Genomic DNA, 56,326 nt, shown 5'->3' on the forward strand with positions numbered 1-56,326 from the left:
CCATAGCCCTTGCGGCCCGCGCTGTAGGTCGCGGCCGCCGCGCTGCCGGTCATGCCGTGCCACGACTGCGTGAAGGCCACCACCTCGTGGCCGCCGGTCACCAGCCTGGCCATGCGCAGCGCCGCCTCGTTCGATTCGGCGCCGGTGCTCAGCAGCAGGCAGCGTTCGAGCGCACCGGGCGCATGGCGCGCGATCTCGGCGGCCAATGCCACCACCGGGCGCGACAGCATGCCGCTGAACAGGTGGTCGAGCGTGCGCACGTGCTCCGACACCACCGAGACGATCTCGGGATGCGCATGCCCGAGCAGCGCGCTCATCTGGCCCGAGGTGAAGTCGAGGATGGCGCGACCGTCGGCGTCGTAGACGAAACAGCCTTGGGCGCGCTCGATGATCAGCGGCTCGAAGCTGCCGCCGTAGCGCACCAGGTGGCGCTGTGCCTGTTGCCAGAACTGGGGGTCGTCGTTCCTGCTCATGCCGATGGTTCCCGATCAAAATGCCCACGTTACGCGGCGCCGCGCGCGCGTGGAAGCGAATTGTTTTGAGATCAGCTATCAAGGGAACTCATGCCGTGAGCCAATCGCTGGACATCGACCTGCTGCGCAGCTTCGTCGCCATCGCCGAGACCGGCGTTCTGGGCCAGGCCGCCCTGCGCGTGGGCCGCACGCAGTCGGCGCTGAGCATGCAGATGCGCAAGCTCGAGGGCATCGTCGCGCAGCCGCTGCTGCACCGCACCGGCCGTGGCGTGACGCTCACCGCGACCGGCGAGCGCCTGCTGGTGCGCGCGGGCGAGCTGCTGCGCCGGCACGACGAGGCACTGGCCGAACTGCGCGGCCAGCAGCTCTCGGGCGTGCTGCGCTTCAGCTGCCCCGACGACTACGCGGTCGTGTTCCTGCCCTTCCTGCTGCAGGGCTTCGCGAGCCTGCACCCGGGCGTGCAGCTCGAGGTGATGTGCGCGCCCACGCCGCGGCTGCACGAACTGCTGGCGCGGCATGCGGTCGATCTCGCGCTGGTGTCGGTGGCCGGCGATGCCGCGGGTGCCGACGCGATCCGGCACGAGCCGCTGGTGTGGGTCGCGCGGCGCGGCAGCACGGCCGTCGCCCTCGATCCGCTGCCGCTGGCGCTCGGCGCGCCCGATGCGCTCGACCACCAGTTGCCCCGGCGCGCGCTCGAGGCCGCGGGCCGCGCCTACCGGCTCGCCTATGCGAGCAGCAGCCTGTCGGGGCTCGTGGGCATGGCGCGCTCGGGCCTGGCCGTCACCGTGCTCACGCGCACGGCCGTGCCCGAGGACCTGCAGATCCTCGGCGCGGACGATGGCTTTCCCGAGCTGCCGAGCGTGGGCGTCACGCTGGCCCTGGCGCGCGAGGCACCGACCGCCCTGACCGCGGCCTTCGCGGCGCATGTGCGGAAGTTTCTGCCCCTGGCCTGAACCGGCACGCCCCAAGCATTTCTACCAAAGTGGTTGAAGTTCAACCGATTTGGTTGAATAATCCGGTGCTCCCTCCAAGGAACACCGCATTGACCTTCCTCCACGCCACCCGCTCGATCCTCAAACAGCACGGGAGAGCGCTCGCCGTGCTCGGTCTCGTGGTCGGCGGGCTGGCCGGGGTCGGCGTGTCCTTCGCGGCCTTCATGCCCGAGTTGCGCGTGTCGGTGAGCATGGGCTATGGCGTGTTCGCGCCGAAGCTCAGCGGGATGATCGGCGGCCTGTGAGGCACCGCCCCGGAAGGGAAGGCTAGGCGCGCTTGCGTGCCGGGCGCTTCGGCTTGCCAGCGTGGCCGAGCGCATCCATGGCCGCCTCGACGATGGGGCCGCGCCATTCGCGCTGCAGTCCCACATGGGCCGCGACCATCGCCGAAGCGCCGAGGCCCGAGAGCGCGCTCGTCACGCGCACGATGCGCTCCATGGTGGTGGCCTGCAGGTCGATGCCGAGCGCCTTGTAGACCATCAGCGCCATCTCGGTCAGCGCGGGATCGGTGCCCTTGCCGTTGTCGGCCAGCCGGTTCGCGAGCGCCGACACGCCGGGCCATTCGTAGGTCTGGTCGACCGAGGCCTCCACCACCACCCGTTCGCGCGCCGCGCCCGGCGGCAGGTGCTCGACGGCATCGAGCAGCGCCTGCGCCTGGTCGCGGCAGGTATGCAGCGCCGCGTCGTAGATCGCCTGCTTGCTCGGGAAGTGATGCAGCAGCCCGGCTTTCGAATAGTTGACCGCATCCGCGATCTGCTGGAGCGAGGTGTGGTCGAAACCGTGCTTGGCGAACAGGCCGGCGGCGCGGTCGATGATTTCGGCGTCGATCTGGGAGCGGGTGGGCTTGGGCATCGGGTTGCAGTCTATCGCAGGCGCTTACCGGATCGGTCGATATTCGACTGAATCGGTCGAACCCAACCCGGGACGACAGTGCCCGCCGAATGGAAGGGTTGCCGACATTGCGCAGACGTCATCGGGCTGTGCGCCAACTGTTATTCGCGACACGGAGACTCGCCTTCATCGCCCAAGCGGCGGTCCTTCAAAGAGTCTTCATTCATTCTTTTTTTCGATCGGGAGATGTCGTGAAAAATCAGTGTCTTGCCTTCGCCGCATTGCTGGGTGCGGGAGTCGCCCAGGCCCAGTCTTCCGTCACGCTGTTCGGCGTGGTGGACATGGGCCTCAGCAACTACTCGTCCAAATCGCAGGATGCGGGCCGCGCCGCATTCGCCAATCCGTTCTACCTGAACCAGGGCACGCGCACCCTGAGCCAGAGCGCGCTGAGCTCGGGCAACTACTCCTCGAGCCGGCTGGGCTTTCGCGGCACCGAGGACCTCGGTGGCGGCCTCGCGGCCAGCTTTTGGCTCGAGGCGCCGATCAGCCCGGACGATGGCAGGACTGGCATCGCGAGCTTCCAGCGCCGCTCCACCCTCAGCCTGTCGGGCAACTTCGGCGAGATCCGCCTGGGCCGCGACTACACGCCCTCGGCCTGGAACGACATCGTGTTCGACCCCTTCGGCATCGTCGGCGTGGGCCGCAGCCTGATCTACACCGCCGCCAACACGAACACCGTGCCCGGCGGTTCCGGCGGCTTCGGTGGCGACCTCAACTACAACCGCGCCAGCAACTCGATCGGCTATTTCCTGCCGCCGAACCTCGGCGGGGTCTACGGCCAGTTCATGTATGCGCTGCACGAGAACACCAAGTACGACCCCGGCACCAGCACGCCGCCGGGCCTCAATGCCGTGGGCGTGCTCAATGCCGGCAACGTGGCCACGACGCGCGCGGGCCGCTACCTGGGCGGCCGGCTCGGCTATGCCACCGGCCCGTTCGACATCGCCGTCTCGTACGGCAACAGCACTGCGGCCGACAGCTTCTACGCGGGCACCACCGACTCGGTGAAGACTTTCAACCTCGGCAGTTCGTACGACTTCGGCCCGGTCAAGCTGTTCGGCGAGCTGTCGCGGATCAAGAGAACGCGCGACTACGCCACGGCGCCCGCCTTCGGCGGCGTTCCCGACACCGACCTGACCGGCTACCTGATCGGACTGACCGCGCCGGTCGGCCCGGGCCTGATCCGCGCCGCCTATTCGCAGGTCAAGTACGACCTCAATACCGCGAGCCTGCCGTTCGCCGCCAATGTCGCGGACCCGAAGGCCAACAAGCTGGCGCTGGGCTACATCCACAACCTCTCGAAGCGCACCGCGCTCTACGCCACCATCGCGCGGATCAGCAACAAGAACGGCGCCGCGCTCACCGTCGGCGGTCCCGCCTTCGTGAACAACGCGGTGTTCGTGCCCAAGACCTCGACGGGCTACGACATCGGCCTGCGCCACTCCTTCTGACCGCGGCGCGGGCCCGCGGATGCGCGAACGGTCGGGGGCACTGCCGCCTCCGGTCGTTCCGATGTCTCCAGGGAGAGCCCGTCATGCGGGTTCGTTCGGTCCGCCTTCGCGCGGACCTTTTTTCGTGCGTGCGTCATTCGAGCGGCGCATGGCCCGGACCGCTACAGCCCCCGTCCGAGTTCGGAGATCAGGCGCACCGACAGGTAAAGCCGGCGCGGGATCGCGGAGAGCTGCACGTATTCCGCATTGCTGCTGTGATGGTTGGTGCCGATCAGTCCCAGCCCCTCGACCACCGGCTTGCCCGAGAGCGCGGCCCATCCCGCATCCGAGCCACCGCCGACGCGCATTTCCAGGATCGCCAGCTTGCCGCCGACCTCGGTGTAGATGGACATCGCCTTGTCCATCGTTGCGCGGCTGGCCGGCGTTGCGTTGTAGGGCGGGATCAGGCGCGTGATCTGGAGATCGATGCGCGTTCCTTCCAGCCGTTTTTTCTGGACGCGTTCCCGCAACGCGGCTTCGAAGGGCGGGAGATCCTCGTTGCGGCCGTAGCGCAGGTCCGCCGTGACGACGGTGCGATCCGGGATGATGTTGGGGGCCGTGCCGCCCTGGATCACCGTCCAGTTGAACACCCGCTCCTGCTTGCGGTCCTGCAGGTCCTGGGTGCGCAGGATGAGGTCCGCCGCCTCGGTCATCGTGTTCACGCCCTTTTCGGACGACGTCCCGGCATGCGAGGCCTTGCCCTGGATCCGGGCCTCGACGAAGGCCACGCCCGAGGTCCCGGAGACGAGCAGCTCGGTCCCTTCGTAGATGGCGCCGGGCTCATAGGACAGCACCACGTCGCTCTGGGATGCGAGCTTCTGGATCACTTCGTTCGATCCCAGCGAGCCCCTTTCCTCGTCGGGGTTGAACATCACGGTGATCGTGCCGAACTGCTGGAAGTTCTCCGCTTTCAGCAGCGCCAGCGCGTGAAGGATGGCGGCGACACCGCCCTTGGCATCGGCGATGCCGGCACCGAAGACCTGGTCGCCTTCGATGCGGAACGGCGCCCTGGCCAGCGAGCCGCGCACATAGACCGTGTCCATGTGCGCCATCAGCAGGACGTTCCGGCCGCCGCGGCCCTTGAGCCGGCCGACGATGACGTCGCCGACCACGCCGCCGGTGGCGGGCGTCCTCGTGACCTCGGCACCGAGCGCCTGGAGGCGCCGCTCGAGGTAATGGCCGATCGCGGGAATGCCGATGGCGTCATTGGTGCCGCTTTCGATGTTGACCAGTTCCTCCAAGGTCTTGAGCACCGCGGGCTGCTCGTCCCAGGTTCTCTGGTCCAGCGTGCTGCCGTGGAAGAGCGTGCTCGCATTCGCCGCCGAGCAGCCGCTCGAGACGATGGACAACACCAGCGCCCCATAGAAATGGAAAGACCGTGATCTCATTGCTACCCCTCGACGAATCAATGCAATAGCGGGACCGATCCAATGACGGGGGCGATGCTATGAATGCCGCGTATCGCGGTCAATGATTCATGCGGTGCCGTCGGAATTATTCTTTTCGGTATCCATGGATCGAATGCGCGACACCATTCGGCGGCGCCATCGCCGACGCGCGGATCGTGAGCACCGCGCGAACGGCGAGTCGACATGCGAGGCAATGAAGAAAGTCGGATGGATGCCCGATACCAGTTGCAGCACATCGAAGAGGTCCTCCTTCCTGCGCGTCTTCGGCAACCTCGACGACCGGATCACCGATTTCACCGCCGGCCGCATCGACGTCAGCTTCCGCAACGGCCGCCTGCCTGGGGAAATTCCTTAGACCGCACGACAACTGCATACAAGCGCGTCGCGCGACCGATTCCTAGACTGATTCGGATGCATACGGCGTTGGATCGCCCGCAGCGCATTCCATTCAGTTCCAAGGAGATATCGATGCAGAGACAGATGACAGAATCCGGCACGCGATCGGCGCCATTCCATTGGAGTCCGAGGCTGGGCATTGTCGGCATGGCCGTCGGCGCGCTGATCGCGGGCTGCGGCGGCAGCGGCGGCTCCAGCAACGTGCCCTTCATTCCCCCGGTTCAGACGCAACCGCAACCGCAGCCCGAGACGCAACCCGAGGTCGAACCGCAACCGGAAGCCACCACGTCGAAGGTGCCCAACCCGGTCGTGACGGGCCCCATCGCAAAGGGGGCGATGCCGGGTACGGCGCAGGGGCACAAGGAACACGACTACCCATGGCTGGCCACCATGCACAACCTGGCGGCCGTCGGTTACGTCGAAGAGGAATACTTCATCGAGGGCAACGCGAACACCTACAACTTTCCCGCGTCGTACAGCGCCGCGAACAGCGCCACGACGGTCGGCGTGCCGGCCACCGTGGCGACGAGCGGCAACCGCTACAAGACGCGCATCCTCGTGCGCCGCCCGGCGTCGGCGGACAAGTTCAATGGCACGGTGATCGCCGAGTGGCAGAACGTCACCGCGGGCTACGACCTCGATGCCCTGTGGGGCTCCGGGTTCGAGCACATGATTCGCGAGGGCTATGTCTATGTGGGCATCTCGGCCCAGCCCGTGGGCGTCAATCAGCTGAAGAAGTGGAGCGCGAAGGCCGACGGCTTCAGCGGGCGCTACGACTCGCTGGATGTGGGCGGCAGCTCCAGCACACTGGGCAATGCGATCTCGCACGACGTCTTCCTGCAGGCGCTGCAGGCCATCCGGTACCCCGGGAAGGGCATCAATCCCCTGGGCCCGCTGCGGGCCAAAAAAATGATCGTCACCGGCGTGTCGCAGTCGGGCGGCTACCTGCAGCGCATCATCAACAGCCTCGATCCGATCTATGGCAACGCACGCACGCCCGACAACAAGGGGCCGATCGACTCCTACATGGTCTACATCGCGGGCGGCTACCTCAACCGGAACCTCGCCGTCCCGGTCTGGAAGGTGATCTCCGAGACCGATGTCGCCGGCCAGGTGGCCTCTCGTCCGACGGGCACCGATGAAGCAGGCAACTACCGCAGTTGGGAAGTCGCTGGCGCCACCCACTCGGGACGACGCACCGCGCTGAATTCCCGGCCGCTCGCCGCACGCGACGACTGGCCGCTCACGGGTGTGGATTGCGTCTACCCGGTCCATCCGCGCGTGCCCGTGCAGCACGTGACCAATGCCGTCTACGACCATCTCGTCAAATGGATGGACAACCCCTCCTACAACCCGCCGCGCATGCCGGCGATCCTCACCAGCGGCACCACGATCGTCCGCGACACCACCCCGGGCCACGAGGACAAGAACTCGCAAGGCGGCGTGCGCCTGCCCGAGATGCTGGTTCCCACCGCATGGAACGCCGGCACCGGCAACAGCGCCAGGCCCGGCGGCGAGGGCGGCACCTTCTGCAGCCTCTATGGCAGCTACTACCCCTTCTCTCCGGCCTACACGGAGCAGCTCTACCCGTCCCGCGGGCAATACACCGATCTGGTCTCGCTGGCGATCGATGACAGCGTGAAGGCCGGCATCCTGGTTCCCGAGGATGCCAGGCACACGAAATTCGTGGCGGACCGGCTGGAATTCGATGGCGGAACGACGCGGCCGGAGAACACCGCGGCCTACATGGCCGCGCAGGATCTGCTGGAGATCACCTACTTCTACCTCTGGACCACCCCGGATCAGCTCGACGCCTACATGGATCAGGCGGCGCGCATCGCGAAGAACGTGGCGCTCGCGGACAAGAGCAGCGGCTCGCAGTTCGTCTACGACTCGATCCGCAACGACTTGAAGAGCTATGCCGACGGCGTGGAGGCCTTGCGCAAGGCTGGCAAGGTCTCGGATGTCAGCGCCAAGGAGCTCGCGGATGGCGTGAAGCTGGTGATGGACGGGTTGCCCGCCCTGTGACGCCGAGGCCGGCGACGGCCTTCGGCGGCCGGCCCTCTCGGAACGTGGTCTTCGGGCGCTTCTTTTTCGTGACAGGAGACCACGCTTGTCGGGTCTCCAATGGCGAACAGGCAAAAAAATAGCCCCTTGCGGGGCCATTCTTGGAGGAGAGGGAGGGACGCTCCCAGAATCCAAGCTCCGCAAGGGCAAACAGAAGCGCATGCGCCGCTGTTACACGGTGCGTTTCACGGTAGAGGCCCCAGCATACTCGATCCCAATGCTGAGCATCCACGGGCTCCGGCCCCTCACCCCCCCGATGACGAGCAAGGGAGGCCCGTTCTAAAGAAGAGAGGCACCTCTTTCCCGCCCCGCCTCCACACTCTGGCACTGCCAGACCAGTGAGCTTACCAAAACCCACCTGTCCATCGTTCGGGCTTTTGGGCTATTCCCTGGAGCAGCTCTTTGAAGAGATCTCCTTCGCCCGTTGAGCCCGGCAAGAACTCCTGGGAATTGAACCGTGTTGCGTCTATTTTTATCAGGTTGAGTAAAGCAAGAATCTCATCTCTATGAACTTCGGAGGTATCTTCGTCTAAAGGCCTTCTGGTTAAACGAACCATTAGCTCAGGCAGCAAGCGCACCAGTGCAGCAAAGCCCGTTGTCCGCCCTAAAATCATCCCCTTATTCCGATCGCCAAGTGCGCCGGGCCAGCGAAGCTCAACCGCCCAAAAATACTCCCAGAGAACGAAAGCTATTTTCGCATCATCTTTATCCAAAAAAAGATTGCGAAATAGCAGCTTCTTCTTATCCCCAGCCTCAGCTTTCGCAGGATGCTTACCGCGCTTCAGAAGATCCTTATCTGCATCGGGATGACGCGTGATTAGCTTCATAATTCGATCGACGAAAGCTGCTTGCGTGATCGACTCTGCGCTATTATCGCTTGACTTTCCGAGTATTTTTATAAATCCCTGAAGTGGGCTACCATCTTTAAAATTGAAAGTTTTTGCGATGTTGTGGCACGTCTTCTGTGGACTGCGAGCCTCTGCAAACTCATAAAGATCGTAGGCAAGCGACTTAGTAACCTTGGTCTGCTTAAGATTAATGGTTGCAAAAACCATGGCTTGATCTTCAAGCTCCATGTCAACGAAAATTGTGACATTTAAGAAAAATGGCGCTCCACTGTACTCTTCAAATCCCGCAATTCGATGCTGCCCATCGATAATCTTTGCAACTTTTCCTTCATCGCTAGCCAACTCAATAGCCAACTGACCGTCTGGAGTCCTTTTCAATTTTGCGTGCTTTTCTTCCACCGATAAGATAACTCCAGTTGGAAAGCAGGCGTCTACGTTCTTCACGTACCGCTTAATTTCGGCGACCCGCCCCTCTGAAAGATCCCGTTGCGTACCTATGTATCGCTCAATGTCTCGCCCTTCTTTTCGTCGGACATCTGCATACGAAATTGCATAGAGGTCACGCGCTTCAACAACGCCGATGTAAAAGCTCCCGATTGGCTGTTCAACCGGAAGCACAGGGATGGTTACGGTTGTCATAGGCGATTCCGATCGAGCAAGCTATCGAGGCCTTCTTCGAGCGAGCGGCGGTCACGACGGAGACGGTCTGGAATGTTGAGCCCAGCATTTCCTGCTTCGGCAACTGTGACAAAGGTACAGACGACGGTGGCGAGTAGAAAAACTCCAACACTGGTATGCGTCATAACGTCTACATCAACTACCAGCCACGACGGGTTAGCTCCGATGTTTAATACAGAGATTGCTGCGAACACAAGCGACGAAACGAGTAGCACGCCTATCAGAGCAATTGTGACGACCTTTCTTAGAGGGAAGACATCGTGGCGCACCGAATAAAGCCCCCCAGTAACAAATGAAGCGGCGTATAAAACAAACTCTCCATTTCTTAGAAGATCATACAGTCCGTATTTTTTTCCTAAAAGCGAGAAAATCAACACGGTACCCCAAAGCGGAAGAAGTCCAAGTAGAACCTGAACAACGACCCAGTAAGTGCCGTCCCCTAGAGAGCGCTTGTTAATCCAATCGGGATACGCCATTCCGTCCTTCTCCTCAGTTATTCAACCGACAACAAGATAACTTCGCGAACGAAGTGCTTGACCCTCGCAGAGGTAATCCACCTACGCAACTGGACATCCACTGTGCCCCAGTCGCTATAAAGAGCTCTAATTTCTTCAGTGTCAGCATTTGAGACAATTACCTTGCATCCCCGCTCCCTCAAGTCGTGAGCAACTAGAGCAACTCTTTTTTGCTCCTCCGAACTGAATCTGTTTGCGGTGTAATGATTGAAAAAAGAAGTTTCATTGAGCGCCGGATACGGGGGGTCAAGATACACCACATCACCTGCAATAGCATCGGCAACGGCAAGCTCGAAATCAGAATTTAACAATGCAGCCCCTCTAAGCATCTGAGAGACACGTTCAAGCTCAGGAAGAGTGGGAAGAGCTAGACGAACTCGATTTCCATGAGGGACGTTGTAATGCCCTTGCCTATTAACCCTGTAAATCCCATTAAACCCCGCTTTATTTAAATAAATGAAACGGGCAGCCTGCTCAATTTTTGAGCCGTTCGCCAGGTTAAATTCGGACCGAATCTCGTAGTAATGCCCGGCATCATGTTTACTGGCAAGCGCAATTAGGCAGGAGTAAACAGCTTCCGGATTGTCTCGCACGCATTCATAAGTCGAAATCAGTTCGCTATTTTCGTCGCTCAAAATCGCTTTTTCTGGGCCAGCTCGAAAAAAAACAGAGCCCCCCCCTAGAAATGGCTCGTAATACGTTGCCCCATCTTTGGCATCTATGTACTTGGCGATCTGCTCTGCAATTTTGTATTTGCCTCCGGCCCACTTGAGGAATGGTTTGGCGTTAATCGTGCGGTCCAAGGCGTGCTGTTCTTGTTGTTACAGGTGAGCCAGTGTAAGTCGGAGGGCGTGCTTTCGCCCCTCCCAATGTGGGGGCATGCGGAACAACCCTACTTTCCACGCGGGGCAAAAGCTGAGTCAAAGCCGACAGTGGGAGGGGCCGCTGCGTAGACAAAAAATGGAATGGATTTTCGTGCTCGGTCTCTATCCAGAAGCGCATCGCGTGCCCCCGTACCCCCCGCAGTCAGGCGGGTAAGGGCGGAGTCTGCGGAACAAGTGCTAGCTGGCCCGTACGCGCGATGCCACAGGGTCGTCCATAAACGACCGTTTACGGACAGTCGCTTTAGACATGTCCAAAACCTAGCTTGACACACTAACGGACACGGCGGATTATTCGGACATCCTTAACGAACATCTAGGCCGTGCTATGTCTCGTGTCTTTGCTTACTGCCGTGTCTCTACTGCCGATCAAACCACTGACAACCAAGTCCAAGAGATCGGAGCCGCAGGCTTTAACGTCATTCCGTCACGCACCATCGTGGAAACGGTATCAGGGAGCGTAGCAGCTGCGGAACGAGCGGGCTTTTGTCAGCTCCTCAATAAGCTGGAAGACGGCGACGTACTCGTGGTCACGAAGCTGGACCGCCTCGGGCGGAATGCGATGGATGTACGGGCGACAGTAGAGGGACTGTCAGGAATGGGCGTTCGCGTCCACTGCTTGGCGCTAGGCGGCGTTGATCTGACCAGCCCAGCCGGCAAAATGACCATGGGTGTCATAGCAGCCGTCGCAGAGTTCGAACGTGACCTGCTCATAGAGCGAACACAGGCGGGACTTTCGCGCGCTAAAGCCGAAGGTAAGTCGTTGGGCCGTCCCTCGTCGCTATCGGAGTTTCAAAGTCAAACTGTGCGCCAGCGAGTCAAAGCCGGCGATTCCATTGCGGCACTCGCCCGAGAATTCCAAACCAGTAGGCAGACCATCATGCGGGCAAGGGACGCGGCGGAGCCGATACCCTAGAACCCTCGGCGCAAGGCACTTGGCACGAGCCGGGCCAAGGCCCTAGATCGGGCCAAAGGCGCTCGCTGCACCCAATGGTCGCGCCCGGCTGCAGATCGTGCGCCAAACAGGCGAAAACACGCCTTGCCGGGGCCGTATTGGCTCGCGCATTCCGAGGCCGGCGTAGCACCTTGCACAAGAGCCTGAGCGGGTAGCGATAGTCAACGGCCGACGGGGACGCCCTCAACAAAGCCAACACAAAAGGATTCGGATTCCGCCCGGTCGAGCTGAAAGAGAGAAACAGTCGGAGCCTTGCTTTATGCGCCCGGGGACAAATGATCGATGGCAGCCACCAGTTCAGAAGGCTTTACGCGTAGCGCTGCAGCAATCTGAGCGATGTTGTGGAGTGAGACGTTGCGCTCGCCTCGTTCCACCGAACTGACGTAGTTTGTGTGCAGGTCGGCGTGTTCAGCTACCTGCTCCTGAGTCAATTCAACCTCTTTGCGCCGAAGCCGCATCGCCGCGCCAAAAGCCTTCAGCAGCGCTTGTTGAGACGGTGAGCGTTTCGGGCCTTGCACGCCCTCAGTGTTCCGACACTCACACTATAAGTACACACACTATGAGTGTGATTTTGTGGCAGACTTCCCGCCGGTGTAACTCTGCTCGCAAGGAAGAAATGAAGCTACTTCGCCGTTTCCGCTTGGCCCGCGCTCTTCGAAACCTAGTCTCCATCTTTGAGACGCTTGCCAGATTGCCGCAAACGTCCGACCTGCAATCAGAGGGTCTACATGGCCTTCCCATGTGGGGGCAGCTGCAAGCGGGAAAGTGGAAGAACCAGCTGGCTTGTTTCGACCAGCAGCATGTCACCCGTGCGCTGCTTCGAGACGTCAAGCAGGCTAAGCGACGAGGCAACGCGCAGACCCACACCGCTCTCGTTGCATTGTGGCAAGCGCTCGCCGCGGAAGGAGTCGCCGCTTCGGCCACGGAATGGATGTACTTGGAATTTGGGGTTCGATCACTTCAGAAGTCGCCTTGAGTTGGGACTCGTCAATCGTTCCGGTCCCGTACGTTGCTGGAAGCTCACCGTTCCAGCTACTTTAAGAACCGCCCCCCCCGCAGTCTGTTGATTGATCTGTTGTGAGTGTGCTTGGTGAGTGGCTTCCTGCCGATGAGCGGGTTTACTCATGTCGCCAAGGGAGCGGTTCGTCGTTCGCCCTATAGACGAAACCCAAAGGGGCCAAGAAGGCCTTTTTCCAGGCCTTGGGACGCTTTCACCTCAAGTCGATCCAACTAGCCCTAGCCACAGGGAATCGCTGATCGCGGTCCACAGGCCCGCTCCAGGGATCTGGGCGACCTAGTTGCATGACCCGCATCGGAATCAGACCAAAACAGCCCCGATCGCGTCAATCGCTCGGCCTAGCTCCATCAGGTCAACACCGCGCATTTTCACTAGGGCAGTCTCCTCCATAAAGTGCGGCACGCACTCCGCGCCTGGAACACCCGCGGACGAGTTCCGTCACCTAGTTGCATAGGGATGCACCAGTCGGCCGGAAAACGCAGTCGTCCGTGCCCGCCGCCCGCTCATTGGCAGGCGCCGGCCCCGATCTAGGCGCAGCGGTGCCCCTAGTTGCATGGTCAATCTTTAGACCCACCCATCGTCCCGACGCTCCGGGACACCGTCCGGCTGCATGACGGACGAGCTTGATCCCTTCCTCTCCCCCTGTCATCGACAAGCGCTGTCACGAGGAAGGCATTTCCCCTCTCCAAGGAGAACACATGGCACCACTTACGCAAGGCCAAGGCCTTGACATTGCGATGGTAATCGCCGGCCTAGAAGCAAAGTCTGCCCCCCACTTTCTCGACCCGGATGCCGCCCCTGCTGTCGCAGAGAGAGCCCAGAAGATCGCGTGCTCATTCCTTGAGGACAAGGGCAACGTTCTGAGCGCCGATCATCGGCGAGCTATTGGTCAACTGACCCGAGAGTTCGCCGACCTTGCCTCCGGCAAGTCACGCGGCAGACGCGCTTATGCCCTGCCAACCGGGATGGGCAAGACGACTGCCGCCGCTGCGTTCATCGCGGCCCTTCATCAACTCGGACACCATCGCGTCGCCGTCGCGGTGGCAGCATCCCGGGTCGAAGCCCTAGGCGATTTCCGCGAAAAGCTGTTGCACTTCGGCGTACCCGATAGATTGATCGGCATCAAGCACACGGTCCGTGATTCTGGCGTGCTCAACACAGGGAATGAAAGTCGTCTGTACCAGCTTGTGACCCACGTCCGCGCCCGTACTGCAACCAACCCGTTCGGCGCGCCCACGCTGGCGGGGAGCCACGATGGACGGGATCGCGCCCTGTGCATCTACGACGAAACGCTGTGGCGTGCTGACACTGCTTCGATGCGCGTTGACGCGGTACGCGGCGCGCTGGGTTTCCTGCAGGGCTACATTCCGAGCCATCCGCTTGCCCGATACCTGGGAGAAGCTCAGCAGCGCCTAGAAGCAAGGTTTACGGTGGCGGAACACAGGCCACAGGGGGCAGAGCTGGAACTGCCTACGATTTCCGAGACAGATCGGCAAGACTGGATCAAAACGATCGAGCGAGACCGTGAACTATCCGGCAATGCGTTCCTCGCAGAAGACTTGGTCAATCTGCTGCACCTTGCGGACGAGCCGCTACGGGTTATCAGCACCGGGCAAGGCAAAGGCCTCGTATCCGTGCGCTCGGCCATTCCGGCGGGTTTGAGGAACGTCGCCATCCTCGACGCCAGCACACCAATTCGAGAACTCGTGAGGCTTGATGAAACCGTGCAGGCTGTGCAGCTACCGCCCCAATTGAAGAGCTTCGAGAATGTGGAGATTTTCCAACGCCTCACAGCGGGCGGCCGCTCCTCTCTTCAGGGTAAGTACAGGTCAGCCGAACTTGCCAGGGAGGTCGCAGACATCGTGGAGCCAGAATTTACTGCCGACCCCAACCGCTGCGTGCTTGTCTTCACTTTCAACGACCGTCCCAACGACAAGCCCGCCGAACGCATTCAGAGGGAGCTCCGGCATCGGGGTATAGATCCCGACGCGCCCGCACTAGGAGCCTGCAATGCAAGCGGCGAGAAGCGCCGCCGCATTGAATTCCTCACATGGGGACAGCAAGAGGGCCTGAACGGCTACGACCACTGTCAAACGGTCATCCTAGCTGGCGTGCTGACCCGCGATCACATCAGCATTGCCGCTGCCATCAAGGGGCAGTCGGGCAATCCTCACCAGAACACATCGGAACGAGAGATTCAGCGGATGATCGGAAGCGAGGTTGCGCACTGCATCTATCAGGCCGCAAGCAGGGGAAGCTGCAGGGTAGTCCAAGACGGCAAGGCCCGAGCAATGCGATTGCACATCCTGTACAAAGATGCAAATCTGCGCGGCATCCTGGAACCCGTGATGCCCGGCGCGTCATGGAGTTACCCCGAGCCGAAACACCTGCCGCCGTCCAAGCGCACGGGTAAGACCAGCGCCATGCTTCAGCGCCTGCTGAATGCCCTGGAATCCTACCCTGCAGAACGACTCACAGTAAGCAGTCAAGAATTGAAAGGCAGCATGAACCTAGACCCAAAGAACCGTGCGGAAAAGGATCAGTTCACCCGAGCTGTCGGACAACTTAATGGGCTGTCGGACGGCTGGGAGAAGGCAGGGCGAGGCGTGCGACGAGCAAAGCGAGGTAAGTAAGCCGCATTCCCTATAAGTTATTTAGGCTTTGCGTCTTGTGCGGCACCGGGAGAAAGGGAGGGCTTCCGGTCCGCACAGTCCTGCTCTGTCGCACAAGCAGAACGCGCATCCGCACGGGAGGCCTTACACCCTTTCGCACCGCCCCGCTTGTTTCTTACCGCCCTCGGCGGGATAGACACGATGCAGCGTCAGCCCCGGAAACTTCAGCAGCTCAACCACATCTCGAAGTCGATTGGCTTGTTGCCTGATTGTGGCGGCGTAGACCTGTCCAGCTACGCCCTGCCCTGCATGACCAGTGATCGCATTGGCTTGAGACTCGGTGGCGCCATTCAAGCGCAACTCCGTCGCAACGAGGTGCCGAAAAGAGTGGAGGGTCTTAGTCGAGGGAAAGCCCTTGGCCTTCTTAAATCCACCGAACCAGCTACCGAACTGACCTCCCGCCCCATTAACTCCCGCCGTGGGCAAGGAAGGGAATAGGCGGCCTTTCGGCACGCTTGCCGCGTAGTCAGCCAAACCCAGGCGAATCAGTTCCGAATGGATCGGTACGGCTCGCCACGAACCTTCGGTCTTCAAGCTCTGCCCACGCCCTTCCTCTGCTCGAAACTCAATCACCTCCGCTCCAGGAGCAAGTGTCAGGTCGTCCGTCCAGAGCTGGGCAATCTCGCTCACCCTAGCCCCCGTGTAGCAGGCAATCAAGGGAATCCAATAGGCAGCGTCCAGTCCTGCCTTCTTATCGGTAGGCAAGCGGTACTCGGTGAAGATCGGGTCTCCGAACAGAAGCCGCAGCTCATCGTGCGTCCACGGCTCTCGCCGCTCGCCCTTCTTACCGCCGGTCTTCACTTCCAACCCGGACAGAGGGTTGTTCTCGATCCACCCCTGGTCACGGGCGGCTGTGAAAATGGCTCGGACGCTTATGAGCACGTTGTTGGCGGTCGTGGCCGTCTTGCCCTCCTTAACCGCCCAGCTCTGCACAGCATTGCGGAATTCGATAGCGTCGCGCTTGGTAAAGCCTTCTAGGACCGGGTCACCGGCGAGGGTCAAGAACTGTCGTGTATGACTTTTGAACTTCGAGACGGTCTTCGTCGGCCTACCCGCTATGTTCCACACCTCGAAGGCATCCATGATTCGGTGCCCCGGCGTCGCCGACACAGGCTTCGTCGCAACAGTTGCTGGCATCAACGTCGGTTGCTGAGCCGCTGCAGCGGAGGCAAGTAGCGCCCGCCGCTCCCGCAGCCGCCGAACCCTGAGAGGAAAGGTCCGGGACGTATCTGACAACGCCTCGACATACAGTTCTGAAAGCAAGACCCGCGCGGCCTGAATCTCGGCCACTGCGGCAGGATGCCTCGTGGGAGCCAACTGCGAAATCCAATCCTCGGAGCCTACGTCATCAACCCATCCACCTTCGAGAGCATCTCGCCCCGAGTCCAGAACCCACTGCGCCGAACTGATTTTCTCGCGCCGCTCCTCAGCCGAAAGGCCGGAAGCACGAGAGTCCACACCCGGCAACGCGGCTTCAATCCGCTGCAGGAGGGCTGATCGGAGGTCGTCGAGACCAGGAGCAGGATCGATCTGTTTGGGAGGCTCCTGGCCCGTTCTAAGGGCCTGGAAGCGACCTTCCCACTCGACCTGCAAACCCTTTGCCCTGGCGTTCGCAGCACGTATGTCCGCCGTCTGCAGCGAACAGCGGACGGCCCATGGCGTGGGAAAGCGATCCCGCAGGTCGGTCGGCACCCGTAGGCCGAACTGGTAGATGTTGGAATCTGGGCGGCGATGCACGCCAGGGTATCTAGGCACGTCGTCTGTCACACGGTTAATTTACACGGTCCGTGATGCAGCGCGCTCCTAGGAAAGCCTTCTTCTCAGAGGAAGCCCCAACGAAAAAGGGCTAGTAGCCTAGTGGCCACTAACCCTTTGAATCGTTGGAGGAGAGGGAGGGATTCGAACCCTCGGTACTATCGCTAGTACGCCTGATTTCGAGTCAGGTACATTCGACCACTCTGCCACCTCTCCGGTCGCTCTGTCGAGCCTGCGATTATAGCCAGGAAAATCGACACAACCACGCCGTGCAGCGATTTCCCTGTCGTTTTTTCGTCAGCCGCGCAGCACCTCGGTGCCACCCAGGTAGGGCCGCAGCGCCTTCGGCACGTTGATCGAGCCATCCTCGTTCTGGTGGTTCTCGAGCACCGCGACCAGGGTGCGGCCGACCGCCAGGCCCGAGCCGTTGAGGGTGTGCACCAGCTCGTTCTTGCCCTGGGCGTTCTTGAAGCGCGCCTGCAGGCGCCGCGCCTGGAAGGCCTCGCAGTTCGAGACCGAGCTGATCTCGCGGTAGGTGTCCTGCGCGGGCAGCCAGACCTCGAGGTCGTAGGTCTTGGTCGAGCCGAAGCCCATGTCGCCGGTGCACAGCAGCACGACGCGGTAGGGCAGCTCGAGCGCCTGCAGCACCACCTCGGCATGGCCGGTCATCTGCTCGAGCGCCTCGTAGCTCTTCTCGGGATGCACCACCTGCACCATCTCGACCTTGTCGAACTGGTGCTGGCGGATCATGCCGCGGGTGTCGCGGCCCGCGCTGCCGGCTTCCGAGCGGAAGCACGGGGTGTGGGCCGTGAGGCGGATCGGCAGCTGCGCCTCGGGCACGACCTCGTCGCGCACGAAGTTCGTGAGCGGCACCTCGGCGGTCGGGATCAGGTAGAGCGCCGACAGGTCGGGCGCGGGCTCGCCGTCCTGGCCGCCCTTCTTCGCGGCGAACAGGTCGCCCTCGAACTTGGGCAGTTGGCCGGTGCCGCTCAGGGTGGCGGCATTGACGATGTAGGGCACGTAGCACTCGGTGTAGCCGTGCTGCTGCGTCTGGATGTCGAGCATGAACTGGGCGAGCGCGCGGTGCAGCCGCGCGATCGGGCCCTTCATGACGGTGAAGCGCGAACCCGAGAGCTTGGCACCCATCTCGAAGTCGAGGCCGAGCGGCGCGCCCAGGTCGACGTGGTCCCTGGGCGTGAAGCCCAGCGGCGTGGCCGAGGCGCCGGCGCCGCCCTGCGGGCTCCAGCGGCGCTGCTCGACATTGCCGGTCTCGTCCTCGCCCAGCGGCACGCTGGCGTGCGGCAGGTTGGGCACGGCGAGCAGCAGCGCCTGCAGCTCGGGCTGGATCTCGTCGAGGCGCTTCGATTGCGATTCCTGCTCGGCCTTGAGCGCGTTGACCTCGGCCATCAGCGCGTCGACCGATTCGCCCTTGGCCTTGAGCGGGCCGATCTGCTTGTTGAGCGTGTTGCGGCGCGCCTGGATCTCCTCGGTGCGGGTCTGCAGCGTCTTGCGCTCGGCCTCGAGCGCGGTGAAGGCCGAGACGTCGAGGTAGGGCTGGTTCTTCTTGCGTTTTTCGAGGCCGGCCACGGCGGCGGCCAGGTCTTTGCGGAGCAGGGTGATGTCGAGCATCGCCCGATTTTAGGTGGGCGCGCCCGCACCCCGCCCCGCGCGGGGCTGGTTCAGCCGACGGTGGCCGGATCGACGTTCGCGCCGCAGACGATCAGGCAGACCTTCTCGCCCGCGCGCGGCACGTAGGCGCCGGTCTGCAGCGCGGCCAGCGGCAGCGCGGCGGCCGGTTCGACGGCCAGCTTCATCTCCTTCCACAGCCACTGCTGGGCGGCGCGGATCGCCTCGTCGGACAGCAGCAGCGCATCGGCGACGTGGCGCTGCGCGATGTCCCAGGCGATGGCGCCGATGCGGCGCGCGCCCAGCGAATCGGCCGCGATGCCGCCGACCTCGACATCGACCGGCGCGCCGGCCTCTCGGGCCCGGAACAGCGTGGGCGCGCCCTCGGGCTCGAGCGCGATCACGCGCGCGCGCCGCTCGAACCAGCCGGCGAGGCCGCCGATCAGCCCGCCGCCGCCCACGCTCACGAGCACGGCATCGGGCAGGCCGCCCTCGGCCTCGATCTCGCGGCCCAGCGTGCCGGCGCCGGCCACCACCTCGGGCTGGTCGTAGGCATGGGTCAGCAGGGCGCCGGTTTCGGCCTGGCGCGCCAGGCAGGCGGCCAGTGCATCGGGATAGAGCTGGCCGACCACCACCACCTCGGCGCCCAGCGCGCGCAGGCGCGCGCGCTTGGCCTCGGGCGAGACGCCGGGCAGGTAGACCTCGCAGCGCACACCGAGCGCGCGCGCCGCGGCGGCGGTGGCGATGCCGGCATTGCCGCCCGAGGCGACGATCACGCCACTCTCGGGAATGGGGTTGGCCAGCAGCCGGTTCATCATGCCGCGCGCCTTGAAGCTGCCGCTGACTTGCAGGTGCTCGAGCTTGAGCCAGACTTCGGCCCCCGGCGCCGCGACGCCGAGCGCCGCCGCGGTCAGCTTCCACAGCGGGGTCTGGCGCAGGAAGTGGCCCGAGCGTTCGTTCAGGCGTTGCCAGGCGCTATCGATTTCGGAGCGCCATTGGGTAGGTACGGCAAGGGTCAAGAGATGTGTCCAGGAGGAGGAATGTCGGCCAGCTTGAGGCCCTTGGGCAGCGGGAACTTGATGGTTTCCTCGATGCCGTCCATCTTGCGCACCGAGACCGCGCCGAACGCGCGCACGCGCTCGATCACCTCGCGCACCAGAACCTCGGGCGCCGAGGCGCCGGCGGTCAGGCCGATGCGGGTCTTGCCCTCGAACCATTCGGGCTGGAGTTCGTCGGCCGAATCGACCATGTAGCTCTCGGTGCCCAGGCGCTGGGCCAGTTCGCGCAGGCGGTTGCTGTTGGAGCTGGTGGGGCTGCCGACCACGATCACGAGGTCGACCTGCGGACTCATGATCTTCACCGCGTCCTGGCGGTTCTGGGTGGCGTAGCAGATGTCCTGCTGCTTGGGCTCGCGCACGGCCGGAAAGCGCGCGCGCACCGCGGCGGCGATCTCGGCCGCGTCGTCCACGCTCAGCGTGGTCTGCGTGACCACCGCGAGCTTCTCGGTCTGGCCCGGCGCGACGCGCGCCACGTCCTCCACGTCTTCCACCAGGTGGATGCCGCTCGAGAGCTGGCCCATCGTGCCCTCGACCTCGGGATGCCCCTTGTGGCCGATCATGATGAACTCGTAGCCTTCCTTGGCGAGCTTGGCGACCTCGACGTGCACCTTGGTCACCAGCGGGCAGGTGGCGTCGAAGATCTCGAAGCCGCGATCGCGCGCCTCCTGCTCCACCGCCTTGCTCACGCCGTGCGCGCTGAACACCAGCGTGGCGCCGGGCGGCACGTCCGACAGTTCCTCGATGAAGATCGCCCCCTTGGCCTTGAGCTCGTTGACCACGTAGGTGTTGTGCACGATCTCGTGGCGCACGTAGATCGGCGCGCCGAACTTGGCGATGGCGCGCTCGACGATCTCGATCGCGCGGTCCACGCCCGCGCAGAAGCCGCGCGGCTCGGCGAGGATGACTTCCTCGATGCCTTCGTTCATCGTGCCTCCCCGGCCGCGGTGCCGCGTGCCATCACAACACCCCGATCAGTTGCACTTCGAAGGTCACGGGCTGGCCTGCGAGCGGATGGTTGAAATCGAAGCGCACGCCGGTCTCGTTGGACTCGATCACCGCGCCGGCATAGCTGCCGGTGCCGTCGGGCGTGGGGAACTGCACCACGTCGCCCACGGCGTACTGCTCGTCGGGATCGCCGATCTGCGCCAGCAGCTTCTTCGCGACCCACTGCTGCATCTCGGGATTGCGCTCGCCGAAGGCCTCGCCGGCCGGCAGCTCGAAGGTGGCGTGCGCGCCCTCCTCGAGGCCCAGCAGGCGCTGCTCGACGGCGGGCGAGAGCTCGCCGGTGCCCAGCGACAGCGTGGCGGGCTTGTCGGCGAAGGTGTTGATGATGTCGCCCGCGGGCCCGGACAGCCGGTAGTGCAGGGTCAGGAAGGAGCCGGGGGTGACGACGTGGGGCGCTTGGGACATGGGGGCAGCAATGGTTGACAAAGACAAGACGGGTGTCCCGATAAACTGGGCTGCATTTTAAGGACGGGCGCTTCCACCCGCCCCGTTCAAGGTTTAGCAGGCTCTCCATGGCTTTCAAGGATCTCCCCGAACATGCCCGCCCGCGCGAGAAGCTCATCGCGCGCGGCGCCGCCGCGCTGGCCGACACCGAGCTGCTCGCGCTGCTGCTGCGCACCGGCGTGGCCGGCAAGAACGTGCTGCAGCTCGCGCAGGAACTGCACGAGCGCTTCGGCGGCCTCGCGGGCCTGCTGCAGGCCAGTCCCGAGCAGCTGCGCGGCGTGCGCGGCATGGGCGGCGCCACCAAGCGCGCCGAGCTCGTCGCGGTGCTCGAGCTCGCGCGTCGCGCCATGGCCGAGCAACTCTCGCAGCGCACCGTGTTCGACGCGCCCGAGGCCGTGCGGCAGTACGTGCAGATGCACATCGGCACGCGGCCGCACGAGGTGTTCGCGGTGCTGTTCCTCGATGCGCAGCACCGGCTGATCGTGCTCGAGGAGCTGTTCCGCGGCACCCTCACCCAGACCAGCGTCTATCCGCGCGAGGTGGTGCTGCGCGCGCTGCACCACCATGCGGCCGCGGTGGTGCTGGCCCACAACCATCCGAGCGGCAGCATCGAGCCCTCGCGCGCCGACGAAACGCTCACGCAGACGCTGCGCGCCGCGCTCTCGCTGGTCGACGTGCGCGTGCTCGACCACGTGATCGTGAGCACGGGCCGCAGCTTCTCGATGGCCGAACGGGGGTTGCTCTGATGGCCGCCGCACGTCCGCCCGCCACCAGGAGCCTGAAGAACCTGGCCGACCTCAAGCAGGTGCAGCGCCAGCTGGCCGAAACCCGCGAGCGCGAGGCGGCCGAGGCTGCCGAGCGCGCCGCGGCCGAGCGCAAGCGCGCGGCCGAAAAGGACCTGTTCGCGCGCGCCGTCGGCGCCACCGAGCCGCTGCGCCAGAAGACGCGCACCGTGCCGCTCGCGCCCGAGCCGCCGGCGCCGATCCCGGTGCAGCACCAGCTCGACGAGCAGCGCGTGCTGCGCGAGTCGCTGTCCGACGAGTTCGACGTCACCACGCTGCTCGACGTCGACGACGCCATGAGCTTCCGCCGCCCCGGCATCGGCACCGACGTGACCGCGCGGCTGCGCAAGGGCGACTGGACGATCCAGGCCCAGGTCGACCTGCACGGCCTGCGCAGCGACGAGGCGCGCGAGGCGCTCGGCGGCTTCATCCGCAACGCGCACAAGCAGGGCCTGCGCTGCGTGCGCGTGGTGCACGGCAAGGGCCTGGGCTCGCCCGGCAAGCAGCCGGTGCTCAAGACCAAGACGCAGCGCTGGCTGATCCAGAAGAACGAGGTGCTGGCCTTCGTGCAGGCCAAGCCGGCCGAAGGCGGGGCCGGGGCGCTGGTGGTGCTGCTGGCGCCCGTCAGGCGCTGAGCGGCTCCCTCCGGCAGGAGGGAGCCACCCCCTCACTTGCCCAGGTCGAGCTTGTAGACCGAGCGCCCCTTCCCGCTCCCGTCGTCCGCCGTCAGCAGCGAGACGTTGTCCAGCCCCGCCGCCGTCGCCGACGCGAGCTGGCCCTGCCCCGAGGTGAACACCACGTTGCCGGCCGTCGCGGCCTTGGTGAAGCGCCAGCTGCGCGCCGCGCCGTTGGCCGCGCGCGTGATGGTCTTCTTCGCCTTCACGTAGGCGATCAGCACGTCGCGGTTGGCATCGGGCGAGGCATAGATCGTCGCGCGGCCGTCGAGCGCGGGTATGAAGCTCGCGCCGCTGGTGGCGCGGTAGTTGTTGGTGGCGATCACGAATTCCTTGGCCGGATCGATGGCCGCGCCCAGGTAGGTGAGGTTCCGGATGCGGCTGCCGACCTCCTGCGTCACGTCGATCTCGTACTGCACGTCGGGCGTGGTGAACATGTCGAAGTTGTAGCCCGGGAAGGTGCTGATCAGCTGCTGGTCGGCCGTGGCCGTGGTGCTGATCCTGTTGAAGCGCTTGGCCGCGGCCTCGAGCCAGGCCTTGATCTCGGCGCCCGTGACCTTCACCGCGTACACGGTGTTCGGGTACAGGTAGAGGTCGGCCGCGTTGAAGATCGCGAGGTTGCCCACGGCCACGTCGGTGTAGTCGCGGCCACCCTCGTAGCCCGACTTGAAGGGCGCGCTGACCGACAGCACCGGCAGGCTCGCGTACTGCGGCAGGTTGGCCTGGATGTAGCTCTTCACGTAGTCGGCCTGGGCCTGGTTCACGATCTGGATCGCGCCCGGGTCGCCGACATCGGCGAAGTAGGTGTTCATGCGGAAGTCGGTGCTGCCGATCGGCGTCTTCACGTAGTCGATCGCGGCCTGGTGCTGGGTCTCGATCAGCGGCGCGATGGCCGGGTCGGCATCGACGTAGACCGCCTTGCCCGCGTCGTCCTTGCCGGTCTGCGTGGAGCGCGCCTCGACCGCGGTCTTGCTCTTGTCGATGGCCCAGGCCTTGCCGTCCCACGACAGCTCGAGCTTGATCACGCCCAGCGCCTTGCCCCACGAGCTCGGCATCACGGCCGGCACGCCGTTCACGGTGCCGGCGGCGTTGTCCACGCCCGGCTGCTTGAAGCCGGGGCTGGCGCCGCGGTCGGGGAACACGCCGTGCTGGTGGCCCATCAGCAGCGCGTCGATGCCCGGCACCTTCGACAGGTGCAGGCCCGGGTTCTCCATGGTCGGCGTGTAGGCCGCGGCGTCGAGGCCGCCGTGCTGCAGCGCGACCACGATGTCGGCGCCCTTGGCGCGCAGCTCGGGGATGTAGCGCGTGGCGGCTTCCACCGCGCCCTCGGTGCGCAGCTTGCCCTCGAGATAGCGCTTGTCCCAGTTCATGATGCCCGGCGTGGTGAAGCCGATCACGCCGACCTTCAGCGGCACCGTCACGCGCGAGCCGTCGGGCGCGGTGGCGGTGAAGCTCTTGTTGACGATGGTGTAGGGCGCGAGCAGGGGCTTGCCGCTCTTCACGCTCTGCACGTTGGCCAGCACCAGCGGGAAGTTCGGGCCGGCGCACTTCTTCGTGCCGTCCACGCCCTCGACGTCGAGGCCGCCGCCGATCGCCTGGTTGAGGAAATCGAGGCCGTAGTTGAACTCGTGGTTGCCCAGCGTGCCGGCGTCGAAGCCGGCGGCATTCATCGCCTTGTACATCGACAGCGGCTGGGTGCACGGGATGCGGCTCACCAGCGCCTCGTAGTCGGCCAGCGCGGTGCCCTGGATGGTGTCGCCGTTGTCGAACAGCAGCGTGTTCGCGAACTCCTTGCGCGCGGCCGCGATCAGCGTGGCGGTGCGCTCGTAGCCATAGGACTTGTCCTCGGCGAGCTTGAAGTAGTCGTAGCTGCGCACATTGAAGTGCAGGTCGGTGGTCTCGAGCAGCGCGACGGTGGCGCGCGTGCCGGCCGCGATCGGCGCGGGGGCGGGCGCCGGGGACGGCGCCGGCGCGGGCGGCGGCACCGGCAGGAACACGCCGCCGCCGCCATCCCCGCCGCCGCATGCGCTCAGCATGGCGGTGGCGATCAGTGCGGCACAGGCGGTCATGGACGCGGTGCGTGGAAAGCGGGTGTTTGCGAGTGGCTTCATCGAAAGGTCTCCCTCCTGTTCAAGGAAGACCAGTCTCCGAAGCCGAGGTGACAGTCCGGTGAATGAAGCCTGAAATGCAGCCGCGTTGCGACAAGCCGTGACCGGATGTTTACGCGAGGTGATTCTTAAGTGGTACCGAAGCGTCCGCGACCGCCGCGGGATCGGGGCTGCGGCCCGCGTCGAGCAGCTTGCGGCTCATCATGTGGTCGACCGGCGCGTTCACCGATTCCACGCACGCGAGCTGCCCGTCGACGTAATGGAACAGCGAGAAGGCATCGGGCTTCGGCCCCGCACGGCGCACCGTGACATGGCCCGGCGTGCCCTCGGCCGGCACCAGCCCCACCATCTGCAGCCGCATGCCGCCCTGGTCGGACCAGAACCACGGCACCACGTCGTGCGCGCGCGCCGTGCCCAGCAGCGTGGCGACCGCGGTGCGCGCCTGGTCGTTGGCGTTCTGCACCGACTCGAGCCGCAGCGCGCGGCCCGCGCGCCGGTCGGGGAAGCGCGTGCAGTCGCCGACCGCGAGCACGCCGGCCGCGCTGGTTTGCATGTGCTCGTCGACCACGATGCCGTCGGCGCACTCGATGCCCGCGGCCTGCGCGAGCGCGGTCTCGGGCACCGCGCCGATGCCCAGCAGCAGCAGGTCGACCGGCTGCCGTGCGCCGTTCACGCGCAGCGACACCAGCCGGTCGCCCTCGACCTCGAAGTCGTCGGCGGTCGCGCCCAGCACGATGTCGATGCCGGCGGCGCGGTGCGTGGCCAGCACGTGGTCCGAGAGCTCGGGCGAGACCGCGCGGCCCAGCAGGCGCGGCGCGCTCTCGATCACCTGCACCGCCTTGCCGAGCGCCTTGGCGGTGGCCGCGACCTCGAGGCCGATGAAGCCGCCGCCGAGCACCGTGACGCGCTGCGCCTCGGCCAGCCGCGCGCGCAGCCGATGCGCCTCGTCGGCCGCGCGCAGGCTCGCGACGTTGACCAGCTCGTGCGAGAGCGCGGCGATCCGGCGCGCGCGCGTGCCGGTGGCCAGCACCAGCGATTCCCACGGCAGCACCGCGCCCGAGCGCAGGGTCACGTTGCGCGCCTCGCGGTCGATGGCCACGGCCGCATCGCCCAGGTGCAGCGTGATGCCGGCCTCGCGGTACCAGTCGGCCGCCTTGTGCGGCTGCGTGGCTTCCTCGGCGCTCTTGAGGAAGGCCTTCGACAGCGGCGGACGGTGGTAGGGCTCGCAGGCCTCCTCGCAGACCAGGTGCACGCGCGCGCCCTGCCCCGCCTCGGCGAGGCCGGCGCACAGCTGGGCCGCCGCGTGGCCGCCGCCGATGATGACGATGGAATTCATGAAGTGAGTCTTTCGAAAATCGTTGTTCTCAGCCGCCGCGGTTGCGCATCCAGTCGGCGGTCTTGAAGAAGGAGTCGCGCAGCCGCGCGCGCAGGTCCTCGGGCACCTCGGTCTCGCCCATGGCCTGGTCCATGCACGCCAGCCACTGGTCGCGTTCCTTGATGCCGATGCTGTGGCCGCCGATGCTCTGCGGCAGGTGGCGCGCGCGCAGCATCGGATGGCCGAAGCGGTCGGTGTAGTACGCGGGGCCGCCGAGCCAGCCGCAGAGGAACCAGAACAGCCGCTGGCGCGCGTTGTCGAGGTCGCTGCCGTGCACCGCGCGCAGTTGCGCGTAGCCGGGCTCGAGGTCCATCAGGTCGTAGAAGCGCTCGACCAGCGCGCGCACTTTCTCCTCGCCGCCGATCCATTCGAAGGGCGTGTCGAAGGGCGGCTTGTCCTGGATCTGCATCGCTCAGCCCACCTGCACGAGGCCGGGGATCGGCACGTCGGGGTTGGCATCGGCCGCGTAGTCCACGCCCGCGATGCCGAAGCCGAACAGGCGCAGGAACTCGGCCTTGTAGCCCGCGAAGTCGGTCAGCGCCTGCAGGTTCTCGCTCGTGACCTGCGGCCACAGTTCGAGCACGCGCGCCTGCACCGCGGGTGCGAGCTCCTTGCGGTCGGCGCGCAGCCGGCCTTCCTCGTCGAGCGGCGGCGCGCTGCCGTAGAGGCCCTCGCGGAACAGGCCGTCGACCTGCTCGATGCAGCCCTCGTGCGTGCCCTCTTCCTTCATCACCTTGAACAGCAGCGAGAGGTACAGCGGCATCATCGGGATCGCCGAGCTGGCCTGCGTGACCACCGCCTTGAGCACCGCCACGCGCGCATCGCCGCCGCCATGGGCCGCGAGCTTGGCGCGGATCGCGGGCACGGTGCGGTCGAGGTCCTTCTTGGCCGCGCCGATCGAGCCGTTCCAGTAGATGTCCTGCGTGATCTTCTCGCCGAGGTAGGTGAAGGCCGTGGTCTTCGCGCCCTCGGCCAGCACGCCGGCCTCGTGCAGCGCGTCGATCCACAGCTGCCAGTCCTCGCCGCCCATCACGGCCACCGTGTTGTCGATCTCCTCCTGCGTCGCCGGCTCGAGCACGGTCTCCTTGACCGTGCCGCTGTCGGTGTCGATGCCGCGCAGGCTCACCGCCTGGCCGATGGGCTTGAGGGTGGAGTTGAAGACCTGGCCGGTCTTCGGATGGGTGCGCCGCGGCGCCGCGAGGCTGTAGACCACGAGGTCGACCTGGCCCAGGTCCTGGCGGATGGTCTCGATCGTCTGTTGCTTCACGGCATCGGAGAAGCCGTCGCCGTTGATGCTCTTCGCATAGCGGCCCTCGGCCGCGGCGAGGCGCTCGAAGGCGGCCGTGTTGTACCAGCCGGGCGTGCCGGTCCTGGTGGCGCTTCCGGCGCGCTCGAAGAACACGCCCAGCGTGTCGGCGCCGCCGCCGAAGGCCGCGACGATGCGCGCCGCGAGGCCATAGCCGGTGGAGGCACCGATCACCAGCACCCGCTTCGGCGCGCCCGCGACCGGGCCCTGGGCCCGCACGTGCTCGATCTGTTGCCGGACATTGGCCTCGCAGCCGACGGGATGGGTCGTGACGCAGATGAAGCCACGCACGCGCGGTTGGATGATCATGGGGAGGAAGGCAGTCTGGGAAAGAAAAAGGACGGGTGGCGCGCGAGGCGCCGGGCACCGGTCTCTTGACGGGCGCGCGGGCGCGAATTTACCGCACGTTCATTCCCATGCGGCCATGTACATATATGGATTGACCATTTAATGAACCGAAGTTTTGTTGATAAGGTGCCGCCCTTGCATTCCCAGAAGGAGAAGAAACACATGCGCCCGAACATCCTCGCCGCGGCCCTCGCCGCCTCCGCCCTGCTCGCGGGCACCGTGGCCCACGCCGACCAGCTGGCCGACATCAAGAAGAAGGGCGAACTCGTGGTCGGCGTGCTCGGCACCGACGAGCCCGCCACCTTCATCGACCCCAAGACGCGCCAGATCGTGGGCTACGAGGTCGACCTCGCCAACGCCATCGCCAAGAAGATCGGCGTGAAGACCACGCTCAAGCAGATCGCCGTGGCCGCGCGCATCCCCGAGCTGCAGCAGGGCCACGTCGACCTGGTCGCGGCCGGCCTCACGCACAACAAGGAGCGCGAGGCGCAGATCGACTTCTCGCTGACCACCTTCGTGACCGGCCAGAAGGCGATCGTGAAGAAGGACAGCGGCATCGCCGAGGTATCGCAACTCGGCGGCAAGAAGGTGCTGACCATCCGCGGCGGCACCCAGGAACCCAACATCCGCAAGGCCGTGCCCACGGCCGAGGTCGTGACCTTCGACACCAGCCAGCAGGCCTTCCAGGCGCTGCAGCAAGGCAAGGGCGTGGGCTACGTCGACGACGAGGCCGCGCTGCTGCGCAGCTACGCCAAGCTCGGCCCGCAGAAGGCCCAGTACGTGGTGCTCAAGCAGAACCTCAGCACCGAGGCGCTGGCCATCGGCATCAAGAAGGGCGAGAGCGGCCTGAAGGCGGTGGTGGACGACACGCTGCGCGAGCTCGAGAAGTCGGGCGAGGCCGAGAAGATCTTCGTGAAGTGGTATGGCCCGAACACCGCCTCGGGCTTCCAGACGCGCGACTTCAAGTTCGAGAGCGACAAGATCGACTGACCCCGCATTCCCCCTCCTTCCCCCTCTGGGGAAGGCCGGGATGGGGGCATGCGGCCTTCGCACCGGCCACGAGCGCATCGACCGCCCGGTGCCCCCACCCCAACCCTCCCCCAGCGGGGGAGGGAGCCAATCCACCACGCGGCAGCGATACTGTCGCCCCCATGCCCCTGTTCGACTATTCCTTGCTGCTGACCGGCAAGTACCACGACATGCTCGTCGCGGGCTTGTGGCTGTCGCTGCAGCTGCTCGCGGCCTCGCTGGTGTGCGCGCTGCCGATCGCGCTCGTGGTGGCCATGCTGCGCCTGTCGCCGCTGGCGCCGCTGCGCTGGCTCGGCTTCGCCTACGTGGAGTCGATCCGCAACATACCGTTGCTGGCCCACATGCTGTTCTGGTATTTCGGCGCGCCCGAGCTGCTGCCCGAAGGCTTCAAGCAATGGCTCTACGCGGGCCACATCGAGGCCTACAGCGCGATCGTCGCGCTGTCGCTCTACACGGCCGCCTTCATGGCCGAAGACATGCGCAGCGGCATCCGCTCGATCCCCGCGGTGCAGTTCGAGGCCGGCCGCGCGCTGGGCTTCGGCTGGCTCGCGACGATGCGCCGCGTGGTGCTGCCGCAGGCGCTGCGCGTGACCGTGCCGCCGCTGATCTCGCAGACCCTGAGCCTGTGGAAGAACACCTCGATCGCCACCGTGATCGGCGTGGCCGAACTCATGTACCAGGCCAGCCAGGTCGAGAGCGCGACCTTCCGCAGCTTCGAGTCCTTCGCCTTCGCGAGCGCGGCCTACCTCACGGTCTCGCTCGCGATCACGGCGCTCGCGAGCTGGTACCACCACCGCTTCCCGGTGAGGACGCTGTGATGCGCACGGAGGCTTCGCGATGATCGAACTGATCCAGGACTACTGGCTCTACTTCCTGATCGGCCAGTACCCCAACGGCCCGCTCGGCGGGCTGGTGCTGACCCTGCTGCTGGCCTCGTGCGGGCTGGTGCTCGCGCTGCCGCTGGGCATCGTGCTCGGGCTGGCGCGCGTGAGCCCGTGGCGCTGGCTGCGCTGGCCGGTCAGCGGCTTCGTGTTCGTGGTGCGCGGGCTGCCGCTGCTGATGGTGATCTTCTGGGCCTACTTCTTCCTGCCCAGCGTCACCGGCGTGAAGACCGACCAGTTCGCCACCATGCTGATCGCGCTGGTGGTGTTCGACGCCGCCTACCTGGCCGAGATCGTGCGCGCCGGCATCCAGGGCCTGCCGCGCGGCCAGATGGAGACCGCGCGCGCGCTCGGCCTGAGCTGGAGCCGCGCGATGCGGCTGGTGGTGCTGCCGCAGGCGCTGCGCAGCATGCTGCCCTCGCTGGTGAACCAGTTCGTCTCGACCATCAAGGAGACCTCGCTGGGCTACATCATCGGCCTGGCCGAGGTCTCGTTCATCGCCACCCAGATCAACACCCAGGTGTTCACCAAGCCGGCCCAGGTCTTCGGCATCCTCGGGCTGACCTATTTCATCCTCTGCTTCGGCCTCTCGCGCTTCGCCTACTGGCTCGAGCGCCGCCTCGCGCGGCGCGGCCTGCCGGTGGTCGCGGTCACCGAGGGCCGGGCCGCCGCCCGCAAGGCTTCCGCATGATCGAACTCCAGAACGTCAACAAGTGGTACGGCAGCTACCACGCGCTCGTGGACGTGAGCGAAACCATCCACAAGGGCGAGGTGGTCGTGGTCTGCGGCCCCTCGGGCTCGGGCAAGTCCACGCTGATCCGCACCTTCAACCGGCTCGAGGCCATCCAGTCGGGCCGCATCCTGGTCGAGGGCAAGGACATCCACGCGCCGGGCACCGACGTGAACGCCTTCCGCTCGCGCATCGGCTTCGTGTTCCAGCAGTTCAACCTGTTCCCGCACCTCACGGTGCTGCAGAACTGCACCATGGCGCCGATGCAGCTGCACGGCCTCTCGCGCGCGCAGGCCGAGGAACGCGCCATGGCGCTGCTCGCGCGCGTGGGCCTCGCGAACAAGGCCCGGGCCTGGCCCGGCGAGCTGTCGGGCGGCCAGCAGCAGCGCGTGGCGATCGCGCGCGCGCTCGCGATGCAGCCGCCGGTGATGCTGTTCGACGAACCCACGAGCGCGCTCGACCCCGAGATGGTCGGCGAGGTGCTGCTGGTGATGCGCGACCTGGTGCGCGACGGCATGACCATGGTCTGCGTGACGCACGAGATGGGCTTCGCGCGCGAGGTCGCCGACCGCGTGCTCTTCATGGACGAGGGCAAGGTGCTCGAGCGCGCCACGCCCGACGACTTCTTCAACCGCCCGCAGCATCCGCGCGCGCAGCAGTTCCTGTCCGACATCCGCTCGCCCTTCGCACGCACCCCATGACGAACACCGCTTCCCTCCAGACCCTGCCCGTGATCGACGTCGCGCCGCTGGTGGCCGGCGACGCGCCGGGCCGCGAGGCCGTGGCCGCGCGCATCGGCGAGGCCTGCCGCGCGCACGGCTTCTTCTACATGACGGGGCATGGCGTCGACCCCGCGCTGGTGGCGCGGCTCGAGACCCTGAGCCACCGCTTCTTCGACCTGCCCGAGGCGACCAAGATGCAGTGGCGCATGGCGCTCGGCGGGCGCGCCTGGCGCGGCTACTTCCCGCTCGGCGGCGAGCTGACCTCAGGCCGGCCCGACTGGAAGGAAGGGCTCTACCTCGGCACCGAGCTGCCGGCCACGCATCCGCTGGTGCAGGCCAGGACACCGGTGCACGGGCCGAATCTCTTTCCCGACGCGCCGGGCCTCGAGGACTTCCGCGACACCATCCTCGGCTACATGGCGGCCGTGACGCAGCTCGGCCACCGGCTGATGGAAGGCATCGCGCTGAGCCTGGGCCTTGCGGCCGACTATTTCGCGGCGCGCTACACGGGCGATCCGCTGATCCTGTTCCGGCTCTTCGACTATCCCTCGCAGCCGGTGCCCGAGGGCCTCGACGTGCAATGGGGCGTGGGCGAGCACACCGACTACGGCCTGCTGACGATCCTGCACCAGGACAGCGTGGGCGGCCTCGCGGTGCACACGCCCGCGGGCTGGATCGATGCGCCGCCGATCGCGGGCTCCTTCGTCTGCAACATCGGCGACATGCTCGACCGCATGACCGGCGGCCTCTACAAGTCGACGCCGCACCGCGTGAAGCGCAACACCTCGGGCCGCAACCGGCTGTCGTTCCCGCTGTTCTTCGATCCGAACTTCGAGGCGCGCGTGCAGCGCATCGAGGGCCTCGCGGGCGCTGCCGCCGTGGACGACAGCGCCGAGCGCTGGGACCGCGCCAACGTGCACGCCTTCAGCGGCCGCTACGGCGACTACCTGCTGGCGAAGGTGTCGAAGGTGTTCCCGCAGCTGCGCGACGAAGTGCTCTGAGGCGTGCTCGCGGGAAGGTCGAGGAACTCGTCCTCCCAGCGCCCGACGTCCGCGCCGGGGTCGGAGATCGGCACCAGCTTGTCGCTGCGGCAGTAGAAGGTCCAGCCCTCGAACAGCACGTCGTAGTAGGTGCCGGGCAGGTAGCGCTCGCTCGGCGCTTCATAGGGCGCCGAGACCACCTCGACGATGCGCCCGACCGCGCGCTCGGTCATCGGCGACGCGAGGCAGCTGTCGAGCACGTGGCACAGGGTGCCGATCCTGATCACGGCCGCACCATCTCGCCGGGAAACCAGCGCGGCAGGTGCGCGTTCGCATCGTGCAGCGACGCGAGCACATGGAAGGCCTGCTCGACGATCGCGGCCGGCGGGTGCTTGAGGTCCGGCACGATCACCACCCGCAGGCCCGCGGCCAGCGCCGCCTTGGCGCCGTTCTCGCTGTCCTCGAAGGCGATGCACTGCGTCGGGTCCACGCCCAGGCGCGAAGCCGCGAGCAGGTAGAGCGCCGGGTCGGGCTTGGCGCGCGGCACCTCGTCGCCGCCCGCGAAGGCCTCGAAGTGATGCAGCACGCCGAGGCTGCCGAGGCAGGCCTGGATCTGCCCGCTGGTCGAGGACGAGGCCACGGCGCAGCGCGTGCCGCGCGCGCGCAGGGCGCCCAGGAACTCGGCCGCGCCGGGCTTGATGGGGAACAGCGGCGTGCCGTCGGAGCGTTCGAGCGCCAGCGCCTGGCGCACGTGCTCGAGCGCATGGCGGAAAGCGGCCTGGCCGCCGAGCAGGCCCGAGAGGATGATCTCGGACTCGGCGGTGGCCAGGCCCACCACCTGCAGGTACTGGGCGTGGCTGAGCTCGACGTCGAGCGTGCGGGCGGCCGCCATCCAGGCGGCCATGATGGGCCGCTCGGAGTCGATCAGCAGCCCGTCCATGTCGAAGATTGCGGCGGAGAACATCGACGCGATCCTACCCCCGAGCCCCGCCCCGAATGGCGAAGGGGCCGCAAGGGCCCCTTCTCGTGCAACGGATGCGACGGCGCGCGCTCAGTCGCGCACCAGCGCCCGGTTCAAGCCCAGCGCCGCGAGCGTTCCCGCCGCGCCCGACAGCAGGTACACGCTCACGTAGGCCAGCCCGAAGTGGGCCGACAGCCCCAGCGCGACCAGCGGCGCGAAGGCGGCGCCGATCAGCCAGGCCAGGTCGGTGGTCAGCGCGGCACCGGTGTAGCGGTACTTGGCCTCGAAGTTGCCGGTCACGGCACCGGCCGCCTGGCCGTACGACAGGCCCAGCAGGATGAAGCCCAGCAGGATGAACACGTCCTGCCCGATCTTGCCGCCGTCGAGCAGCGTGGGCGCGAAGCCGCTGAACACGGCGATCAGCGCCGCCAGCCCGCCCAGCGTGAAGCGGCGGCCGATGCGGTCGGCGATCAGGCCCGAGGCCACGATGCCGCCGGCGCCGAGCACGGCGCCGATCATCTGGATCACCAGGAACTCGGTGATGGCCTGGTTCGAGTAGAGCGTGATCCACGACAGCGGGAACACGGTGATCAGGTGGAACAGCGCATAGCTGGCCAGCGCCGCGAAGGCGCCGATCAGCAGGTTCGAGCCCTGCGAGCGCACCAGCTCGACCACGCTGGTGGGCTGCAGCTCGCGCTCCTCGAGCAGGCGGGCGTACTCGTCGGCGGCCACCAGGCGCAGGCGCGCGAACAGCGCCACCACGTTGATCGCGAAGGCCACGTAGAAGGTGTAGCGCCAGCCCCAGTCGAGGAAGTCCTCGAGCGTCAGGCTCGAGTAGAGGTACGCGAACAGCGCGCTGGCCACGAAGAAGCCGATCGGCGCGCCGAGCTGGCCCAGCATGGCGTACCAGCCGCGGCGGTTGGCCGGGGCGTTGAGCGCGAGCAGCGAAGGCAGGCCGTCCCACGAGCCGCCGAAGGCCAGGCCCTGGCCGAAGCGGAAGATCGACAGCAGCACGATCGAGGTGAAGCCCAGGCTCGCATAACCCGGCAGGAAGGCAATGCCGGCGGTCGAGGTGCCGAGCACGAACAGCGCCAGCGTGAGCTTGGTCTCGCGGCCAAAACGTCGCTGGATCTCCATCGAGATGACAGTTCCGAACGGCCGTGCGATGAAGGCGAAGGAAAAGACCACGAAGGCCCAGAGGGTTCCCTCGAGCCGCTGCTCGAACGGGAAGAAGACCGCCGGGAACACCAGCACCGAGGCGATGCCGTAGACGAAGAAGTCGAAATATTCCGAGGCGCGGCCGATGACCACGCCGACGGCGATCTCGCCCGGATCGATGCGCGAGTGGTCGTCGTCCGGGGCGGCGGTGTCGGACGTGTGCGGCACGGGCGATGCGCCTTGCGGGCTGATGCTGGACGTCGTCATTGGGTTATGTAATTCGGTTGTCACGAAGCGTGACAAAGGTAGGCCATGAAACAGGTGCCAAGCGTCTCACCGAACGAGGATTCCCGCCATAGGACAAAACGTCCAATAGCCTGCGGGAACCTTTGGTCGTAGATTGTGGGGTCTTTCGCGCGGCCCTGGCCACCCTTCCGCCCTTCCGTCTCTCGGCATGCCCATCCTCCACACCCTTCGCCGATGGCTCCTGCTGTTGCCCCTCGCCTTCCTGGCGGGCTGCAACACGGTGCTCCTGAATCCCTCCGGCGACATCGCCAACCAGCAAGGACGGCTGATCGTCGTCTCGACCGTGCTGATGCTGATCATCATCATCCCGGTGATCGCGCTGACGGTCTTCTTCGCCTGGCGCTACCGCGCCTCGAACAAGGAAGCCATCTACAAGCCGAACTGGGACCACTCGACCCAGCTCGAGCTCGCGATCTGGGCCGCGCCGCTCCTGATCATCATCGCGCTGGGCGCGATCACCTGGATCAGCACCCACACGCTCGACCCCTACCGCCCGCTCAGCCGCATCGACGCGCAGCGCCCGATCACGGCCGACGTCAAGCCGCTGACCGTGGAAGTGGTGGCGCTCGACTGGAAGTGGCTGTTCATCTATCCCGAGCAGGGCTTCGCCACCGTGAACGAACTCGCGGCCCCGGTGGACCGTCCGATCACCTTCAAGATCACCGCCTCGTCGGTGATGAACTCCTTCTTCATCCCCGCGCTGGCCGGCCAGATCTACGCCATGCCCGGCATGGAGACCAAGCTGCACGCGGTCATCAACGCGCCCGGCGAGTTCGACGGCTTCTCGGCCAACTACAGCGGCGCCGGCTTCTCGGGCATGCGCTTCAAGTTCCACGGCCTGAGCAACGCCGACTTCGACCAGTGGGTGCAGAAGGTCAAGTCCAGCCCCGAAGGCGAACTCAGCCGCGAGCGCTACCAGAAGCTCGAAGTGCCGAGCGAGCGTGAGCCCGCCAGGCATTTCGCGAGCGTGTCGCCCGACCTCTACGGCGCCATCCTCAACCGCTGCGTCGACCGCAGCAAGATGTGCATGAGCCAGATGATGGCGATCGACGCCGACGGCGGCCTGGGCAAGCCCGGCGCCTACAACGTCGCGACCGCGCAGCCCTGGCAACCCGACGACATCAATTCGCCCAAGCGTGCGTACGGCAAGTACGTCACGGCGATGTGCACCACCGAAGAATGACGATGCTCCAGAACCTCGACCTGACGAAGCTCGTCTTCGGCCGCCTCACGTGGGAGGCGATCCCCTACCACGAACCGATCCTGCTGGTAACCTTCGCCGCCGTCGTGCTCGGCGGTGTCGCGCTGCTCGGCGCGATCACCTACTTCAAGCTGTGGAGCACGCTGTGGCACGACTGGATCACCAGCATCGACCACAAGAAGATCGGCATCATGTACATCGTGCTGGGCCTGGTGATGCTGCTGCGCGGCTTCGCCGACGCGCTGATGATGCGCGCCCAGCAGGCGGTGGCCTTCGGCGACAACGCGGGCTTCCTGCCGCCGCACCACTACGACCAGATCTTCACGGCCCACGGCGTGATCATGATCTTCTTCGTGGCGATGCCGCTGGTCACGGGCCTGATGAACTTCGTGGTGCCGCTGCAGATCGGCGCGCGCGACGTGGCCTTCCCGTTCCTGAACAACTTCAGCTTCTGGATGACCACCTTCGGCGCCGGCCTCGTGATGGCCTCGCTGTTCGTCGGCGAGTTCGCCAAGACCGGCTGGCTGGCCTATCCGCCGCTGTCGGGCATCCTCTTCAGCCCCGACGTGGGGGTCGACTACTACATCTGGTCGTTGCAGATAGCGGGGGTGGGCACATTGCTCTCGGGCGTGAACCTGCTGGCGACCATCGTGAAGATGCGCGCGCCCGGCATGACCATGATGAAGATGCCCGTCTTCACCTGGACCGCGCTGTGCACCAACGTGCTGATCGTGGCCGCCTTCCCGGTGCTGACCGCCGTGCTGGCCCTGCTGTCGCTCGACCGCTACGTCGGCACCAACTTCTTCACGAACGACCTCGGCGGCAACGCCATGATGTACGTGAACCTGATCTGGATCTGGGGCCACCCCGAGGTCTACATCCTGATCCTGCCCGCCTTCGGCATCTTCTCGGAGGTGGTCTCCACCTTCTCGGGCAAGCGCCTGTTCGGCTACGCCTCGATGGTCTACGCCACGGTCGTGATCACGATCCTGTCGTACCTGGTGTGGCTGCACCACTTCTTCACCATGGGCTCGGGCGCCAGCGTGAACTCCTTCTTCGGGATCACGACGATGATCATCTCGATCCCGACCGGGGCGAAGATCTTCAACTGGCTCTTCACCATGTACCGCGGCCGCATCCGCTTCGAGCTGCCGATGATGTGGACCGTGGGCTTCATGATCACCTTCGTGATCGGCGGCATGACCGGCGTGCTGCTGGCCGTTCCCCCGGCCGACTTCGTGCTGCACAACAGCCTGTTCCTGATCGCCCACTTCCACAACGTGATCATCGGCGGCGTGCTGTTCGGCATGCTGGCGGGCATCACCTACTGGTTCCCGAAGGCCTTCGGCTACAAGCTCGACCCGTTCTGGGGCAAGTGCTCGTTCTGGTTCTGGATCGTCGGCTTCTGGTTCGCCTTCATGCCGCTGTACATCCTGGGCCTGATGGGCGTGACGCGCCGCATGAGCCACTTCCAGGACATGTCGCTGCAGATCTGGTTCCAGGTCGCCGCCTTCGGCGCCGTGCTGATCGCGCTGGGCATCGCCTCGTTCCTGATCCAGATCGTGGTGAGCTACATCCGCCGCGACTCGCTGCGCGACACCACGGGCGACCCGTGGGACGGCCGCACGCTCGAGTGGTCGACCTCGTCGCCGCCGCCGGCCTACAACTTCGCGTTCACGCCGCGCATCCATGACAACGACGCCTGGTCCGACATGAAGGCACGCGGCTACCAGCGCCCGCTGGAAGGCTTCAGCCCGATCCACATGCCCAAGAACACGGCCGCCGGCTTCGTCATCGCGGCGCTGAGCGCGGTGTTCGGCTTCGCCATGATCTGGCAGATGTGGCTGGTGGCCGGCGTGGGCTTCTTCGTGATGCTCGTGGCCATCATCGTCCACACCTTCAACTACAAGCGCGACTACCACATCCCCGCGGACGAAGTCGTCCGCACCGAAGACGCTCGCACGCGCCTCCTGGCCGCCCATGTCTAACAGTACCGCCCTCCCCTCCAGCGCCGCCGGCACCCACACGGTGGGCAACGCATCGAGCGTGCCGACCTTCGAGCTGTTCAACGTCCGCAACGAGGACCACCATCCGGAGAACGGCACCCTGCTCGGGTTCTGGCTCTACCTGATGAGCGACTGCCTCATCTTCGCCTGCCTGTTCGCGGTGTACGGCGTGCTGGGCCGCAGCTACGCGGCCGGCCCCTCGGGCGCCGACCTGTTCGACCTGCCGCTGGTGGCGATCAACACCTCGCTGCTGCTGCTGTCGTCGATCACCTATGGCTTCGCGATGCTCGAGATGCAGAAGAAGCGCATGGGCGGCACGCTGGCCTGGCTGGCCATCACCGGCCTGCTGGGCGCGGGCTTCATCGGCCTCGAACTCTACGAATTCGCGCACCTGATCCACGAGGGCGCGGGCCCGCAGCGCAGCGCCTTCCTGTCCTCGTTCTTCGCGCTGGTCGGCACCCACGGCCTGCACGTCACCTTCGGCATCGTCTGGCTGGTCGTGCTGCTGTTCCAGCTGCCCAAGCACGGCTTCACCGCGGCCAACCGCCGCCGCCTGATGTGCCTGTCGATGTTCTGGCACTTCCTGGACGTCGTCTGGATCGGCGTCTTCACCTTCGTGTACCTGATGGGATCCATGGCATGAGCGCAGCACCCCACGACACCCATGGCCACGGCCATGACGACCACGGCCACGGCGATCACCACGACGACGGCCCGGTGAGCCACAGCACCTTCAAGGGCTACATGACCGGCTTCGTGCTGGCGGTGATCCTCACGGCCATTCCGTTCTGGCTCGTGATGGGCAAGGTGCTCGACAGCAAGAGCACGACCGCGCTGATCATCCTCGGCTTCGCCGTGGTGCAGATCGTGGTGCACATGGTGTATTTCCTGCACATGGACACCAAGTCCGAGGGCGGCTGGAACATGCTGGCGCTGATCTTCACGCTGGTGCTCGTGGTCATCACGCTGGCCGGTTCGCTGTGGGTCATGTACCACATGAACACCAACATGATGCCGCCGTCGATGCACGACATGAAGAACATGCCTTGAGCGCGCCGGCCACCGACCGCACGCCCACCGGCCGCCAGCGCTCCGCGGCCGGGCTCGTGGTGCTGGCGGTCCTCGGGGCCGTGCTGTTCGCCGCCTTCTTCGCGCTCGGTACCTGGCAGGTCGAGCGCCGGGCCTGGAAGCTGGCCCTGATCGAGCGCGTCGAGCAGCGCGTGCATGCCGTGCCGGTCGCGCCCCCGGCGCGCGCCGACTGGCCGCGCGTCAATGCCGCCGACGACGAATACCGCCACGTGCGGCTCTCGGGCGTCTTCCTCCACGAGAAAGAGACCCTGGTGCAGGCCAGCACCACCCTCGGCGCCGGCTTCTGGGTGCTGACGCCGCTGCAGACCGCGCGCGGCGTGGTGATGGTCAACCGCGGCTTCGTGCCGCCCGAGGCTCGCGAGCGCGCCGCGCGCACCGCGCCCGAGCCGATGGGCGAGACCCAGGTGACGGGCCTGCTGCGCATCAGCGAGCCGCGCGGCGGCTTCCTGCGCAGCAACGACCCGGCCGGCGGACGCTGGTATTCGCGCGACGTGGCGGCGATCGCCGCGGCGCACGGCATCGCGGCCGACGCGGTGGCGCCCTACTTCATCGACGCCGAGGCCGAGCCCGGCATTCCGCGCGCGCTCGACGGCGCGCCCGCCTGGCCCGCGCCCGGCCTCACCGTCATCGCCTTCCACAACAGCCACCTGGTGTATGCGCTCACCTGGTACGGGCTGGCGCTGATGGTCGCCGCGGGCGCGGTCTTCGTCTGGCGCGACGAGCGCCGAGGCCGCTCTACCGGCGGCAGCGACAATGCGCGCCATGCCGACGGACAGCCGCACGCCGCCCCCGCTTCCCATCGCGATGCCGACCGCGGCTGACGCGGTCGCGGTCGCCGGCGCGCTGCAGGCCCCGCGCGCGGGCGTGGCCAGCCTGGACAACGCGACCGGCCACAAGAACATGCAGCAGCTGATCCAGCTGCGCTGGTTCGCCGTGGTGGGGCAGGTGGTGACGATCCTGGTGGTGCACTACGGCTACCGCATCCACCTGCCGCTCAACCAGATGCTGCAGGCGCTGACCTGCCTGGCGCTGTTCAACCTCGCGAGCCTGCTGCGCTGGCGCACCCACCGGCGCGTGACCAACGGCGAGCTGATGCTCGCGCTGCTGGTCGACGTGGCGATCCTGACCTCGCTGCTCTACCTGAGCGGCGGCGCCAGCAACCCCTTCGTCTTCCTCTACCTGCTGCAGGTGATCCTGGGCGCGGTGCTGCTCAAGCCCTGGTCGACCTGGACCGTGGTGGGCGTCACCACCCTGTGCTTCGCGGGGCTTGCCCTGTTCTCGCGCCCGCTCTCGCTGCCGCCCGACCACGACCGCGGCCTGTGGAGCCCCTACATCCAGGGCACGCTGGTGTGCTTCGCGCTCAACGCGGCGCTGCTGGTGGTGTTCATCACGCGCATCAGCGGCAACCTGCGCGAGCGCGACGCCAAGCTCGCGGGCCTGCGCCAGCGCGCCGCCGAGGAGGAGCACATCGTGCGCATGGGCCTGCTCGCCTCGGGCGCGGCGCACGAGCTCGGCACGCCGCTGGCCACGCTGGCCGTGATCCTCGGCGACTGGCGCCGGCTGCCGCACTTCAGCTCCGACCCCGAGCTGCTGCAGGAGGTCAGCGAGATGGAGATCCAGATCCAGCGCTGCAAGTCGATCGTCAGCGGGATCCTGCTGTCGGCCGGCGAGGCGCGCGGCGAGTCGTCGGAGGAGACCACGGTCAGCACCTTCCTCGACGACCTGGTCGAGGAGTGGCGCACCACGCGGCCGGTCGGCACCTTCGTCTACGACAACCGCTTCGGCCGCGACCTGCCGATGGTCTCCGACTCGGCGCTCAAGCAGATGATCTGCAACGTGCTCGACAATGCGCTCGAAGCCTCGCCGCACTGGGTGCGGCTCGAGGTGGCGCACGAGGGCGACGACCTGCAGCTGGTCGTCACCGACGCCGGCCCGGGCTTCGCGCCCGCGATGCTGGCGCAGTTCGGCAAGCCCTACCAGTCGAGCAAGGGCCGCCCCGGTGGCGGCCTCGGGCTGTTCCTGGTGGTCAACGTCGCGCGCACCGTGGGCGGCCGCGTGGCCGCGCGCAACCGGCCCGAGGGCGGCGCCGCGGTCACGCTGGCGCTGCCGCTCGCGGCCATCGTGCTGGAAGAAGAGGACGACGAGGAAGAGAACATCGGGATGCATGGCCATGACGGAATCCCCCACTGACACCGGCGCCGAGGCCGAGGCCGAACGCCAGCTGCTGATCGTCGAGGACGACGCGGCCTTCGCGCGCACGCTGGGCCGCTCGTTCGAGCGCCGCGGCTACACCGTGCTGCACGCGAGCAACCTCGAGGATGTGGAGGACCTGCTGCGCCACCATGCGCCGGGCTTCGCGGTGGTCGACCTCAAGCTCAACGGCGAGGCCTCGGGCCTGGCCTGCGTGCAGACGCTGCACCGGCACGACGCCAAGACGCTGATCGTGGTGCTGACCGGCTTCGCGAGCATCGCCACCGCGGTCGAGGCCATCAAGCTCGGCGCCTGCCACTACCTGGCCAAGCCCTCGAACACCGACGACATCGAGGCCGCCTTCGGCCGCGCGGTCGGCACCACCGAGGTCGAGCTGACCAACCGCTCGACCTCGATCAAGACCCTCGAATGGGAGCGCATCCACGAGACCCTGGCCGAGACCGGCTTCAACATCTCCGAGACCGCGCGCCGGCTCGGCATGCACCGGCGGACGCTCGCGCGCAAGCTGGGCAAGCAGCAGGTCAAGTAGCGGCCCCGGCGGCGCGGCATCGAGGAACCCACGGCAAGCACCGACACTCTTTCTTGGGATGACCATGCACCCGACACCGACGCCCGCCCCTGTCGCCACCCGCCGCGCCGCGCCCGTGGTGCGCGACCAGACCACGCTCGAGGAGATCTTCAACGCGCTGAGCCACGGCCTCGGGCTGCTGCTGGCGATCGCCTCGCTGCCGATCCTGGTCTACAGCGCGGCGCAGAAGGGCACCGCGGCCGGCATCGTCGGCGCCAGCCTGTTCGCCGGCACCGCGATCGTGCTGTACCTGATCTCCACGCTCTACCACGCGCTGCCGATGGGCCGCGCCAAGGCCTGGTTCAACCGCTTCGACCATGCCGCGATCTATCTCTTCATCGCCGGCAGCTACATGCCCTTCGTGCTCGGCGTGCTGCGCGGCCCCTGGGGCTGGACGCTGTTCGGTGCGATCTGGGCCGCGGCGGCGCTGGGCGTGGGCGCCAAGCTGTTCGACCGGCTCAAGCATCCGCTGTGGTCCACCGGCCTCTACGTGGCAATGGGCTGGATGGCGCTGATGGCGGCCGTGCCGCTGGTGGAGCGCATGTCGGGCGCGGGCCTGGGCTGGCTGGTGGCCGGCGGCCTGTTCTACACCGCGAGCGCGGTGGTCTTCCTGTTCGATTCCAAGGTGCGCTTCGCCCACTTCGTCTGGCACCTGTTCGTGCTCGCGGGCAGCACCTGCCACTTCTTCGCCGTGCTCTGGCACGCGCACGGCTGAGCCGGCGCTTCGGCCTCAGTAGTGCGGCGGCAGCTCGTCGCGCAGGTTGCGCGGCGCGCCGCCCTGGCCCGCGGCCTGCACCTGCTCGCGCAGCTGCCCCAGCTGGGCCAGCAGGCCGTCGATCTGCTGCTGCTGGCGGTAGATCGTGAGGTTGAGCTGCTCGAGCAGGTCCTCGGCATAGCTGGCCTTGATCTCGAGCTCATTGAGCCGCTCGGCGACTTCGTGGGGCGAATGTTCCATGGCGCTATTGGACAGGAAGACTGGCCGCGGTTTCGTGACGATCGCGCGGCCGGCCCGCCTTTGCACCGCGCGGCTCAGCGCCGCACTTTTGCCTCGAGCAGGTCGGCCATGCCGATGCGGTGCGCGAACTCGATGCGCACGCGCTCCGACACCTCGAGCACCTCGGCCGCGCCGTCGTTCACGAAGTCGATCACCGGCCGCATCGGCCGCTGGCCCGCGGGCAGGCCCACGATGCGCACGATCTCGTCGGCCACCGCCTGCGGATCGGCGTGCTCGGGCGTCAGCGCCGAGAGCTTCGCGCCGATCTGGTCCATCAGTCCGTCGTAGCGGCCATAGGCCGCGGCCGTGGCCGCGTCGGCCGGCTTGCCCGCGCTCGGGAAATGGTCGGTGCCGCGCGTGAACGCACCAGGCACCACGATCGAGGTCTCGATGCCGAAGCGCGCGATCTCGTAGGCCAGGGTCACGGCGAGCGAATCCATCGCCGCCTTGGCCGCGCCGTAGGGCCCCATGAACGGCGGGAAACCGCCCTTGGTGGTGGTGCTGCTGATCCACAGCATCAGGCCCGATTCCTGCCGCCGCAGGTAGGGCAGCACCGCGCGGTTGACGCGCTGCGCGCCGAGCACGTTGGTGTCGAACACCTTCACGATCTCCTCGGGCGTGAAGGCCTCGGTCGGGCCGACCACCAGGTGGCCGGCGTTCTGCATCACCACGTCGAGCTGGCCCTGCTCGCGCACGATCGTCGCGGCGGCGGCGTCGGCCGAGTCCTGCGACAGCACGTCGAGTTCGAGCGGATGCAGCTCGAGCCCCCTGGCTGCCGCCAGCGCGCGCAGTTCGGCCGCGCGCGGCGCGTTGCGTCCCGCGATGTCGCGCATCGAGGCGTAGACGACGTGGCCCGCCTCGGCGAGCGACCGGGCGCTGAGCTTGCCGATGCCGGTGCCGGCGCCCGTGACGAGGATGATCTGCTTGTTCATGAGGCTTCTCCTTCGATGGATGGAAGGCTCAGGCCAGGCCGCCGTTGGCGCGCAGGATCTGGCCGTTGACCCAGCCCGCGTCGGGACCGGCGAGGAACGAGACCACCGAGGCGATGTCCTCGGGCTGGCCCAGGCGCTGCAGCGGCGGCATCCTGGCGAAGGCCTGGACCTGCTCCTCGGTCTTGCCGTCGAGGAACAGCGAGGTGGCGATCGGGCCCGGCGCGACCGCATTCACCGTCACGTTGCGGCCGCGCAGCTCCTTCGCGAACACGTGCGTGAAGGCCTCGACCGACGCCTTGGTGGCGTTGTAGATCGCATAGCCGGGCATGTTCAGCGCCAGCGTGGTGCTCGAGAAGTTGACGATGCGGCCGCCCTCGGCGAGGCGCTTGGCGGCCTCGCGCAGCGTGTTGAAGGTGCCGCGCACGTTGATGTCGAAGACCTGGTCGTAGAGCGCGTCGTCGTGCTCGGCCAGCGGCACGGTCTTGAGGATGCCGGCGTTGTTGACCAGCACGTCGACGCGGCCGAGCTGCTGCTCGACGGTGTCGAACATGCGGCGCACCTCGTCGGCGCTGGCGACGTCGGCGCGCACGGCGATGGCCCGGCCGCCCGCGGCCTGCAACTGGGCGACCAGCGCCTCGGCCAGCGCCGGGCTCGAGGCGTAGTTGACGGCGACGGCGAAACCGTCGGCCGACAGGCGCTGCGCGATGGCGGCGCCGATGCCGCGCGATGCGCCGGTGACGATCGCGACCTTGGGGTTGGAGGACTGGTTCATGGCGTGTTTCCTTGCGGTGGTTGGTGGGTGAGACGAATCTTCGATCGTTCCACCAAAAAGATAATCACCGTCAAATCGCCATTACCATTCCATTCACTTCAACAATAGACCGACGGCACCGCCATGGACCGCTTCCAGGAAATGCAGGCCTTCGTGCGCATCGCCGAGCGCCAGAGCTTCACCCAGGCCTCGGAAGACCTCCAGATTCCGCGCGCCACCGTCACCAACCTGATCAAGCGCGTCGAGCAGCGCATCGGCACCCGGCTGCTCGAGCGCACCACGCGCACCGTGCGGCTCACGCAGGATGGCGAGGCCTACTACCGCCGCTGCGTGCGCCTGCTGGCCGACATGGAAGAGGCAGAGGGGCTGTTCCGCAACACGGCGCCCAAGGGGCTGCTGCGCGTCAACCTGCAGGGCACGCTGGCGCGGCATTTCGTGGTGCCGGCGCTGCCGGACTTCCTGGCGCGCCATCCCGAGCTGACGCTGCACATCGGCGAGGACGACCGCCTCATCGACCTGGTGCGCGAGGGCGTCGACTGCGTGCTGCGCGCCGGCACGCTGCAGGACTCCTCGATGGTCGGGCGCCGCATCGCGCTGCTGCCGCAGGTCACGGTGGCGAGCCCCGACTACCTGGCGCGGCATGGCGAACCGGCCGATCCCGCGGCGCTGGCCGCGCCCGGCTCGACGCATCGCGCGGTCGACTACCTCTCGAGCGCCACGGGCAAGCCGGTGCCGCTCGAATTCACCGTCGACGGCCGCGTGAGCACGCTGCAGCTGCCGGCCACCGTGTCGGTCACCGGCACCGACCTCTACACCGGCTCGGCCGTCGCGGGCCTGGGGCTGGTGCAGGTGCCGCGCTACCGCGTGGCCGCGGAGCTGGCCGACGGGCGGCTCCAGGTGGTGCTCGACGGCTTCGCGCCGCCGCCGATGCCGGTGTCGGTGCTGTATTCGCAGCACCGGCAGCTGTCGGCGCGCGTGCGCGTGTTCACGCAATGGCTGCGCGAGGTGTTCGAAGCCGCCGAACTGTGATCGGCATGTGAAGCGCGCGTGCGCGCCCCTTCGACTTTTGCACGCTCGGCACGGATTTGTGGCGCGCCACCGCGCGGGTTGACCGTTGTTTGCAGACCCGGCGCCGCGTGCCCCGCACACTGGCCCGACCGCTTCGCTCACCCAGGAAGTCGTCGATGCCACCACGCACCCTGCGGGTCCGTTCGCCCGCAATCCCTCTCGTTTCCGGTCGCCCCGCGCTCGAGCCCGTGCGCCTCGCGGGGCAGGAAGGCATCAACGGCCTGTTCGACTACGAGCTGCTGCTCGAGACAACCGAAGCGGCGGACCTCGACCTCGATGCCTTCATCGGTCGCGAACTCCATTGCGAGATCGCGCTCGACGATGGCCAGGGCGGCATCCGCGAGATCAACGCGCTGATCGCCGAGGCCGCCTGCCTGGGCGAATCGCAACGCCACGCGCGCTACCGGCTCGTGCTGCGCCCCTGGCTGCACCTCGCCACGCTGCGCAGCGACTGCCGCATCTTCCAGGACCTCGACGTGGTGCGGATCCTCGACCTGCTGCTCGAGCCCTATGGCTTTCCGATCGAGAAGCGCCTGTCGCAGCGCTATCCGGTGCGCGACTACCAGACCCAGTTCAACGAGAGCGACTTCGCATTCTTCAGCCGCCTGTGCCAGGAGTGGGGCATCAACTACCACTTCGCGCATGAGCGCGGCGCGCACCGGCTGGTGCTGTGCGACCACATGGGCGCCCACGCGCGCTTCGCGAGCCCGGCCTGCGCCGAGGTCGAATACCACGCGCCGGGCTCGAAGCTCGATGCCGAGTACCTGCACAGCTTCGTGCCCGAACATCGCCTGACGAGCGGCCGCTACGCCACCCGCGACCACGACTACCTGCGGCCGCACGCCGACCTCGGCGCCGGCCAGCGCGACCCGCGCCCCACGGGCCAGGCCGACGGCGAGGTCTACCAGTGGCACGACGCCCGCGCCGGCAGCCATGTCGCGCAGCCCGGAGCGGGCGCCGCGCCCGGCAACGATCCCTTCGATGAAGGCCGGCTGCTCGCGCGGCTGCGCATGCAGGCGCTGCGCACGCACGGTGCACGCGCGCGGGCCAGTGGCAACCTGCGCGGCATGGTGCCCGGATGCAGCTTCGGCCTGCGCAAGCATCCGCGCGCGGCCGCGAACGTCGAGTACCTGGTGCTCCATGCGCGCTTCCTGCTCGAGGACACGGGCCACGACAGCCAGAGCAACGCAGCGAACCCGCAGCGCTGGCGCGCCGAGGTCGAGCTGGTCGCGCATCCGATGGCCGAAACGCTGCGGCCCGTACCCACGCAGCCCAAGCCGCGCGCCGGCGGTCCGCAGGTGGCCACGGTGGTCGGCCCCGCGGGCGAGAACCTCTGGACCGATGCGCTGGGCCGCATCAAGGTGCAGTTCCCCTGGGACCGGCTCGGCACCCACGACGCCCACGGCAGTTGCTGGCTGCGCGTCTGCTCGCCGTGGGCCGGCAACCAGCTCGGCGCGATCCACGTGCCGCGCATCGGACAGGAGGTGCTCGTCGACTTCATCGGCGACGACCCCGACCTGCCGGTCTGCACCGGGCGCGTTCACAACGCGCTGAACCTGCCGCCCTGGGCCCTGCCCGCGCAGGGCGCGCTGAGCGGCTTGCGCAGCCGCGAGTTGGCACCGCATGGCGGCAATGCCGCCGCGGGCCGCTGCAACCACCTGTTGATGGACGACAGCGAAGGCGAGATTCAGGCGCAGCTGCGCAGCGACCACGGGCATTCGAGCCTGGGCCTGGGCTTTCTCACGCGCGTGGAAGACAACGCCGGGCGCAAGGAGGCGCGCGGCCAGGGCTTCGAGCTGCGCACCGACGCGCAGGGCGTGTTGCGCGCGCAGGACGGCCTGCTCCTGAGCACCGAGGCGCGGCCCGATGCCGCGAAGCATGCCAAGCACATGGACGAGACGACGCGGCGGCTGGCGCGGGCCGCCGGCCGGGTCGAGGCGCTCGCGCTGGCCGCGCGCCATGCCGGCGCGCAGGACGGCGAGGACGACCAGGCCATCGTCGCGGCCGCGCTGCGGCGGCAGAACGATGCGCTGCGCGGCACGCGCGGCGACTTCCCCGAACTCGACGCGCCGCATCTGGTGCTCGCGAGCCCCGCCGGCATCGCCTTCAGTGCCGACCAGGGGCTGCACGGCCACAGCGGAGCCCACGCCCAGTTCAGCAGCGGCGGCCATGCCTCGATCGGCGCCGGCCGACGGCTGCTGGCCAGCGTCGCCGAGGGCCTGCGCGTCTTCGCGAAGCGCCATGGCATCCGGGCCCTCGCCTCGGAAGGCGAAGTCCGTTTCGAGGCGCAGAGCGATGCCATCGAAACCACCGCATCGAAGGACATCGACATCGTCAGCACCGAGGACACGGTCTACATCGTCGGCAAGAAGAAGGTCACGCTGGTGGGCGGCGCGAGCTTCAGCGAATGGCGCGAGGGCGGCATCCGCCATGGCACGCCCGGCAGCTGGATCGAGCATGCGGCCCTGCATGCGACGCCGGGACCGGACACGCGCCCGACCGCCGAGGCCGCCAGCGTCTGCGAGGCCTGCATGACACGCGCCCGCGCGCAGCGATCCGGCGTGGTGCCGCGCGAATGACGGCCATGGCATCGATCGAGGCGGCGCTGCTGCGGCGGCTGGCGGGCGACCTGCGCCATCTGCTGCACGCGGCGCCCGCGGGCGCCACCGTTCATGCCCTCGTGGAGGCGGCGCTCTGCGTGCCCGAAGGCGCGCTCGCGCGCTGGATCGCGTGCCACGGCCTCGCGGCGCACGCACTGCTCGACGGCACGCCCGAGGCGCGCTTCGCGAACGACGGCCCCTGGCTCGTGGCATTGCCGGCGCGCATGCCCGACATGGCCATCGACGAGCTGGCGCGCATCGCCGCGCTACCGCAGGCCCTGCTGCTGCTCGGCAGCCCGCTGCCGATGCCGCGGCTCGCCAACCACCTGCGCAGCTGGCTCGACGCCGCCATGGTCGATGCGGAGGGCGGGCGCACCGGTCTGCTGCTGCGCTGTTTCGATGCCTGTACCGGCATGGCGATGGTCGACCTCTGGCCCGCGGCGGAACGCCAGGCCTTCGTGGGGGCCTTCGACGGCTGGTGGGGCTGGAATGCCCGCTTCGCGCTCGAACACCGCGCGGGCGCCGCACGGCCGGTGGCGGCGCCTCGCACCGAGCCGCTGGTGCTGGACGAAGCGCTGCTCGAGCGCATCGACGCCCTCAACCGCGCCGAACGCCTGCTGCACCTGGTGCTCGACGAGGACGTTGCGGCCGGCGAACTCGATGGCGTTCCGTGCTGGCTGCACCGTGCCATCGCCAGGCGGGCGCTGGCGCGTGCGCAAGCGCTGGGCCTCGCGGGCTGGCAGGACGAACGCATCGCGGTGGCGCTGTGCCTGCGCGTGCATCCCGCGATCCTCGAGCAGCCCTGGATGTGCGCGCTCGCGGCCGGCGCCCGCACGGGGAATGGCGGTCTCCTGCGCGCCGTTGCCGGCATCGCACCCGAGGTCCTCGACGCCGAGCGCCGGCGTCATGCGGCGCGCGTGCTGGAGGACATGGCGCGCGAGATCGCGGGCTGCGCGACCGGCCATGAGCTCACCGCCACCGTCTCGCCCCACTGAGCGCCCACGAAAGAAACCGCCCATGGACATCGCCAGCAGCCTCGCCAACGCCGGCAACGGCCAGCACGACCGCGGCGTCAGTTGCCATCCCTCCGAGGCCACGGCACGGGTCGCTGCCGTCATCCTCTACCCCAGCCTCGGCTGCCCGCTCGTGCTGGCACCGGGCCAGACCCGCGCGCGCCTCGTGATCGGCGTGAACGCCAACGACAGCCGCCGCTTCGCCGTCGACGCCACGACCGGACTCGCGCAGGCCGCGCATCCCTACATCGACCGCCACTTGCGCCTATGCCCCATCGAACGCAAGCCGGACGATACCGACACGACGCAGGGCACGCTGTTCGGCGATGGCCGGACCTACGCGAAGGCACGCGCCGCGCTCACGACGCGCGCCCTCGGCCCCTTTCGCGCGCAGACGATCGTGCATTGCAGCGACGGCACGGCCTTCGGCATCTCGCCCGCGGGCATGCGGCTCTACCGCGAGTTCGAAGGCGGCACGCTCTACGAGATCGAGTTCGACCCGCGCACTGCGCCCTTCACGCGCATCGACGCCTCGGGCTTCCTGAGCTTCGCCTGGATGGTCGCGCTGACGCCGGCCGAGAAGAAGGCCTGGCCCGGCGGCGATGCGCCCTGCGCCGCGCACTACCAGGACCTGCTGGTCCAGCGCTTCCTGCAGGCGCAGCGCGGCACGCGCGGCGGAGCGATCGGCGACCTGCGCGAGTACGACGTCGATGCCATCGGCGCCACACGCATCGGCGCGCCCGGTGCCGACCGGCCGCGGCTGCAGGCCTGGCACCCCGTGATCCGCGCGAGCACGCCGACGCTGCGGATCGCGCACCTGAGCGACGTGCACGTCAACCTGCGCCAGCAGGCGCTGGCCCGTTCGCGCGCGATCCTGCTCGAGGGCGCGGAAGGCGCCGGCCCGCTCGCCGAACCCTTCGCCGCGCGCACCCTGTGCAATGCCTTCCTGCACCTGCGCGGCCTGTTCGAGGCCGTCGCCCCGAGCCGCGAGCCCGACAGCGCCCTGCTGCTGACCGGCGACCTGATCGACTTCAACCGCAACATCGATCCCGCGCGCGCCGGCGCCACGCTGGGCGAGCAATGGCGCGCCTTCAACATCCTCGGCAACGCGCACGACGCCGATCTCTACGCGCGCTGGCAGGACGACATGCAGGTCTACAGCCTCGTGCGGCATGCCTATGCGCGGCTCAGGCTGCCGGTGTTCATGACCACCGGCAACCACGAGGCCTACGAGATGCCCTACGGCATCAGCCCGCGCGTGGGCGGCTGGGGCATGGCGCTCGGCGCGATGGAGAACGCCGGCCGGCATGCCGGCCCGTCGGTCGTGGAGCGCACCGATCCGGCCCTCGCGCGGCACCGCGGCCGGCTCGAGGAGGCCAGCCGCTTCTCGCCGACCCGCGCCAACGAAGGCATCGCGGCCGACCACAACCTCACGATCTACGAAGCCGCGCTCGCCTATGGCCCGACCTACGGCCAGACCTACACCTCGCTCAACTACGACGCCGCCAACTTCGATCTCTTCGGCGCGCTGTTCAATCCGCTCGGCGACTTCGTCGTCGGGCTCGGTGGCCCGCAGGGCGCGCGAACGGCCGGCCAGCTGCTCGTGGGGCTGGCCTGGGGCGAGCACGAGAACTTCCAGAACCTCGCGGGCGGCACCGGCAGCGTGGGCGTGGACCGCCAGGGCGCCATGATCCTGCCGCGCGCCGCGAGCAGCTTCAGTCCCGGCCAGCAGGCGCTGCTGCGGCATGCGCAGCAGCTCAAGACCGCGAGCGGCGCATCGCTGCTCGTGGCGAGCCACTTCACCATCTTCAGCTACGACCAGGGCGTGCCCTTCTCGGCCGCCGATGCCGGCTTCACGCCGGCCGACACGCCCGATGGCCAACTCCACAGCCCGGGCGGCCTCACCGCCTTCAACATGGGCACCTGCGAGCGCAGGCTGCGCTGGTACTTCGACCACCTGGTCCTCGGCGATGGCCCGCGGGTCGACTGGCACTTCAGCGGCCACAGCCACCGCGCCGGCGTCTACCAGGCCGCGCGCAGCGCGCGGTCCAGGGGACGCGTCGAGGTCACGAGCGCCCGAGACCCTGGGCTGGAGGGACCGCAGGCGGGCGATGGCCGCGCCACGCGCTTCGTCGTGTCGAGCTGCGGCGGACCCATCGGCTACCAGAACCTCGACGGCGAACTCGCGGGCTGGACCTTGCGCCCGCCCGCGGGCAGCGTGCTCGACCCGGTGCGCCATCGGCTCTCGCAGGTGCGAAGCGCGACGGGGACGGGGCGACCCCGGCTCGCGGTGGCGCTGGACTACCTCCACCTGATGCATCCGAAGGATCCGCCGCTGCGGTTCGTCTGGGCACAGCGCACGGGGCTGCTGACATCGCGGCGGTCGCCGGAGGTCGAGGTGGTGTTGAGCGAGCGGATGGCGGTGCTGGATTGCATCGCGGGGGTCAGGGTGTGGGTGTGCGAGATGGTCGAGAGCCAAGGAAACGCACTCAAGAAGACGCGGCCACGATGGCATCGCCTCGAACCCGCGCTCGTCCATCGTCGGCAAAGAACGCTCGTCTTCAACCCACGCGACCTCGATGCATTGGCCAGCGGAATGGTCTCACTCCACAGCGCCAACGAGACTACAGAAGAACGCGAGACATCGCGTCCCGGGGACCGCCACCAGGTGATCGAACGGGCCCCGCAGGCCTTTTGCGAAGTCGTCCTGAAATCACCGGCGATCGCCAAGGGCACGCCCGACTGGAGCACGGACATGAATGTCGACGACCCCTGGCTTTTCCCCCTCGATATCGGTACCGCCCGCCTGGGCACCACCTTCATCGACTTCATGCGCCGCCGCGCGGGAGAGCAAGGCGAAGTGCCCGACTGGGATTGGCTCCATCGCACCTGGGGCAAGTACCCGACGCCGGCCGGCAACCTCTATCCGGACCCCAAGAAAGTCATCCGACTGGATTGACGAGGACCCCATGCAACGCCGCCACCTGTTCACCTCGATCGCAAGCCTGTCGATCGCGCCGTCCATCCCACTGTTGACCAGCTGCCGCCTCATGAAGAAAGACATCAAGGAATTCGGCAAGACCTTCGAGTACCTGAAGGACGATGCCGCGCGTGCCAAGGAGACAGGCAATGCGCCGATGGTCATCGAAGGGGCATCGTTCGACGGCACGCAGTTTCACGGACAGGTGTGGCGCCATCTGAAGTTCGTCGATTGCGATTTCACGGGCGGCTACCAGATCCGCCTCGAAGCGATGGCCAATGTCGAATTTCGCAACTGCCACTTCGCCGGCGTCATCGAATTCGGCGTCATGACCGACGTGCGCTTCCACGGTTGTTATTCCCAGGGAAACTCGAACTGGGGCGGCCAGCGAGGCAGCAGGAACGTGGTGTTCGAAAAATGCCGCTTCATCGGCTCGAGCAGCGACAGGAACCGCCAGGGCGCGATCGGCACCTACGGCGACGCGACCTTTCTGGGCTGCGTGATCAAGTGGTTCGACATCAGTGCCGATACGGGCCTGGTCGCCAGGGACTGCGACTTCGACGGCGTGTCCTATCACCCTGAGAACGCCACCGTCCTCATCGAGAACTGCCGGCTTAGGGGGCTCTTCAACATGGTGCCCGCGGGCCTCGCCTCACTGACGGTACGCGACACGGTCGTCGATCACCTGGACTTCAATCGCGCGGAGGTGAAGGGCGACATCCTGATAGAGCGCGTGCGCGGTGGATCGCTGCTGGCGCGCATCGGTGGCGGGCTGCGCATCACCGTCCGCGACAGCCAGTTCAAGTCCAGCCCGCAAGGGCCTTCCCCGTTCAAGCTGGTGTCGGCCGATACGCTGCACGCAACGATCGACAACGTCCAGTTCCTTGGCGGCGGCAAGCCCGTCGAACTCAGCTTCGGCCTCGTCGGCTCCAAGGCCGAAGGCGTCGCCCCTCAAGTCAACCAGACCTTCACCCTCCGCAACAGCCACATCGACCACCTCGACGCCACCTACCTGCGCAGCGCCCATGTGCGCTTCGAAGGCAACGAGTTCGGCCGCCTCGAGCTGCAGCACAGCCGCATCGGCACGCTGGAGTTGCTCGGCAACACCATCGTGCGCACGGTCGACTTCACGAACGTGGAAGCCGACGACGCCAAGGTGCAACCGCTGGGCGCCGGCCAGGCCCGGCTCGAGGGCTCGAACATCCGGCTCGACTGACGCGCGGGCGCCCCTCAGGACGCCGGGCAGTTCAGCGCCGCCTCCGCTCCCTGCGCCTGTTCCTCGCCGCGCAGGAACGCGAACACCACCACCGCCGTCAGCACCGTCACGGCCGCGAGCCCCAGCAGCAGCGTGGCGAAGGCATCGCCATACACCTGCAGCACGGCGGCGCGGTCCAGGCCCGGCAGCAGCGTGAGCGCCTGCTGCAGGCCGCCGGTCGTGACCTGCTGCGCGGCCTGCGACGCGGCCGACGATCCCGAAGCCAGGGAGCCGACGCCCGGCAGATGCGCCAGCCGCGCCCCCACCAGCGCCGTCAGCGCCGCCCCCACCAGCGCGAGCGCGATGCCCTCGCCCGCCACGCGCACGGTGTTGAAGATGCCCGAGGCCATGCCCGCGCGCTCGCGCGGCACGACGCCGACCGCGAGCCCGTCCATCAGGCCCCAGGGCAGGCCGATGCCGCCGCCGATCAGCAGCAGGGGCAGCAGCAGTTCGCGCGGTGCCGCGCCCGGTGCACAGCGGCCGAGCGCATAGAGGCCCACGGCGCAGACCAGCAGGCCCACGGCCGAGATGGCGCCGGCCGGGAAGCGGTGCGCGAGCCACGCGGCCAGGGTCGGCACGACGAGGATCGGCCCCGACAGCGCGAGCATCAGCCGGCCGGTCTCGGCCACATCGCGTCCCTCGAGGCCGACGAAGCGGATCGGCAGCAGCACCAGCAGCACGACGAAGGCGTAGGCCGGCGCGCTCGCGAGCAGCTGCACGCCGACGAAGCGCGGATAGCGGAACAGCGTCAGGTCGAGCATCGGATGCGCGACGCGGCGCTCGATCGCGACAAAGACGACACCCAGCAGCACGGCGCCGGCCAGCGCGCCCATCACCCAGGGGCTGCCCCAGCCGCTGTCGGGCGCCTGCAGCACGCCCAGGGTCAGCAGGCTCAGCGCGCCCGTGAAGCTCAGGGTGCCGGGCACGTCGAGGCCCATGGCCTGCGGGTTGCGCGACTCGCGCATGCACGCCGCGCCGATCGCCAGCGCCGCGAGGCTCACGAGCGCGGGGCTCCACATCACGGCCTGCCAGCCGAAGCGCTCGCCGAGCCAGCCCGCGAGCAGCGCGCCCGAGGCGAGGCCGGCGCCGAATGAAGTGCCGATCAGGCTGAAGGCGCGCGTGCGCGCCGCACCGTCGAAGACCTGCGCCAGCGCGGCGGTGCCGGCGGCGAAGGCCGCGGCCGCACCGAGCCCCTGCGCGGCGCGCGCGAGGTCGAACCACACGATGCCCGGCGCGCACACCGCGAACAGGCTGCCCAGCAGGATCAGCAGCAGCCCGAGCACGAACACGCGCTTGCGCCCGCAGGCGTCGGCCAACGCGCCGGCCGCCATCAGCGTGCCGCCGAAGCTCAGCATGAAGGCATTGGTGACCCAGTTGAGCTGCACCGGGCTGCCGCCCAGCGCGGCATGGATGGCGGGCAGCGCGACGGCCGGGCCGGTGAAGCTCAGCGGCATGCCGATCGCGGCCAGGCAGACGGCGGCGAGCAGCCAGTACGGGCGTGGCGCCGGGGAAGACGAAGACGGAAAAGAAGAAGACATGGACACCCTTCACGCAGGACCGAAGACAGGCCGGGCGGCGCCGGTCCGGAGGCCCGGCCGACGCCCTGATCGGCGTGAAGAGAAGATAAAAATGATTGAATGCAAAGAGAATGGAGGCACAACTCCACTCACTCCCAACCTGAGGTTGCCAATCGATGGACAGTTTCAGCGGCCTCGAATCCTTCGTGCGGGCGGCCGACCTGCTGAGCTTCGCCAAGGCGGGGCGGCTGCTCGGCATCTCCGCCTCGGCGGTCGGCAAGAACGTGGCGCGGCTCGAGCAGCAGCTGGGCCTGCGGCTGTTCAACCGCACCACGCGCCAGGTGCGGCTCACGCAGGAAGGCGCGATGTTCCACGAGCGCTGCCGCCGCATCCTCGACGAGCTCGACGATGCGCGCGCCATGATGCAGGACGCCGTGGCCCAGCCGCGCGGCCGGCTGCGCGTGAGCCTGCCGACCATCGGCTACCGCTTCCTGCTGCCGATGCTGCCGGACTTCCAGGCCCGCTATCCGCAGATCGAGCTCGACCTCGACTTCAACGACCGGCTGGTCGACGTGATCGCCGAGGGCGTGGACGTGGCGATCCGCAGCGGCGAGTTGGTCGATTCGCGGCTGGTGGCGCGCGGGCTCGGGCCGTTCCGCTTCCTGCTGGTGGCCGCGCCGGCCTACCTCGCGCGCCATGGCGTGCCGCAGCAGCCGGCCGACCTCGCCGACCATGCCTGCCTGCGCTACAAGTTCGTCACCGGCACGCGCATCGAGGACTGGACCCTGCCGGGCCTGCCCGAGCGGCTGCCCTGCGCGATGCTGTGCAACAACATGGAGGCCATGCTCGGCGCCGCCATCGCCGGGCTCGGCATCGCCTTCATGCCCGACTTCCTCGCGCGCGATGCGCTGGCGCGCGGCGAGCTGCAGCGCGTGCTCGTGCCCCACGTCACGCACCGCGGCCAGTTCTCGGCGCTGTGGCCGTCGAGCCGGCAGCTCTCGCCGAAGGTGCGGGCCTTCGTGGACTTCGCGGTCGAGCGGATGTTTCCGCCGCCGACCGACGAAGACGTCGGGCGCGACTGACTCAGGCGGCCACCGCCGCTTCGGCCACCGCGGCCGGTTCGGCTGACGCAGCCGGCGGCTCCTGCGCCAGGTCGAACAGCGCGCCGATCCGCGCGTTGCCGCCGATCGCCGCCAGCTCGCGGCTGCTCAGCGTGGTGCCCGCGCCGCCCTCGAGCTGCGCGATCCGCACCGAGGCCTTGTCGCCGGCCGGCACCATGAAGGGCGAGTGCGTGGTGTAGACGATCTGCTGCGCGAAGTCCTGCTCGAAGTGCGCGAGCAGGTCGGCCTGCGAGCGCGGATGCAGGTGCAGGCCGGGCTCGTCGAGCAGCAGCACGATGCCGCCATCGCCTTGCTCGCCGGCCTCGCCGCGCAGGCCCGCGAAGAAGGCCACGTGGAACGCGAAGAACCACTGGAAGCCACGGCTGCGCTCGTCGAGCCCGACCTCGACCTCGTAGGCGCCGCCCGGGTCGGACACCAGCGTGTCGAACTCGTCGCCGTCGAGGTTGAAGCGCACCTTGAGCGGCCG

General features: G+C 67.2%; 52 protein-coding genes and 1 tRNA gene (2 of these 53 only partly in view). 28 read left to right on the forward strand and 25 right to left on the reverse strand.

Going from position 1 to position 56,326, the window contains the following annotated elements; all coding sequences use genetic code 11:
- Positions 1-473 carry the start of an aspartate aminotransferase family protein gene (locus AC1HIL_RS29515; protein WP_057594755.1) on the reverse strand. 850 nt of this gene lie to the left of the window's left edge, so the window shows 473 of its 1,323 coding nt (coding positions 1-473); its start codon is at positions 471-473; its stop codon lies beyond the left edge, outside the window.
- A 95-nt stretch (positions 474-568) separates the two neighbouring features.
- Here AC1HIL_RS29515 and AC1HIL_RS29520 point away from each other — a divergent pair, with 95 nt between their 5' ends.
- Positions 569-1,426, forward strand: a complete 858-nt coding sequence (locus AC1HIL_RS29520) for a LysR family transcriptional regulator (RefSeq protein ID WP_057594756.1) — start codon at positions 569-571, stop codon at positions 1,424-1,426.
- Between the two features lie 89 nt (positions 1,427-1,515).
- Positions 1,516-1,710, forward strand: coding sequence for a hypothetical protein (locus tag AC1HIL_RS29525; RefSeq protein WP_057594757.1), 195 nt, complete (start codon positions 1,516-1,518; stop codon positions 1,708-1,710).
- A gap of 22 nt (positions 1,711-1,732) precedes the next feature.
- Here the strand turns inward: AC1HIL_RS29525 and AC1HIL_RS29530 are convergent, their stop codons facing one another.
- Entirely contained in the window at positions 1,733-2,317 is a 585-nt protein-coding gene (locus AC1HIL_RS29530; protein WP_479670657.1) for a TetR/AcrR family transcriptional regulator, read from the reverse strand.
- 230 nt (positions 2,318-2,547) lie between these two features.
- Between AC1HIL_RS29530 and AC1HIL_RS29535 the strand changes: the two genes are divergently transcribed.
- A complete protein-coding gene (locus tag AC1HIL_RS29535; protein WP_479670658.1) occupies positions 2,548-3,807 on the forward strand; it encodes a porin in 1,260 nt (419 codons plus the stop codon).
- Positions 3,808-3,968: 161 nt separating this feature from the next.
- Here the strand turns inward: AC1HIL_RS29535 and AC1HIL_RS29540 are convergent, their stop codons facing one another.
- Positions 3,969-5,198, reverse strand: coding sequence for a glutamate carboxypeptidase (locus AC1HIL_RS29540; RefSeq protein WP_479670659.1), 1,230 nt, complete (start codon positions 5,196-5,198; stop codon positions 3,969-3,971).
- Positions 5,199-5,367: 169 nt separating this feature from the next.
- Between AC1HIL_RS29540 and AC1HIL_RS29545 the strand changes: the two genes are divergently transcribed.
- Together AC1HIL_RS29545 and AC1HIL_RS29550 are read left to right on the forward strand one after the other, a co-directional pair.
- The gene (locus tag AC1HIL_RS29545) at positions 5,368-5,610 is read left to right on the forward strand and encodes a hypothetical protein (protein ID WP_413762542.1); all 243 of its coding nucleotides are present in this window, start codon (positions 5,368-5,370) and stop codon (positions 5,608-5,610) included.
- A gap of 113 nt (positions 5,611-5,723) precedes the next feature.
- A complete protein-coding gene (locus tag AC1HIL_RS29550; protein WP_479670660.1) occupies positions 5,724-7,679 on the forward strand; it encodes an alpha/beta hydrolase domain-containing protein in 1,956 nt (651 codons plus the stop codon).
- Positions 7,680-8,062: 383 nt separating this feature from the next.
- On the opposite strand, the gene AC1HIL_RS29555 is transcribed toward AC1HIL_RS29550, so the two are convergent.
- From AC1HIL_RS29555 to AC1HIL_RS29565, 3 genes are read right to left on the reverse strand one after another with little or no spacing between them, the layout of a single operon-like run.
- Positions 8,063-9,205 (reverse strand): DGQHR domain-containing protein, encoded by a 1,143-nt coding sequence (locus AC1HIL_RS29555; RefSeq protein ID WP_479670661.1) that lies wholly within the window; start codon positions 9,203-9,205, stop codon positions 8,063-8,065.
- On the reverse strand, positions 9,202-9,720 hold the full coding sequence (locus tag AC1HIL_RS29560) for a hypothetical protein (protein WP_479670662.1): 519 nt from the start codon (positions 9,718-9,720) through the stop codon (positions 9,202-9,204). The genes AC1HIL_RS29555 and AC1HIL_RS29560 overlap by 4 nt, the downstream gene beginning before the upstream one ends.
- Positions 9,721-9,737: 17 nt before the next feature.
- The gene (locus AC1HIL_RS29565) at positions 9,738-10,562 is read right to left on the reverse strand and encodes a DNA adenine methylase (RefSeq protein ID WP_479670663.1); all 825 of its coding nucleotides are present in this window, start codon (positions 10,560-10,562) and stop codon (positions 9,738-9,740) included.
- A 406-nt stretch (positions 10,563-10,968) separates the two neighbouring features.
- Between AC1HIL_RS29565 and AC1HIL_RS29570 the strand changes: the two genes are divergently transcribed.
- On the forward strand, positions 10,969-11,556 hold the full coding sequence (locus tag AC1HIL_RS29570) for a recombinase family protein (RefSeq protein ID WP_479670664.1): 588 nt from the start codon (positions 10,969-10,971) through the stop codon (positions 11,554-11,556).
- 296 nt (positions 11,557-11,852) lie between these two features.
- On the opposite strand, the gene AC1HIL_RS29575 is transcribed toward AC1HIL_RS29570, so the two are convergent.
- Entirely contained in the window at positions 11,853-12,113 is a 261-nt protein-coding gene (locus AC1HIL_RS29575; protein WP_479670665.1) for a helix-turn-helix domain-containing protein, read from the reverse strand.
- A gap of 1,198 nt (positions 12,114-13,311) precedes the next feature.
- Here AC1HIL_RS29575 and AC1HIL_RS29580 point away from each other — a divergent pair.
- On the forward strand, positions 13,312-15,246 hold the full coding sequence (locus AC1HIL_RS29580) for a hypothetical protein (protein ID WP_479670666.1): 1,935 nt from the start codon (positions 13,312-13,314) through the stop codon (positions 15,244-15,246).
- 123 nt (positions 15,247-15,369) lie between these two features.
- Here the strand turns inward: AC1HIL_RS29580 and AC1HIL_RS29585 are convergent, their stop codons facing one another.
- The 6 genes from AC1HIL_RS29585 to AC1HIL_RS29610 form a co-directional block, all read right to left on the reverse strand.
- Positions 15,370-17,052: a phage integrase gene (locus tag AC1HIL_RS29585; RefSeq protein ID WP_479672789.1), complete on the reverse strand. Its 1,683-nt coding sequence runs from the start codon at positions 17,050-17,052 to the stop codon at positions 15,370-15,372.
- A gap of 114 nt (positions 17,053-17,166) precedes the next feature.
- Positions 17,167-17,256, reverse strand: a tRNA-Ser gene (locus tag AC1HIL_RS29590).
- A gap of 81 nt (positions 17,257-17,337) precedes the next feature.
- Entirely contained in the window at positions 17,338-18,669 is a 1,332-nt protein-coding gene (gene serS / locus AC1HIL_RS29595) for a serine--tRNA ligase (protein WP_296728714.1), read from the reverse strand.
- A 50-nt stretch (positions 18,670-18,719) separates the two neighbouring features.
- Complete coding sequence (locus tag AC1HIL_RS29600) at positions 18,720-19,649, reverse strand: threonine/serine dehydratase (RefSeq protein WP_479672448.1); 930 nt, start codon at positions 19,647-19,649, stop codon at positions 18,720-18,722.
- Between the two features lie 32 nt (positions 19,650-19,681).
- The gene (ispH, locus tag AC1HIL_RS29605) at positions 19,682-20,650 is read right to left on the reverse strand and encodes a 4-hydroxy-3-methylbut-2-enyl diphosphate reductase (RefSeq protein ID WP_479670668.1); all 969 of its coding nucleotides are present in this window, start codon (positions 20,648-20,650) and stop codon (positions 19,682-19,684) included.
- Between the two features lie 31 nt (positions 20,651-20,681).
- On the reverse strand, positions 20,682-21,134 hold the full coding sequence (locus AC1HIL_RS29610) for an FKBP-type peptidyl-prolyl cis-trans isomerase (protein ID WP_057597301.1): 453 nt from the start codon (positions 21,132-21,134) through the stop codon (positions 20,682-20,684).
- Positions 21,135-21,241: 107 nt separating this feature from the next.
- Between AC1HIL_RS29610 and radC the strand changes: the two genes are divergently transcribed.
- Positions 21,242-21,919, forward strand: a complete 678-nt coding sequence (radC, locus tag AC1HIL_RS29615) for a RadC family protein (protein WP_261214797.1) — start codon at positions 21,242-21,244, stop codon at positions 21,917-21,919.
- Complete coding sequence (locus AC1HIL_RS29620) at positions 21,919-22,590, forward strand: Smr/MutS family protein (RefSeq protein ID WP_057597303.1); 672 nt, start codon at positions 21,919-21,921, stop codon at positions 22,588-22,590. Before radC ends, AC1HIL_RS29620 begins: the two co-directional genes overlap by 1 nt.
- Positions 22,591-22,622: 32 nt before the next feature.
- On the opposite strand, the gene AC1HIL_RS29625 is transcribed toward AC1HIL_RS29620, so the two are convergent.
- The 4 genes from AC1HIL_RS29625 to fabV all read right to left on the reverse strand — a co-directional run bounded on the left by AC1HIL_RS29625 (position 22,623) and on the right by fabV (position 27,727).
- Positions 22,623-24,740, reverse strand: coding sequence for a bifunctional 2',3'-cyclic-nucleotide 2'-phosphodiesterase/3'-nucleotidase (locus tag AC1HIL_RS29625; protein ID WP_479670669.1), 2,118 nt, complete (start codon positions 24,738-24,740; stop codon positions 22,623-22,625).
- Positions 24,741-24,849: 109 nt separating this feature from the next.
- On the reverse strand, positions 24,850-26,073 hold the full coding sequence (locus tag AC1HIL_RS29630; protein WP_479670670.1) for an NAD(P)/FAD-dependent oxidoreductase: 1,224 nt from the start codon (positions 26,071-26,073) through the stop codon (positions 24,850-24,852).
- Between the two features lie 28 nt (positions 26,074-26,101).
- Positions 26,102-26,521, reverse strand: coding sequence for a group II truncated hemoglobin (locus tag AC1HIL_RS29635; protein ID WP_208509388.1), 420 nt, complete (start codon positions 26,519-26,521; stop codon positions 26,102-26,104).
- Between the two features lie 3 nt (positions 26,522-26,524).
- Entirely contained in the window at positions 26,525-27,727 is a 1,203-nt protein-coding gene (gene fabV / locus AC1HIL_RS29640) for an enoyl-ACP reductase FabV (protein ID WP_479670671.1), read from the reverse strand.
- A gap of 201 nt (positions 27,728-27,928) precedes the next feature.
- Here fabV and AC1HIL_RS29645 point away from each other — a divergent pair, with 201 nt between their 5' ends.
- The 5 genes from AC1HIL_RS29645 (at position 27,929) to AC1HIL_RS29665 (ending at position 32,129) form a co-directional block, all read left to right on the forward strand.
- Positions 27,929-28,756 carry an ABC transporter substrate-binding protein gene (locus tag AC1HIL_RS29645; protein ID WP_261214807.1) on the forward strand — a complete coding sequence of 276 codons (828 nt, stop codon included), beginning with the start codon at positions 27,929-27,931 and terminating at the stop codon, positions 28,754-28,756.
- A gap of 161 nt (positions 28,757-28,917) precedes the next feature.
- Positions 28,918-29,613, forward strand: a complete 696-nt coding sequence (locus AC1HIL_RS29650) for an amino acid ABC transporter permease (protein ID WP_479670672.1) — start codon at positions 28,918-28,920, stop codon at positions 29,611-29,613.
- Between the two features lie 19 nt (positions 29,614-29,632).
- The gene (locus AC1HIL_RS29655; protein ID WP_093340827.1) at positions 29,633-30,367 is read left to right on the forward strand and encodes an amino acid ABC transporter permease; all 735 of its coding nucleotides are present in this window, start codon (positions 29,633-29,635) and stop codon (positions 30,365-30,367) included.
- Positions 30,364-31,107 (forward strand): amino acid ABC transporter ATP-binding protein, encoded by a 744-nt coding sequence (locus AC1HIL_RS29660; protein WP_479670673.1) that lies wholly within the window; start codon positions 30,364-30,366, stop codon positions 31,105-31,107. Before AC1HIL_RS29655 ends, AC1HIL_RS29660 begins: the two co-directional genes overlap by 4 nt.
- The gene (locus tag AC1HIL_RS29665) at positions 31,104-32,129 is read left to right on the forward strand and encodes an isopenicillin N synthase family dioxygenase (protein ID WP_479670674.1); all 1,026 of its coding nucleotides are present in this window, start codon (positions 31,104-31,106) and stop codon (positions 32,127-32,129) included. Before AC1HIL_RS29660 ends, AC1HIL_RS29665 begins: the two co-directional genes overlap by 4 nt.
- On the opposite strand, the gene AC1HIL_RS29670 is transcribed toward AC1HIL_RS29665, so the two are convergent.
- The 3 genes from AC1HIL_RS29670 to AC1HIL_RS29680 form a co-directional block, all read right to left on the reverse strand.
- Entirely contained in the window at positions 32,072-32,395 is a 324-nt protein-coding gene (locus AC1HIL_RS29670; RefSeq protein ID WP_209541674.1) for a hypothetical protein, read from the reverse strand. The two genes, AC1HIL_RS29665 and AC1HIL_RS29670, sit on opposite strands and share 58 nt — an antisense overlap.
- Positions 32,392-33,072, reverse strand: a complete 681-nt coding sequence (locus tag AC1HIL_RS29675; protein ID WP_208509393.1) for an HAD family hydrolase — start codon at positions 33,070-33,072, stop codon at positions 32,392-32,394. The genes AC1HIL_RS29670 and AC1HIL_RS29675 overlap by 4 nt, the downstream gene beginning before the upstream one ends.
- Before the next feature lie 87 nt (positions 33,073-33,159).
- The gene (locus AC1HIL_RS29680) at positions 33,160-34,494 is read right to left on the reverse strand and encodes an MFS transporter (protein WP_057592982.1); all 1,335 of its coding nucleotides are present in this window, start codon (positions 34,492-34,494) and stop codon (positions 33,160-33,162) included.
- A gap of 187 nt (positions 34,495-34,681) precedes the next feature.
- Between AC1HIL_RS29680 and cyoA the strand changes: the two genes are divergently transcribed.
- The 8 genes from cyoA (at position 34,682) to trhA (ending at position 42,323) form a co-directional block, all read left to right on the forward strand.
- Entirely contained in the window at positions 34,682-35,716 is a 1,035-nt protein-coding gene (cyoA, locus tag AC1HIL_RS29685) for a ubiquinol oxidase subunit II (RefSeq protein ID WP_057592981.1), read from the forward strand.
- A 2-nt stretch (positions 35,717-35,718) separates the two neighbouring features.
- The gene (gene cyoB / locus AC1HIL_RS29690; RefSeq protein WP_057592979.1) at positions 35,719-37,722 is read left to right on the forward strand and encodes a cytochrome o ubiquinol oxidase subunit I; all 2,004 of its coding nucleotides are present in this window, start codon (positions 35,719-35,721) and stop codon (positions 37,720-37,722) included.
- On the forward strand, positions 37,715-38,383 hold the full coding sequence (gene cyoC, locus AC1HIL_RS29695) for a cytochrome o ubiquinol oxidase subunit III (protein WP_261214827.1): 669 nt from the start codon (positions 37,715-37,717) through the stop codon (positions 38,381-38,383). The genes cyoB and cyoC overlap by 8 nt, the downstream gene beginning before the upstream one ends.
- Positions 38,380-38,790, forward strand: a complete 411-nt coding sequence (gene cyoD, locus AC1HIL_RS29700) for a cytochrome o ubiquinol oxidase subunit IV (protein ID WP_057592976.1) — start codon at positions 38,380-38,382, stop codon at positions 38,788-38,790. The genes cyoC and cyoD overlap by 4 nt, the downstream gene beginning before the upstream one ends.
- Positions 38,787-39,650: an SURF1 family protein gene (locus AC1HIL_RS29705; protein WP_479670675.1), complete on the forward strand. Its 864-nt coding sequence runs from the start codon at positions 38,787-38,789 to the stop codon at positions 39,648-39,650. Before cyoD ends, AC1HIL_RS29705 begins: the two co-directional genes overlap by 4 nt.
- Positions 39,634-41,019 (forward strand): ATP-binding protein, encoded by a 1,386-nt coding sequence (locus AC1HIL_RS29710; protein WP_057593001.1) that lies wholly within the window; start codon positions 39,634-39,636, stop codon positions 41,017-41,019. Before AC1HIL_RS29705 ends, AC1HIL_RS29710 begins: the two co-directional genes overlap by 17 nt.
- The gene (locus tag AC1HIL_RS29715) at positions 41,000-41,569 is read left to right on the forward strand and encodes a response regulator transcription factor (protein WP_296728771.1); all 570 of its coding nucleotides are present in this window, start codon (positions 41,000-41,002) and stop codon (positions 41,567-41,569) included. Before AC1HIL_RS29710 ends, AC1HIL_RS29715 begins: the two co-directional genes overlap by 20 nt.
- A 64-nt stretch (positions 41,570-41,633) precedes the next feature.
- A complete protein-coding gene (gene trhA, locus AC1HIL_RS29720; RefSeq protein ID WP_479670676.1) occupies positions 41,634-42,323 on the forward strand; it encodes a PAQR family membrane homeostasis protein TrhA in 690 nt (229 codons plus the stop codon).
- A 15-nt stretch (positions 42,324-42,338) separates the two neighbouring features.
- Here the strand turns inward: trhA and AC1HIL_RS29725 are convergent, their stop codons facing one another.
- The 3 genes from AC1HIL_RS29725 to AC1HIL_RS29735 all read right to left on the reverse strand — a co-directional run bounded on the left by AC1HIL_RS29725 (position 42,339) and on the right by AC1HIL_RS29735 (position 44,306).
- Complete coding sequence (locus AC1HIL_RS29725; protein ID WP_057592973.1) at positions 42,339-42,563, reverse strand: SlyX family protein; 225 nt, start codon at positions 42,561-42,563, stop codon at positions 42,339-42,341.
- Positions 42,564-42,637: 74 nt separating this feature from the next.
- On the reverse strand, positions 42,638-43,534 hold the full coding sequence (locus AC1HIL_RS29730; protein ID WP_479670677.1) for an SDR family NAD(P)-dependent oxidoreductase: 897 nt from the start codon (positions 43,532-43,534) through the stop codon (positions 42,638-42,640).
- 28 nt (positions 43,535-43,562) lie between these two features.
- Complete coding sequence (locus tag AC1HIL_RS29735) at positions 43,563-44,306, reverse strand: SDR family oxidoreductase (protein ID WP_479670678.1); 744 nt, start codon at positions 44,304-44,306, stop codon at positions 43,563-43,565.
- Between the two features lie 123 nt (positions 44,307-44,429).
- Between AC1HIL_RS29735 and AC1HIL_RS29740 the strand changes: the two genes are divergently transcribed.
- From AC1HIL_RS29740 to AC1HIL_RS29760, 5 genes are all read left to right on the forward strand, one after another.
- Positions 44,430-45,335: a LysR family transcriptional regulator gene (locus tag AC1HIL_RS29740; protein ID WP_479670679.1), complete on the forward strand. Its 906-nt coding sequence runs from the start codon at positions 44,430-44,432 to the stop codon at positions 45,333-45,335.
- A 155-nt stretch (positions 45,336-45,490) separates the two neighbouring features.
- Positions 45,491-47,953, forward strand: coding sequence for a type VI secretion system Vgr family protein (locus AC1HIL_RS29745; protein ID WP_479670680.1), 2,463 nt, complete (start codon positions 45,491-45,493; stop codon positions 47,951-47,953).
- 5 nt (positions 47,954-47,958) lie between these two features.
- Positions 47,959-48,969, forward strand: a complete 1,011-nt coding sequence (locus tag AC1HIL_RS29750; RefSeq protein WP_479670681.1) for a DUF4123 domain-containing protein — start codon at positions 47,959-47,961, stop codon at positions 48,967-48,969.
- A gap of 22 nt (positions 48,970-48,991) precedes the next feature.
- The gene (locus AC1HIL_RS29755) at positions 48,992-51,946 is read left to right on the forward strand and encodes a metallophosphoesterase (RefSeq protein ID WP_479670682.1); all 2,955 of its coding nucleotides are present in this window, start codon (positions 48,992-48,994) and stop codon (positions 51,944-51,946) included.
- Positions 51,947-51,956: 10 nt separating this feature from the next.
- Positions 51,957-53,183, forward strand: coding sequence for a right-handed parallel beta-helix repeat-containing protein (locus AC1HIL_RS29760; RefSeq protein WP_479670683.1), 1,227 nt, complete (start codon positions 51,957-51,959; stop codon positions 53,181-53,183).
- 14 nt (positions 53,184-53,197) lie between these two features.
- Here AC1HIL_RS29760 and AC1HIL_RS29765 read toward each other — a convergent pair whose 3' ends face one another.
- Complete coding sequence (locus AC1HIL_RS29765) at positions 53,198-54,760, reverse strand: MFS transporter (RefSeq protein ID WP_479670684.1); 1,563 nt, start codon at positions 54,758-54,760, stop codon at positions 53,198-53,200.
- Positions 54,761-54,915: 155 nt separating this feature from the next.
- Here AC1HIL_RS29765 and AC1HIL_RS29770 point away from each other — a divergent pair, with 155 nt between their 5' ends.
- Positions 54,916-55,821: a LysR family transcriptional regulator gene (locus AC1HIL_RS29770; RefSeq protein WP_479670685.1), complete on the forward strand. Its 906-nt coding sequence runs from the start codon at positions 54,916-54,918 to the stop codon at positions 55,819-55,821.
- 1 nt (position 55,822) lies between these two features.
- On the opposite strand, the gene AC1HIL_RS29775 is transcribed toward AC1HIL_RS29770, so the two are convergent.
- On the reverse strand, positions 55,823-56,326 hold the final stretch of the coding sequence (locus tag AC1HIL_RS29775; RefSeq protein WP_479670686.1) for an AAA family ATPase. Its footprint extends 960 nt past the window's final position; the window shows 504 of its 1,464 coding nt (coding positions 961-1,464); the start codon falls outside the window, past its right edge; the stop codon is at positions 55,823-55,825.

The organism is Variovorax sp. ISS6 (assembly GCF_056523145.1).

Excerpts from the sequence above, each read along its gene's own strand:
- AC1HIL_RS29530 (WP_479670657.1), bottom strand. The coding sequence starts at position 2,317 with ATGCCCAAGCCCACCCGCTCCCAGATCGACGCCGAAATCATCGACCGC.
- AC1HIL_RS29545 (WP_413762542.1), top strand. The coding sequence starts at position 5,368 with ATGCGCGACACCATTCGGCGGCGCCATCGCCGACGCGCGGATCGTGAG.
- AC1HIL_RS29550 (WP_479670660.1), top strand. The coding sequence starts at position 5,724 with ATGCAGAGACAGATGACAGAATCCGGCACGCGATCGGCGCCATTCCAT.
- AC1HIL_RS29555 (WP_479670661.1), bottom strand. The coding sequence starts at position 9,205 with ATGACAACCGTAACCATCCCTGTGCTTCCGGTTGAACAGCCAATCGGG.
- AC1HIL_RS29560 (WP_479670662.1), bottom strand. The coding sequence starts at position 9,720 with ATGGCGTATCCCGATTGGATTAACAAGCGCTCTCTAGGGGACGGCACT.
- AC1HIL_RS29570 (WP_479670664.1), top strand. The coding sequence starts at position 10,969 with ATGTCTCGTGTCTTTGCTTACTGCCGTGTCTCTACTGCCGATCAAACC.
- AC1HIL_RS29580 (WP_479670666.1), top strand. The coding sequence starts at position 13,312 with ATGGCACCACTTACGCAAGGCCAAGGCCTTGACATTGCGATGGTAATC.
- serS (WP_296728714.1), bottom strand. The coding sequence starts at position 18,669 with ATGCTCGACATCACCCTGCTCCGCAAAGACCTGGCCGCCGCCGTGGCC.
- ispH (WP_479670668.1), bottom strand. The coding sequence starts at position 20,650 with ATGAACGAAGGCATCGAGGAAGTCATCCTCGCCGAGCCGCGCGGCTTC.
- AC1HIL_RS29610 (WP_057597301.1), bottom strand. The coding sequence starts at position 21,134 with ATGTCCCAAGCGCCCCACGTCGTCACCCCCGGCTCCTTCCTGACCCTG.
- radC (WP_261214797.1), top strand. The coding sequence starts at position 21,242 with ATGGCTTTCAAGGATCTCCCCGAACATGCCCGCCCGCGCGAGAAGCTC.
- AC1HIL_RS29620 (WP_057597303.1), top strand. The coding sequence starts at position 21,919 with ATGGCCGCCGCACGTCCGCCCGCCACCAGGAGCCTGAAGAACCTGGCC.
- AC1HIL_RS29625 (WP_479670669.1), bottom strand. The coding sequence starts at position 24,740 with ATGAAGCCACTCGCAAACACCCGCTTTCCACGCACCGCGTCCATGACC.
- AC1HIL_RS29630 (WP_479670670.1), bottom strand. The coding sequence starts at position 26,073 with ATGAATTCCATCGTCATCATCGGCGGCGGCCACGCGGCGGCCCAGCTG.
- AC1HIL_RS29635 (WP_208509388.1), bottom strand. The coding sequence starts at position 26,521 with ATGCAGATCCAGGACAAGCCGCCCTTCGACACGCCCTTCGAATGGATC.
- fabV (WP_479670671.1), bottom strand. The coding sequence starts at position 27,727 with ATGATCATCCAACCGCGCGTGCGTGGCTTCATCTGCGTCACGACCCAT.
- AC1HIL_RS29645 (WP_261214807.1), top strand. The coding sequence starts at position 27,929 with ATGCGCCCGAACATCCTCGCCGCGGCCCTCGCCGCCTCCGCCCTGCTC.
- AC1HIL_RS29650 (WP_479670672.1), top strand. The coding sequence starts at position 28,918 with ATGCCCCTGTTCGACTATTCCTTGCTGCTGACCGGCAAGTACCACGAC.
- AC1HIL_RS29655 (WP_093340827.1), top strand. The coding sequence starts at position 29,633 with ATGATCGAACTGATCCAGGACTACTGGCTCTACTTCCTGATCGGCCAG.
- AC1HIL_RS29660 (WP_479670673.1), top strand. The coding sequence starts at position 30,364 with ATGATCGAACTCCAGAACGTCAACAAGTGGTACGGCAGCTACCACGCG.
- AC1HIL_RS29665 (WP_479670674.1), top strand. The coding sequence starts at position 31,104 with ATGACGAACACCGCTTCCCTCCAGACCCTGCCCGTGATCGACGTCGCG.
- AC1HIL_RS29675 (WP_208509393.1), bottom strand. The coding sequence starts at position 33,072 with ATGTTCTCCGCCGCAATCTTCGACATGGACGGGCTGCTGATCGACTCC.
- AC1HIL_RS29680 (WP_057592982.1), bottom strand. The coding sequence starts at position 34,494 with ATGACGACGTCCAGCATCAGCCCGCAAGGCGCATCGCCCGTGCCGCAC.
- cyoA (WP_057592981.1), top strand. The coding sequence starts at position 34,682 with ATGCCCATCCTCCACACCCTTCGCCGATGGCTCCTGCTGTTGCCCCTC.
- cyoB (WP_057592979.1), top strand. The coding sequence starts at position 35,719 with ATGCTCCAGAACCTCGACCTGACGAAGCTCGTCTTCGGCCGCCTCACG.
- cyoC (WP_261214827.1), top strand. The coding sequence starts at position 37,715 with ATGTCTAACAGTACCGCCCTCCCCTCCAGCGCCGCCGGCACCCACACG.
- cyoD (WP_057592976.1), top strand. The coding sequence starts at position 38,380 with ATGAGCGCAGCACCCCACGACACCCATGGCCACGGCCATGACGACCAC.
- AC1HIL_RS29710 (WP_057593001.1), top strand. The coding sequence starts at position 39,634 with ATGCCGACCGCGGCTGACGCGGTCGCGGTCGCCGGCGCGCTGCAGGCC.
- AC1HIL_RS29715 (WP_296728771.1), top strand. The coding sequence starts at position 41,000 with ATGACGGAATCCCCCACTGACACCGGCGCCGAGGCCGAGGCCGAACGC.
- trhA (WP_479670676.1), top strand. The coding sequence starts at position 41,634 with ATGCACCCGACACCGACGCCCGCCCCTGTCGCCACCCGCCGCGCCGCG.
- AC1HIL_RS29725 (WP_057592973.1), bottom strand. The coding sequence starts at position 42,563 with ATGGAACATTCGCCCCACGAAGTCGCCGAGCGGCTCAATGAGCTCGAG.
- AC1HIL_RS29730 (WP_479670677.1), bottom strand. The coding sequence starts at position 43,534 with ATGAACAAGCAGATCATCCTCGTCACGGGCGCCGGCACCGGCATCGGC.
- AC1HIL_RS29735 (WP_479670678.1), bottom strand. The coding sequence starts at position 44,306 with ATGAACCAGTCCTCCAACCCCAAGGTCGCGATCGTCACCGGCGCATCG.
- AC1HIL_RS29740 (WP_479670679.1), top strand. The coding sequence starts at position 44,430 with ATGGACCGCTTCCAGGAAATGCAGGCCTTCGTGCGCATCGCCGAGCGC.
- AC1HIL_RS29745 (WP_479670680.1), top strand. The coding sequence starts at position 45,491 with ATGCCACCACGCACCCTGCGGGTCCGTTCGCCCGCAATCCCTCTCGTT.
- AC1HIL_RS29750 (WP_479670681.1), top strand. The coding sequence starts at position 47,959 with ATGGCATCGATCGAGGCGGCGCTGCTGCGGCGGCTGGCGGGCGACCTG.
- AC1HIL_RS29755 (WP_479670682.1), top strand. The coding sequence starts at position 48,992 with ATGGACATCGCCAGCAGCCTCGCCAACGCCGGCAACGGCCAGCACGAC.
- AC1HIL_RS29760 (WP_479670683.1), top strand. The coding sequence starts at position 51,957 with ATGCAACGCCGCCACCTGTTCACCTCGATCGCAAGCCTGTCGATCGCG.
- AC1HIL_RS29765 (WP_479670684.1), bottom strand. The coding sequence starts at position 54,760 with ATGTCTTCTTCTTTTCCGTCTTCGTCTTCCCCGGCGCCACGCCCGTAC.
- AC1HIL_RS29770 (WP_479670685.1), top strand. The coding sequence starts at position 54,916 with ATGGACAGTTTCAGCGGCCTCGAATCCTTCGTGCGGGCGGCCGACCTG.